The organism is Nocardia abscessus NBRC 100374 (genome assembly GCF_000308455.1).
GTDB lineage: Bacteria > Actinomycetota > Actinomycetes > Mycobacteriales > Mycobacteriaceae > Nocardia > Nocardia abscessus.
The window spans coordinates 1-57,399 of the sequence record NZ_BAFP01000003.1 but is presented as its reverse complement, the minus strand read 5'-3'; the positions used below and the strand labels follow the sequence as shown (position 1 = coordinate 57,399).

56 protein-coding genes and 1 pseudogene (1 of these 57 only partly in view) are annotated in these 57,399 nt (G+C 67.4%); 25 read left to right on the top strand and 32 right to left on the bottom strand.

What is annotated here, in order from left to right; all coding sequences use genetic code 11:
- Positions 1-574: the 3' portion of a TenA family protein gene (locus ON19_RS00785; RefSeq protein ID WP_043684797.1), read on the top strand. The gene continues 128 nt to the left of window position 1, outside the view; 574 of the gene's 702 nt are visible here — the last part of the coding sequence; the start codon falls outside the window, past its left edge; its stop codon occupies positions 572-574.
- Here ON19_RS00785 and ON19_RS00780 read toward each other — a convergent pair.
- The 7 genes from ON19_RS00780 to ON19_RS00750 all read right to left on the bottom strand — a co-directional run bounded on the left by ON19_RS00780 (position 571) and on the right by ON19_RS00750 (position 8,559).
- Positions 571-1,881, bottom strand: coding sequence for an amidohydrolase family protein (locus ON19_RS00780; RefSeq protein ID WP_043684795.1), 1,311 nt, complete (start codon positions 1,879-1,881; stop codon positions 571-573). The genes ON19_RS00785 and ON19_RS00780 overlap by 4 nt on opposite strands.
- A 24-nt stretch (positions 1,882-1,905) precedes the next feature.
- Complete coding sequence (locus tag ON19_RS00775; protein ID WP_043684793.1) at positions 1,906-2,184, bottom strand: phosphopantetheine-binding protein; 279 nt, start codon at positions 2,182-2,184, stop codon at positions 1,906-1,908.
- 48 nt (positions 2,185-2,232) lie between these two features.
- Entirely contained in the window at positions 2,233-2,733 is a 501-nt protein-coding gene (locus tag ON19_RS00770) for a hypothetical protein (protein WP_157229550.1), read from the bottom strand.
- Entirely contained in the window at positions 2,730-3,728 is a 999-nt protein-coding gene (locus ON19_RS00765) for a hypothetical protein (RefSeq protein ID WP_157229549.1), read from the bottom strand. Before ON19_RS00765 ends, ON19_RS00770 begins: the two co-directional genes overlap by 4 nt.
- A gap of 79 nt (positions 3,729-3,807) precedes the next feature.
- Positions 3,808-5,967, bottom strand: a complete 2,160-nt coding sequence (locus tag ON19_RS00760; RefSeq protein WP_169334147.1) for a peptidase domain-containing ABC transporter — start codon at positions 5,965-5,967, stop codon at positions 3,808-3,810.
- A gap of 101 nt (positions 5,968-6,068) precedes the next feature.
- A complete protein-coding gene (locus ON19_RS00755) occupies positions 6,069-7,286 on the bottom strand; it encodes a condensation domain-containing protein (RefSeq protein WP_043684782.1) in 1,218 nt (405 codons plus the stop codon).
- Between the two features lie 715 nt (positions 7,287-8,001).
- Positions 8,002-8,559, bottom strand: coding sequence for a TetR/AcrR family transcriptional regulator (locus ON19_RS00750; RefSeq protein ID WP_043684779.1), 558 nt, complete (start codon positions 8,557-8,559; stop codon positions 8,002-8,004).
- 119 nt (positions 8,560-8,678) lie between these two features.
- Here ON19_RS00750 and ON19_RS00745 point away from each other — a divergent pair, with 119 nt between their 5' ends.
- From ON19_RS00745 to ON19_RS00730, 4 genes are all read left to right on the top strand, one after another.
- The gene (locus ON19_RS00745; protein WP_043684998.1) at positions 8,679-9,431 is read left to right on the top strand and encodes a carboxymuconolactone decarboxylase family protein; all 753 of its coding nucleotides are present in this window, start codon (positions 8,679-8,681) and stop codon (positions 9,429-9,431) included.
- A gap of 134 nt (positions 9,432-9,565) precedes the next feature.
- The gene (locus tag ON19_RS00740) at positions 9,566-9,772 is read left to right on the top strand and encodes a heavy-metal-associated domain-containing protein (protein WP_043684776.1); all 207 of its coding nucleotides are present in this window, start codon (positions 9,566-9,568) and stop codon (positions 9,770-9,772) included.
- Positions 9,773-9,786: 14 nt separating this feature from the next.
- Positions 9,787-10,746 carry a DUF8832 domain-containing protein gene (locus ON19_RS00735; protein WP_227954543.1) on the top strand — a complete coding sequence of 320 codons (960 nt, stop codon included), beginning with the start codon at positions 9,787-9,789 and terminating at the stop codon, positions 10,744-10,746.
- Positions 10,747-10,788: 42 nt separating this feature from the next.
- Positions 10,789-13,038 carry a heavy metal translocating P-type ATPase gene (locus ON19_RS00730; RefSeq protein WP_043684773.1) on the top strand — a complete coding sequence of 750 codons (2,250 nt, stop codon included), beginning with the start codon at positions 10,789-10,791 and terminating at the stop codon, positions 13,036-13,038.
- A 150-nt stretch (positions 13,039-13,188) separates the two neighbouring features.
- On the opposite strand, the gene ON19_RS00725 is transcribed toward ON19_RS00730, so the two are convergent.
- Positions 13,189-13,533, bottom strand: a complete 345-nt coding sequence (locus ON19_RS00725) for a hypothetical protein (RefSeq protein ID WP_157229548.1) — start codon at positions 13,531-13,533, stop codon at positions 13,189-13,191.
- 105 nt (positions 13,534-13,638) lie between these two features.
- Positions 13,639-14,571, bottom strand: a complete 933-nt coding sequence (locus ON19_RS00720) for an NAD(P)H-binding protein (protein WP_227954542.1) — start codon at positions 14,569-14,571, stop codon at positions 13,639-13,641.
- Between the two features lie 17 nt (positions 14,572-14,588).
- Here ON19_RS00720 and ON19_RS00715 point away from each other — a divergent pair, with 17 nt between their 5' ends.
- Positions 14,589-15,446, top strand: coding sequence for a helix-turn-helix domain-containing protein (locus ON19_RS00715; RefSeq protein WP_051168396.1), 858 nt, complete (start codon positions 14,589-14,591; stop codon positions 15,444-15,446).
- Here the strand turns inward: ON19_RS00715 and ON19_RS00710 are convergent.
- The 3 genes from ON19_RS00710 to ON19_RS00700 are packed head-to-tail and all read right to left on the bottom strand — an operon-like array spanning position 15,430 to position 16,356.
- Complete coding sequence (locus ON19_RS00710) at positions 15,430-15,630, bottom strand: hypothetical protein (protein WP_157229547.1); 201 nt, start codon at positions 15,628-15,630, stop codon at positions 15,430-15,432. The genes ON19_RS00715 and ON19_RS00710 overlap by 17 nt on opposite strands.
- A gap of 44 nt (positions 15,631-15,674) precedes the next feature.
- Entirely contained in the window at positions 15,675-15,944 is a 270-nt protein-coding gene (locus ON19_RS00705; protein WP_043684761.1) for a hypothetical protein, read from the bottom strand.
- A complete protein-coding gene (locus tag ON19_RS00700) occupies positions 15,934-16,356 on the bottom strand; it encodes a DNA-directed RNA polymerase subunit beta (protein WP_227954541.1) in 423 nt (140 codons plus the stop codon). Before ON19_RS00700 ends, ON19_RS00705 begins: the two co-directional genes overlap by 11 nt.
- 288 nt (positions 16,357-16,644) lie before the next feature.
- On the opposite strand from ON19_RS00700, the gene ON19_RS00695 reads away from it, so the two are divergent.
- Positions 16,645-17,757 carry a helix-turn-helix domain-containing protein gene (locus tag ON19_RS00695; RefSeq protein ID WP_083899066.1) on the top strand — a complete coding sequence of 371 codons (1,113 nt, stop codon included), beginning with the start codon at positions 16,645-16,647 and terminating at the stop codon, positions 17,755-17,757.
- A 98-nt stretch (positions 17,758-17,855) separates the two neighbouring features.
- Here the strand turns inward: ON19_RS00695 and ON19_RS00690 are convergent, their stop codons facing one another.
- Together ON19_RS00690 and ON19_RS00685 are read right to left on the bottom strand one after the other, a co-directional pair.
- A complete protein-coding gene (locus tag ON19_RS00690; RefSeq protein ID WP_043684758.1) occupies positions 17,856-18,599 on the bottom strand; it encodes a lysophospholipid acyltransferase family protein in 744 nt (247 codons plus the stop codon).
- Between the two features lie 11 nt (positions 18,600-18,610).
- A complete protein-coding gene (locus tag ON19_RS00685; protein WP_043684755.1) occupies positions 18,611-19,360 on the bottom strand; it encodes a lysophospholipid acyltransferase family protein in 750 nt (249 codons plus the stop codon).
- A 121-nt stretch (positions 19,361-19,481) separates the two neighbouring features.
- Between ON19_RS00685 and ON19_RS00680 the strand changes: the two genes are divergently transcribed.
- Both ON19_RS00680 and ON19_RS00675 read left to right on the top strand, forming a co-directional pair.
- Positions 19,482-20,402, top strand: a complete 921-nt coding sequence (locus ON19_RS00680) for a hypothetical protein (protein ID WP_051168393.1) — start codon at positions 19,482-19,484, stop codon at positions 20,400-20,402.
- A gap of 42 nt (positions 20,403-20,444) precedes the next feature.
- Complete coding sequence (locus ON19_RS00675) at positions 20,445-21,983, top strand: Rieske 2Fe-2S domain-containing protein (RefSeq protein WP_043684752.1); 1,539 nt, start codon at positions 20,445-20,447, stop codon at positions 21,981-21,983.
- Positions 21,984-22,040: 57 nt separating this feature from the next.
- On the opposite strand, the gene ON19_RS00670 is transcribed toward ON19_RS00675, so the two are convergent.
- The 6 genes from ON19_RS00670 to serS all read right to left on the bottom strand — a co-directional run bounded on the left by ON19_RS00670 (position 22,041) and on the right by serS (position 29,422).
- Positions 22,041-22,382, bottom strand: coding sequence for a BP74-related protein (locus ON19_RS00670; RefSeq protein ID WP_043684749.1), 342 nt, complete (start codon positions 22,380-22,382; stop codon positions 22,041-22,043).
- Positions 22,383-22,547: 165 nt separating this feature from the next.
- Positions 22,548-23,579: a MauE/DoxX family redox-associated membrane protein gene (locus ON19_RS38600; RefSeq protein WP_051168392.1), complete on the bottom strand. Its 1,032-nt coding sequence runs from the start codon at positions 23,577-23,579 to the stop codon at positions 22,548-22,550.
- A 55-nt stretch (positions 23,580-23,634) separates the two neighbouring features.
- Positions 23,635-24,564 (bottom strand): DMT family transporter, encoded by a 930-nt coding sequence (locus tag ON19_RS00660; RefSeq protein ID WP_227954961.1) that lies wholly within the window; start codon positions 24,562-24,564, stop codon positions 23,635-23,637.
- A 103-nt stretch (positions 24,565-24,667) separates the two neighbouring features.
- Positions 24,668-26,053: an MFS transporter gene (locus tag ON19_RS00655; RefSeq protein WP_227954540.1), complete on the bottom strand. Its 1,386-nt coding sequence runs from the start codon at positions 26,051-26,053 to the stop codon at positions 24,668-24,670.
- Between the two features lie 143 nt (positions 26,054-26,196).
- Entirely contained in the window at positions 26,197-27,984 is a 1,788-nt protein-coding gene (locus ON19_RS00650) for a putative bifunctional diguanylate cyclase/phosphodiesterase (protein WP_227954539.1), read from the bottom strand.
- A gap of 175 nt (positions 27,985-28,159) precedes the next feature.
- A complete protein-coding gene (serS, locus tag ON19_RS00645) occupies positions 28,160-29,422 on the bottom strand; it encodes a serine--tRNA ligase (RefSeq protein ID WP_043684743.1) in 1,263 nt (420 codons plus the stop codon).
- 92 nt (positions 29,423-29,514) lie between these two features.
- On the opposite strand from serS, the gene ON19_RS00640 reads away from it, so the two are divergent.
- The 6 genes from ON19_RS00640 (at position 29,515) to ON19_RS00615 (ending at position 35,307) form a co-directional block, all read left to right on the top strand.
- Positions 29,515-31,215: an aldehyde dehydrogenase family protein gene (locus ON19_RS00640; protein ID WP_051168391.1), complete on the top strand. Its 1,701-nt coding sequence runs from the start codon at positions 29,515-29,517 to the stop codon at positions 31,213-31,215.
- Positions 31,216-31,291: 76 nt separating this feature from the next.
- Complete coding sequence (locus tag ON19_RS00635; protein ID WP_043684740.1) at positions 31,292-32,431, top strand: septum formation family protein; 1,140 nt, start codon at positions 31,292-31,294, stop codon at positions 32,429-32,431.
- A gap of 10 nt (positions 32,432-32,441) precedes the next feature.
- A complete protein-coding gene (locus tag ON19_RS00630; protein WP_043684737.1) occupies positions 32,442-32,792 on the top strand; it encodes a metallopeptidase family protein in 351 nt (116 codons plus the stop codon).
- Positions 32,793-32,956: 164 nt separating this feature from the next.
- Entirely contained in the window at positions 32,957-33,268 is a 312-nt protein-coding gene (locus ON19_RS00625) for a PE domain-containing protein (protein ID WP_043684734.1), read from the top strand.
- 45 nt (positions 33,269-33,313) lie between these two features.
- On the top strand, positions 33,314-34,483 hold the full coding sequence (locus ON19_RS00620) for a PPE domain-containing protein (protein WP_043684731.1): 1,170 nt from the start codon (positions 33,314-33,316) through the stop codon (positions 34,481-34,483).
- On the top strand, positions 34,480-35,307 hold the full coding sequence (locus ON19_RS00615) for an ESX secretion-associated protein EspG (protein WP_043684728.1): 828 nt from the start codon (positions 34,480-34,482) through the stop codon (positions 35,305-35,307). The genes ON19_RS00620 and ON19_RS00615 overlap by 4 nt, the downstream gene beginning before the upstream one ends.
- A gap of 19 nt (positions 35,308-35,326) precedes the next feature.
- On the opposite strand, the gene ON19_RS00610 is transcribed toward ON19_RS00615, so the two are convergent.
- The 3 genes from ON19_RS00610 to ON19_RS00600 form a co-directional block, all read right to left on the bottom strand.
- Entirely contained in the window at positions 35,327-35,995 is a 669-nt protein-coding gene (locus ON19_RS00610) for a histidine phosphatase family protein (protein WP_043684725.1), read from the bottom strand.
- Complete coding sequence (pheA, locus tag ON19_RS00605; RefSeq protein ID WP_043684722.1) at positions 35,992-36,906, bottom strand: prephenate dehydratase; 915 nt, start codon at positions 36,904-36,906, stop codon at positions 35,992-35,994. Before pheA ends, ON19_RS00610 begins: the two co-directional genes overlap by 4 nt.
- A 95-nt stretch (positions 36,907-37,001) precedes the next feature.
- Positions 37,002-37,415 carry a hypothetical protein gene (locus tag ON19_RS00600; protein ID WP_227954538.1) on the bottom strand — a complete coding sequence of 138 codons (414 nt, stop codon included), beginning with the start codon at positions 37,413-37,415 and terminating at the stop codon, positions 37,002-37,004.
- A gap of 151 nt (positions 37,416-37,566) precedes the next feature.
- On the opposite strand from ON19_RS00600, the gene ON19_RS00595 reads away from it, so the two are divergent.
- The 5 genes from ON19_RS00595 (at position 37,567) to ON19_RS00575 (ending at position 42,333) form a co-directional block, all read left to right on the top strand.
- Positions 37,567-38,334 (top strand): DUF2470 domain-containing protein, encoded by a 768-nt coding sequence (locus ON19_RS00595; protein WP_043684714.1) that lies wholly within the window; start codon positions 37,567-37,569, stop codon positions 38,332-38,334.
- Between the two features lie 525 nt (positions 38,335-38,859).
- Complete coding sequence (locus ON19_RS00590; protein ID WP_043684711.1) at positions 38,860-39,654, top strand: CPBP family intramembrane glutamic endopeptidase; 795 nt, start codon at positions 38,860-38,862, stop codon at positions 39,652-39,654.
- A gap of 126 nt (positions 39,655-39,780) precedes the next feature.
- Positions 39,781-41,151: an LCP family protein gene (locus tag ON19_RS00585; protein WP_083899064.1), complete on the top strand. Its 1,371-nt coding sequence runs from the start codon at positions 39,781-39,783 to the stop codon at positions 41,149-41,151.
- A 10-nt stretch (positions 41,152-41,161) separates the two neighbouring features.
- Positions 41,162-41,713, top strand: coding sequence for a ferritin (locus ON19_RS00580; RefSeq protein ID WP_043684702.1), 552 nt, complete (start codon positions 41,162-41,164; stop codon positions 41,711-41,713).
- Positions 41,714-41,784: 71 nt separating this feature from the next.
- Positions 41,785-42,333, top strand: coding sequence for a ferritin (locus ON19_RS00575; RefSeq protein ID WP_043684699.1), 549 nt, complete (start codon positions 41,785-41,787; stop codon positions 42,331-42,333).
- A 216-nt stretch (positions 42,334-42,549) separates the two neighbouring features.
- Here the strand turns inward: ON19_RS00575 and ON19_RS00570 are convergent, their stop codons facing one another.
- From ON19_RS00570 to ON19_RS00550, 4 genes are all read right to left on the bottom strand, one after another.
- On the bottom strand, positions 42,550-43,470 hold the full coding sequence (locus ON19_RS00570; RefSeq protein ID WP_043684696.1) for a DUF5926 family protein: 921 nt from the start codon (positions 43,468-43,470) through the stop codon (positions 42,550-42,552).
- Positions 43,471-44,134: 664 nt separating this feature from the next.
- A complete protein-coding gene (locus ON19_RS00560) occupies positions 44,135-44,902 on the bottom strand; it encodes a glycerophosphodiester phosphodiesterase (protein ID WP_043684689.1) in 768 nt (255 codons plus the stop codon).
- Positions 44,899-45,864 carry a DUF4328 domain-containing protein gene (locus ON19_RS00555; protein ID WP_227954537.1) on the bottom strand — a complete coding sequence of 322 codons (966 nt, stop codon included), beginning with the start codon at positions 45,862-45,864 and terminating at the stop codon, positions 44,899-44,901. Before ON19_RS00555 ends, ON19_RS00560 begins: the two co-directional genes overlap by 4 nt.
- Before the next feature lie 110 nt (positions 45,865-45,974).
- Positions 45,975-46,346, bottom strand: a complete 372-nt coding sequence (locus ON19_RS00550; RefSeq protein ID WP_043684683.1) for a rhodanese-like domain-containing protein — start codon at positions 46,344-46,346, stop codon at positions 45,975-45,977.
- Between the two features lie 514 nt (positions 46,347-46,860).
- Between ON19_RS00550 and ON19_RS00540 the strand changes: the two genes are divergently transcribed.
- On the top strand, positions 46,861-47,472 hold the full coding sequence (locus ON19_RS00540; protein WP_043684677.1) for a hypothetical protein: 612 nt from the start codon (positions 46,861-46,863) through the stop codon (positions 47,470-47,472).
- Positions 47,473-47,541: 69 nt separating this feature from the next.
- Here ON19_RS00540 and msrA read toward each other — a convergent pair whose 3' ends face one another.
- Positions 47,542-48,222 carry a peptide-methionine (S)-S-oxide reductase MsrA gene (gene msrA, locus ON19_RS00535; protein WP_043684674.1) on the bottom strand — a complete coding sequence of 227 codons (681 nt, stop codon included), beginning with the start codon at positions 48,220-48,222 and terminating at the stop codon, positions 47,542-47,544.
- A gap of 191 nt (positions 48,223-48,413) precedes the next feature.
- Between msrA and ON19_RS00530 the strand changes: the two genes are divergently transcribed.
- From ON19_RS00530 to ON19_RS00520, 3 genes are all read left to right on the top strand, one after another.
- Positions 48,414-49,037, top strand: coding sequence for a superoxide dismutase (locus ON19_RS00530; RefSeq protein WP_043684967.1), 624 nt, complete (start codon positions 48,414-48,416; stop codon positions 49,035-49,037).
- Positions 49,038-49,350: 313 nt separating this feature from the next.
- A complete protein-coding gene (locus ON19_RS00525; RefSeq protein WP_043684671.1) occupies positions 49,351-49,878 on the top strand; it encodes a hypothetical protein in 528 nt (175 codons plus the stop codon).
- A gap of 294 nt (positions 49,879-50,172) precedes the next feature.
- Positions 50,173-50,949 (top strand): TMEM165/GDT1 family protein, encoded by a 777-nt coding sequence (locus ON19_RS00520; RefSeq protein WP_083899080.1) that lies wholly within the window; start codon positions 50,173-50,175, stop codon positions 50,947-50,949.
- 325 nt (positions 50,950-51,274) lie between these two features.
- Here ON19_RS00520 and ON19_RS43520 read toward each other — a convergent pair.
- A pseudogene (locus ON19_RS43520) lies at positions 51,275-51,490 on the bottom strand (helix-turn-helix domain-containing protein); the annotation flags it as partial.
- A 275-nt stretch (positions 51,491-51,765) separates the two neighbouring features.
- Between ON19_RS43520 and ON19_RS00510 the strand changes: the two are divergent.
- Positions 51,766-52,533 (top strand): SDR family NAD(P)-dependent oxidoreductase, encoded by a 768-nt coding sequence (locus ON19_RS00510; RefSeq protein ID WP_043684959.1) that lies wholly within the window; start codon positions 51,766-51,768, stop codon positions 52,531-52,533.
- Positions 52,534-52,595: 62 nt separating this feature from the next.
- On the opposite strand, the gene ON19_RS00505 is transcribed toward ON19_RS00510, so the two are convergent.
- The 3 genes from ON19_RS00505 to ON19_RS00495 form a co-directional block, all read right to left on the bottom strand.
- Positions 52,596-53,414 (bottom strand): class I SAM-dependent methyltransferase, encoded by an 819-nt coding sequence (locus ON19_RS00505; protein ID WP_043684664.1) that lies wholly within the window; start codon positions 53,412-53,414, stop codon positions 52,596-52,598.
- 171 nt (positions 53,415-53,585) lie between these two features.
- Entirely contained in the window at positions 53,586-55,544 is a 1,959-nt protein-coding gene (gene htpG, locus ON19_RS00500; protein WP_043684660.1) for a molecular chaperone HtpG, read from the bottom strand.
- Between the two features lie 25 nt (positions 55,545-55,569).
- On the bottom strand, positions 55,570-57,234 hold the full coding sequence (locus tag ON19_RS00495; RefSeq protein ID WP_372478712.1) for a TM0106 family RecB-like putative nuclease: 1,665 nt from the start codon (positions 57,232-57,234) through the stop codon (positions 55,570-55,572).
- Positions 57,235-57,399 lie beyond the last annotated feature (165 nt).

Here is a 57,399-nt window from a genome sequence, read left to right as displayed (position 1 = left end):
CGACGACGGTGCGCACGTCGCCGAGTTCAACAGGGCTTTGGCGCTCGGCATAGCCAAGGCACCTGTCGGTCACCCATGGGCGCGCGCGGCGGCACATGTGTTGGACGACATGTCGACCTCGGCCGAATTGTCCGAAAAACAATCCCTGCTAGATGAACTCGGCGTGGAACGAAGAATCGAGCACAGCCGATGGAAATGTTCCCCGGCCCGCGAAGGATATGTGAACCATCTGGTACGAACTGCCTACGAGGGGTCGCTCGGAGACATAGCGACAAGTCTCTATCCCTGCTCGTTGTTCACGGTGGTGATCGGCGAGAGGTTCCGGAACACGGATATGAGTCACTCGGCGTTCAAGCGATGGACCGATATGTATACGCGCCCCACTCGAAATGAGATGCGCGAGCAGCATTTCGCCCTCATAGAAGCGACCGCCGCAACCGTCGATACCGAGGCCAGGGATCGCATGCGACAGATCTACCGGCGGAGCCTCGAACACCAGGTCCGTGTCTTCGACGCAGCCTGGGTGATGGACCAGCAGTGGCCGGGCTCAGCCGACAACGGCACCGCACCCTAAGTCGGCTCGCGGACAGGCGGTAGGACGCGGCCAGGGGGACGAAATGTAATCTCCCGGCCCGTCGCTCCGGCGATCGTTGAACGCGCAGGCTCTGTCGAGGCCACTTGGCGTCCCCGGTGAAAGACGAACAATCGCTCCGGCACCAAGCGCAACGCCTCCGCCGGATCAACAGCATCGAGCACGACGAAATCGGCATGGTCACCGTCGGCAAGACCGTAGCCGGTTCGGATCCCCATGGCGCGCGCGCCGTTGGTCGTCACCAGATCCAGTACGACTTGCGTCTCGTCGGAACCGCTCAACTGACCGAGGAGCAGCGCCAACTGCGCGGCCGCCAACATGTCACCATCCCCCAGTGCCAGCCACGCGTCCATGATCGAGTCGTACCCGACGGCGACATTCACACCGTTCGCGAGCAACTCACGAATAGGCGCGATACCGCGCCGCCGTAGCGAGGTATCGCCTCTGCCTTGCAGCAGAACATTGACAAAGGGGCAGACGATGACGGAGATACCGGCGGAAGCCAACCGCCGAGAGACAACCTCGACAATCCTGCTGGGATAGCCTGCCATCGCTGTGCACTGACTTGCTGTCACTCTGCCATGCCAACCTGCGGCCTCGGTGCGTTCGACCAGCGCATTGACGAAGCGTGAATTCGGATCGTCGGTTTCATCACAGTGGCAATCAATGTCGAGGTCGAACTGCGTCGCCAGGTCGAAGACGAAATCGAGCTCAGCACATCCCGCACTGTATGTCGGAGCCTGGTGCGGAATCCCGCCGATCACATCGCAGCCGAGCTCGACGGCCTCCCGCATCAACCGCCTGCCGCTCGGGAAGGTCAAGGCACCGTCCTGGGGGAACGCGACCAGCTGTACTTCGCACAGTCCGCGGGCGGCCTCTCGTACCTCACGCAGCGCTCGAAGCGCTCGAAGCTCCGGATCGCAGATATCGACGTGGCATCGTATGAAGCCGGTTCCTTTCGCGACTTCCCATAACAATGCCTCCATCGCATTGTCTCGGATTTCTTCGAATGTCAACGTGGACTTCAGTTCGCCCCAGATCTCGATGCCTTCCGCGAGAGTTCCGCTGCGATTGTGGCGCGGGCGCCCGAGCGTGAGAGCGGTGTCCAAATGCATGTGCGCATCGACGAAGGAGGGCAATACCATGCGCCCGCCGATATCGAGTATTCGGGTGGCAGTTTGCCGTGGACTCCCTGCCGCGATGCTCATTATCCTGCCGTCGAGGACACCGAAGTCGGACAGGCCCGGCGCACCGCGAAGATATGCATTGCGGATCAGAATATCGTACATGCTCACTCATTCACTCTCGGTCGATTATTCGGGCTCTCCGGTTGCTTCTATTGCCCGTTTCACCGCTGCATTCAACGAACCCAACGTCCGGAACGTTTCCGGCACCAGGTCTTCGAAGGGTATCTCGATCTCGAGAGATGATTCGATATCCACGAGCAGTCGCACGGAGGTAAGCGAATCGAGACCGAGATTCGAGAGTTCGACATCAGGGTCCAACCGATCAGCGGACTGATAGTAGGTAAGATGGGATCGGACAATCCTCTCCAGGTCATTGCGATAATCTTGCCCTGCGTTTTCGCTCATTGTGAACCGTTCCTTTCTGCCCCCGAAGCACTGGCACCGACCGACCGCTCATGATCTCCGTGTCCAGTTGAGTGGGCTCATACCTCTACTCGTTCTGAGCCGACTCAGATCAGCGGCGAGTCGCATCGTTTCAGCCGCGCTACCCCGAGCTCTTATCAACGGCATCTCGAATGGCAACATATCGCGCAGCCCGCCCGCAAAGGACCTCGCCACTCGACCTATCTCTCGTCCGACGCCGACCTCACTCGGATCCATCGACTCCAATTTCCGTACGGCCTCGGCTACCGGGTCGTCGGAAAATGCGATGCTTGCGTCCAACTCTATTTCCTGGGTATCGACCGCATTCTTCCGGTAGATCAGCTGACACTTGTAGACGGACCGCAGCATCATGATGCCGACCTCTGCCATAAGCGGTTCATCCTCCGCCGCCTCCGCGGCACGCAGATCATCGAGGGCGCCTTGCACTTCGAGTGCATAGGCCCAACATGAATTCGCTCCGTTCTGCAACAGCCAGTCGATGGTTCGGCTCCCAGGTTCACGGTCGGTCATCGCAGCAGGTCGTTTCGCAACAGTTCGTTGTCGATGCGCAGGTCGAGGAAACCGGTACCGATCAATTCCAAGAGGCGCTTCGGGCCGATTTCGGCAAGGTAATCGTCCATCGACGACCGACCTGGCGGCGAAAATCCATCGATCACATCGCCCTGGCGGCTACTCAGGTAGCTGAGGCTCCGGAGACGAAAGGATGTGGATCCGTTTCCTGTCTCGACTTTCACATACGAACTCGGGGGGCGGATAGCGATTCCATATGCTTCGAAAAACTGGTGAACCGACGATACGTCGACAATCCCGCTCGGCCATCCGAGACTGTGCCGACGTAGGCACGCACCGAGCCATTTCCAACCGGTGGTCAGGTCACCGACAGCTCGCAACGAGAACTCAGCAGCCGCACGCTGCACTCTTGTCCACAAATACGCCACCCCGGTTGCCGGCATATCCGCGATGGACGCCGCCTCCGCCAACGCCACAGCGACAACGAGTCCATCCAGTGCGTCTTTGCGTAGCCATGCGAGAGCCAGGCCGCAGGCTCTGTCATCGATCAGCGGGTCGACTCCCCCGTAGAGCGGCATCGCCACGACCCATCGCGACAGTCTTCTGCGCAGCCCTCGGCTAGGGCCGGCGGAAAGAGACAGGCTCCCGAAGGGGTACCCGGTGGCCTCCACAGTTTGAAGCTGGTGGCGAATTTCCGTCAGCTGCCCAACGGGGTATACGGCGACATCGATGGTCGTAGACCCGATCCAGCACAGCGACGGCCGCACGGCCGTACCGCTGCCCGAATCGAACACATGGATGTCGACGTCACTGTCTCGGTTCCCGACGCCAAAGGCGAGCGAACCGGTCAAGTATGGCCGAGTCCCGTCCGCATTCAGCATGGGAACCTCCCGAAGCAGGTCATCCACGGTCAGGCCGACCATGGCGAGCGACTCCGACACGTCGCGGGGGCTGCGATACACGAGGTCGCTGCGATCGTGCCCGGTGCGATTCATCTGGTACCTCGACATCTGCCAGGCTCAACAGCGCAGAGTTCTGCTACGGCTGGGCGCATTTGGTGAACCACTGAGTTCGTCATGAGGCGGCGTCGCGTGACGATCGGCGAGTAAAAGTCCCTCGACCGCGTTCGATGTTGAGAATCGCATCAGCATCCGCCGCCATCGCAGCCCGGTGACCCAGCACGACGAGTGTTACACCCAAACCTTGGATGCGATCGAATATTTCTCGTTCGGTGGCGGGATCGACCGCACTCGTCGCTTCGTCGAGGATCAGTATCTGCGGCCTCTTGACCAACACCCGGGCAAGAGCTATTCGTTGTCGTTGTCCTCCCGATATACCGGTACCGCCGGCTCCGAGAATCGTCTCGTACTTCATCGCCAGGCCTGAAATGAATCCGTCGATACCGGCTGCCGTGGCCGCCTCGCATACCTGATCGATCGATGCTTCCTCGTTGCCGAGACGGATGTTCTCCAAAATACTTCCGGACATCAGGCCGCTATTCTGGTCGACGTAGCCTATCCGGCTCCGGAAGTCCGCGGGGTCCAGGTCGGCGAGGTCTCGGTCGCCGATGAATATCTTCCCGCTGCCGGGTTCGAGCAGACCGGCCAGCAGCATGCCGATGGTCGACTTCCCCGATCCGGATGGTCCGATCACGGCGAGGAACCGGCCCGGCCCGATGTCCAGGTCTATCTCGCTGATCGCCGCCGATCTCGCGCCGGGATAGGTGAACGACACGGTGGCGAGGCGCACCGAAGGCGGCCGATCGAGCCAACCGGCGCCAACAGGAGAGTGCCGCTCGACAGGCGCGGTCAGAATGTCGTTGATCCTGGTCAGCTCCGGTATGAGTTCCACCAGTGTCGCCGCGGCCTGAGCAAGATTCGTCAGTGACGTGAACAGGCTGGCGCTGATGGCGCCGAGAGCGACGGCAGAAGCCAGATCGGAGCGTTGCTGGGTCGCTACCAGTACGCCCACAACCAGTACGGTCAGCGGGGTCGCGAACTGGAGCGTGGATACGAATGCGGCGATTCCCCCGGAGTGGCGGCGCTTACGGGTCCCTGCGGAGAGTTCCGCCGAAAAAGCGTTGGCCCACTGCGTATGCGCCGAACCCTCCGCACCCAGTGATTTGACGGTGGCTATGTTGTTGATGATTTCGGATATCTTGCTGACCGACTGGACATGGGCGTCCAGGACATCCGCCGATAGGCGCCGTTCATGCCTCCAGGACGATACGACCCTGAGTACGAGAAGCAGGACGGACGCGAAGACGACCGTCGAAAGAAGTAGTTGCCGACCTGCGATCACGACGACGTAGCCGATCACCAGAGTGGCATCGAACACCGCGCCCACGGTGGTCACTGAAACCACTTGCTTCAGCCGAGCAGTCGACCGGACGCGGTGTGCGATGTCACCGGGGTGCCTGATCAGGAAATAGCTCATAGGCAAACGCATCAGTCTGGACATCAGTGCGTGCCCGGCCTTTTGCTCGAGGAGCGTCTGGGCGGTGACGATCAAGCGGGACCGCGCGAACTGCAACAGCCCATAGACGAATATCGCGCACAGGAATATCGGCAGCTGACCTGCTCCACCGAACAACGTCCCGTCCCGGCGCTCGACCAGGCGGCCGAGTACCAAGGGAAAAGCGAGGTTGAAGGTGAGCAACAGCGCCGACGCAGCCAGCATCGACAGCCATTTTCCGGTCTGCGGTAGGAACCCGGCGGCGACCCGCAGTTCGTCGAAAGTTTGCCGGTATTTTTCTCCGCGGTGTCGTGCTGTCGGATTCGGGACGAAATCTAGAGCGATACCTGTGAAGTTCTCGCCGGCTTCGTCCCACCCGATACGGCGCCGGCCGACGGCTGGATCCACGATGACCAGATGTGACTGTGTGGTGCTGTCGAGAACGACGAAATGATTGAACTTCCAGAACAGGATCGCGCCGGGGCCGAGATGGCGGAGCCCCGCCAAATTGCACTTGACGCCACGGCCGTCTATTCCATATCGTCGCGCCACCCGGAGAATCGCGGAGGCCGCTGTGCCGTTCCGGCCGCTTTCGGTCTCCTCACGAAGTGTGTGCAACGAGACGCTCACCCCACGGCTGGCGAGCGTCATCCGCAAACAGGCCGGCCCGCAGTCCGCGTACCCCACCTGCGGAAAAAAGGGAACGTTCGCGGAGTTGCGCAGGAACCGCCTGCGCCAGAGTGACAGCTGCCGTGGATCGCGGCCGGAAAGAAATGTCACACGGCCGAACCGTATCGAGCGACGACGACTTTCGAGGGCTTCCAATCGAAACCTCGCGTGCTCGTTCTCCTCGTCTGGACCGCGTGTATCGACTTCGCTGGTCATCCGCTGGCCAATCGCTGCAGAAGACGATTTGTGTCGGCGGACGAAAACGTTCCCGAGTTCATATGAACCGCGATGCTGAGCGAGGTTCCCTGATCCCGCACTCGCACCAGCACGGGCCTGGCGGATGCTCTACGAGCGGCGAATTTGGTGACCTTCACCGGCGAAGACTCGTGCTGGGATTCACCGCTCGTGGAGTCATCGGTGAAGTTGTAGGCGGGAAACGGACGCTGCGGAATCCCGCAAGCGCGCTCCGCGGTGCGCAGGGCGTAGCTGTCGATCCCTTGGTATGCCGAGCTGCGCATCAGCTTGGCCGTGGTCTGTCGCCGCCATTCAGCATTCGACAGATCGAACACGAGCGGACGTAATGTTGTGAACATTCCGATCTGGTTTTCAAATTTGTCCGGGCGGCAGGTCATGAATGTGTCGACCAGTGTTGTTCGTGGCACGTACTGCTGCCACTCCGACAAGAAACGCTGCAGAAATAGCGACGCCATACTCCACCCGCCTTCAGATATCGATTCGCGAAGACTGCAATAGTCTCCACCGACTACGGCGATCCGACCCCGATGCGACCTGGAGGCAACAAAGCACGGGTGCCCCTCGAAGGCGTTTCTATGATTGGATAGTTCACGCTTCCAGTACCTGGCAGCGGCGGCCTTCTCGGCCTCGTTCGGCCTCGTTGCCGCGACGGCGGACTGATATTCATCCAATTCCGCCAGGAAAGGCGAGCCGGAGGCGGGGCCCATAATCGCGGCGACCAGGCGGTTCAACAGAACCTGCATGGACCGCCTGTCGAACGCCACCTGCTGCAGTGAAATCACCAGATTATGCTGGCCGCCGGAGTTCTTGATCAAGGTTATCCTGTAAACTCCGCGAGTGTTCCAATCCCATGCCACAGCGTCTCGATGCAGGATGATGTCCATATAGCGCTGAACCGCGATGTCGTCCGCATCCGAAACATCTTGTAGTTCCAATGCTACGCGATTCTCACGATAGTCTTCGATCTCCTGCTCGTACCCCGCCTCGGCCGATCCGTGGAACTTCAGACGCAATGCCGAGCAACTGCGCACAGTCTCGTGCACACCCCGGAATATATCTCTCGGATCCACCGACGGCGGGAATTCCAGGACGAATCCTACATGACTGCTCGACGAACCCGGCCGTTCCTGTTCCAATAACAGGTCGGCCTGCCCGGCCGTGACCGGAAAACGCATCAATACTCCTATTATCATCGAAGGGCTCTGGATGCCCGGGCATCCAGAGCCCGCGAACCGCCGACCTAACTCATCGCAGGACACGGTGTGACAGTGCCACCGACGATGTCGTCCAGGTCGATGTCCTCGATGGTCGTGATATCGACCTTCTGGAAACTGAGCTCCATGATTTCCACCCCCTCTCATATGTGCGATTGTCAAGGCCCGGTAGTCGACCTCAGCCGAAACCCATAGTGACCATTATTTGCTATTCGCTATCGCGCAAGGCAGATTCACTGCCGGGCACAGAATTGTCGCCGATCCTCTAAAAGGACTGCATACACAGGCTCCACCCCCGTTCTACGACCCATCCCACCCGCGGAATAAACCCGCCTGAACCGCATAGTAGTCGATCACATCGCGCTTGGCCACACTCAATGTGTCTGAACACGTGGACTTTTCGTACTCGCGCTGCCTCGATTGGCGGCGATCACGGCCCTCAGGGCGGCGTCATCGGGCATCCGGAGTCGGCGCGCTGTCGCCTTCGGGCTGCCACATCCGACGTGCGGACGCCGACCGAACCGCACTGGTGCCCGCGTCCGCCGGCGGCATCGCCTGGTCAGCCGGGTCAGTCTGTAGGCGCCTCCGGTGCGCAGGCACGGGAAACGTGTCCGGCGCGCGACGGGGCCTCCACCCCCACGGCGCCCAGGGCAGGCGAGCACCGACTCGCGGACACTCAGCCCTGCGTGAGCAGCCGCTGGGCGATCGCACAGGCTCGGGCGGCAGCGTCCGGAGTGCCCTCGCGAACGGCGGTGACGATCGCTCCGTCCACCAGGAGCGCGAGCTCGGCGGCCAGCTCGGCGGCGTCGGATCTACCCGCATCGGTCAGGAGTTCGGACAGGTAGGCGGTAACGCGCCGCTTGTGGCGATCGGCGGCCCGATGGGCGGCGCTGTCCCGATCGGCGACCTCGACCATCGTGTTGATGAACGCGCAGCCGCGAAAGTCCTTGCGGGCGAATCGGTCCGCGAGGGCGTCGAAGACGGCGAGCGGGCGCGCGGCCGGATCGTCGGCTGCCGTCTCGACCGATTCCCGCAGCCAGTCCAGCCAGCGGCGGTCGCGGTCCTCCAGCACCGCGACGACCAGGTCGTCCTTGCTCGCGAAATGGCGATAGAAGGAGGCACGGCCCACGCCCGACTCGTGGAGCAGGCGGTCGATGCCGACGGCACGGATGCCCTCGGCGTAGAACAGGTCCTCCGCCGTGGTGAGCAAGCGCTGCTTGGCCCTGGTTGCCATATTGCCACGGTAGCAGAACGGAACCGATCAGTACCGTTCAGCTTGACCAAGATGGTGCCAATTAGTACCGTCTCAGTTCGGCACCGATCAGTACCATTTTGTCCGAGCTGGAGGCTTCGATGTCCCGCCTGCCCCTTGTGCCCACCGACTCCGCCGACGCCGAGCAGATCGATCTGCTCACCGAGGTAGAGCGACAACTTGGCCGCGTCCCGAATCTCTATGCCGCCATGGCGAACAGCCCGGCAACCCTGCGCGGCTATCTGAACCTGCGCGAAGCGCTGGGCGGAGGGAAACTCTCGGCCCGCATTCGTGAACAGCTCGCCCTGCTGATCGCGAGCGAGAACGGCTGCGACTACTGCACAGCCGCGCACACTATGCGGGCGAGCCGGATGGGCTTCACCGAGCAGGCGATCATCGACACCCGCGCGGCGCGCGCCGCCGACCCGCACACCGACGCGATCCTGCGCATCGCCCGTGACGTGCTCCGCACCCGCGGCCGGATCGAGGACGCCACCCTCGCCTCGGCGCGTGCGGTCGGCGTGAGCGACGCCGAGCTGAGCGAGATCGTCGGCCACGTCGCGCTGAACGTCCTGTCCAACTACTTCAACCACGTCGCCGAGCCGGAACTCGACTTCCCGCCCGCGGCACCGGCGAAAGGCATCGCGATGGAAGCGAAATGGCGGTCCGCGACCAAGGTCACCCTGGTCGAGGGCTACTCCCTACTGGACCGGGACGGACAACCCGCACGCATCGTCGATGACGTGCACATCGCGATCGAGGGCGGGTTCTTGCACGTCAAGGTCTCCGATTCTGCCGAAGTACAGACCGTCTCGGCTCCCGCCGTCGCGCTCGTGACCTACCGCGCATCCTGAGCGATCCACCCCGAGCCCGGTCCACAGCCCGCTGCGGACCGGGCTCTCTCGTATGCGCTGAAGGCCACACTTGACACCGATATACCCTAGGGGGGTACCGTAACTGTCGAAGCAGTTACCCGAGGAGGACCACAATGAGCACCACAACCGTCACCGTGACCGGCATGACCTGCGGCGGCTGCGCCGCCTCGGTCCGCACCGAGATCGGCCGCATCTCCGGCGTCGGCTCCGTGGCGATCGATCTCGCCGACGGGCTGGTGACCGTCGAGAGCACGAGCCCGATCGAGCGCGCCGACGTAGCCGCCGCCGTGGCCCGCGCCGGCTACACGGTCACCGACTGACGAGGAGCACGGCGATGAACGCGTCCACCAAATTCGGCGGCTTCGCCCTCGGCCTCGCCGGGGTCTTCGGGATCGCCCTCGTGGCCGGTTCGGTCCTCGGACCGGAATCCACCGAACCCGCCGGCCACGACTCGACAGCTCACGCCGCCGAGGGCGAAGCCCACTCAGACGCTCTACCTGGAGGAATGATGGCGACCGACCGCGGCTACACCTTGCGGCTCGACACCACCCAGACCGCCGCCGCGGCGAACGTGCCGCTGCGCTTCACCGTTCTCGACCGGGACGGAAAACCCGTCACCCGCTACGTGCGCAGCCACGACAAGGATCTCCACCTGATCGTCGTGCGCCGCGACATGGCCGCATACCAGCACGTGCACCCGGTGCTCGACGGCAACGGAACCTGGAGCGTGCCGCTCGATCTCACCCGTGCGGGCGACTACCGGGTTTTCGCCGACTTCACACCCGAGGGCGGCGACAACCTGACGCTCGGCGCGGACCTCCGGGTGGCGGGCGGTTACGACCCGCAGCGGTTGCCCGCCTCCACACGCACCGCCACCGTCGGCGACTACACCGTCACACTGGACGGCACCGTCGCCCCCGGCCGGACCTCGAAGGTGACGCTGTCGGTGAGCCGCGCCGGGAAACCGGTGAGCGACTTGCAGCCCTATCTCGGCGCCTACGGTCACCTGGTGGCGCTGCGCGCCGCCGACCTGGGCTACCTGCACGTCCACCCCGAAGGTCACCCCGGTGACGGCGTGACTCCGGCCGGGCCGGGCATCACCTTCGCCGTCACCGCGCCGAGCGCGGGCGACTATCGCCTGTTCCTCGACTTCCAGCACGAGGGCGTGGTCCGCACCGCCGAATTCACCCTGACCGTCGCGCCGGGCACCCCCGACGTGGACGCCTCTACCCACAACGAACACACTGGTCAGCAGCAGGCGCCGGACGGCAACGGTCACGGCCACGGCCACTGATCCGACGTCCGCACCGCGCCGCACAGAAACGGAGCACCCACGATGACCACCGCGACACAACCGCCGCCCTCCGGGCAGGTCGAACTAGTGATCGGTGGAATGACCTGCGCGTCCTGCGCCGCACGCATCGAGAAGAAACTCAACAAGCTCGACGGTGTCACCGCCACCGTCAACTACGCGACGGAGAAGGCCAGGGTCGAGGTCACCGGCGAGATCTCGCCGGAGGAGCTGATCGCCACCGTCGAACAGGCCGGTTACACCGCCGAGCTGCCCGCCGTGCCGAAGCCGCAGGAAACCGCCGCCCCCGAAGAGGACCCCGCCGCCGCGCTGCGCACTCGCCTGCTGGTCTCGCTGGTGCTGTCGGTGCCGGTGATCGCCATGGCGATGATCCCGGCGCTGCAGTTCACCAATTGGCAGTGGCTCTCGCTCACCCTGGCCGCACCGGTGGTGGTCTGGGGTGCGCTGCCGTTCCACCGCGCGGCGTGGACCAATCTGCGTCACGGCGCCGCGACCATGGACACCCTGATCTCGATGGGGACGCTTGCCGCGCTGGGCTGGTCGCTGTACGCGCTGTTCTGGGGCACCGCGGGCACACCGGGCATGACGCATCCGTTCGAGTTGACCATCTCCCGGATGGACGGCACCGGCAGCATCTACCTCGAGGCCGCGGCGGGCGTCACCACGTTCCTGCTGGCCGGGCGCTTTTTCGAGGCGCGCGCCAAGCGGCGGGCCGGTGCCGCGCTGCGTGCTCTGCTGGAGCTGGGCGCCAAGGAAGTCTCGGTGCTGCGCAACGGGACCGAACGGCGTATCCCGGTGGAGCAGCTGACCGTCGGCGACCGGTTCGTGGTGCGGCCCGGCGAGAAGATCGCCACCGATGGCGTCGTGGTGGAAGGTTCCTCGGCGGTCGACGCCTCCATGCTCACCGGTGAGTCGGTGCCGGTGGAGGTCGGCCCGGACGACGCCGTGGTGGGCGCGACCGTCAACGTGGGCGGACGGCTTGTCGTGCGCGCCACCCGGATCGGCTCGGACACCCAACTGGCGCAGATGGCGAAGCTGGTCGAAGACGCGCAGACCGGCAAGGCGCAGGCACAGCGGCTGGCCGATCGGATCTCCGGGTTCTTCGTGCCGATCGTGATCGCGCTGTCGGTCGCGACGCTCGGCTTCTGGCTCGGCACCGGCGGCTCGGTGGCCGCGGCGTTCACCGCGGCGGTGGCGGTGCTGATCATCGCCTGCCCCTGCGCGCTCGGGCTGGCCACGCCGACCGCGCTGATGGTCGGCACCGGACGCGGCGCGCAGCTGGGCATCTTGATCAAGGGTCCCGAAGTGCTGGAGTCGACCCGGCGAGTGGACACGATCGTGCTGGACAAGACCGGCACGATCACCGCGGGGAAGATGACTCTGCTCGACGTGGTGCCCGCCGAAGGCGAGCAGGTCGCGCGAATTCTGGAACTGGCGGGAGCGCTGGAGGATTCGTCCGAACACCCGATCGCCCAGGCCATCGCCAAAGGCGCCCGGGAGCGAGTGGGCGAGCTGAAGCCGGTCGACGACTTCGCGAACGTGGCGGGTCTCGGCGTGCAGGGCATGGTGGACGGCCACGCGGTGCTCGTCGGCCGCGCCCGGCTGCTCGCCGACTGGTCACAGCACCTCGACGACGAGCTGGCCCAGGCGATCCGCGCGGCCGAAGCCGAAGGCAAGACCGCCGTCGCGGTGGGCTGGGACGGCAAGGCGCGCGGCGTGCTCGTGGTGGCGGACGCGGTGAAACCGACCTCCGCCGAAGCGATCTCCCAGCTGCGTGCCCTCGGCCTCACCCCGATCATGCTGACCGGCGACAACCAGGCGGCCGCCGACGCGATCGCCGCGCAGGTCGGCATCGATGAGGTGATCGCGGAGGTGCTGCCGCAGGACAAGGTCGACACCGTGAAGCGGTTGCAGGCCGAGGGCAAAGTGGTCGCGATGGTGGGCGACGGTGTGAACGACGCCGCGGCGCTGGCCCAGGCCGACCTGGGCCTGGCCATGGGTACCGGCACCGACGTGGCCATCGAGGCCGGCGATCTGACCCTGGTGCGCGGCGACCTGCGGGCGGCGGCCGACGCGATCCGCCTCTCCCGCCGCACTCTCGCGACCATCAAGGGCAATCTGTTCTGGGCCTTCGCCTACAACGTGGCCGCTATCCCGCTGGCCATGGCCGGTCTGCTGAACCCGATGCTCGCGGGCGCGGCGATGGCGTTCTCCTCGGTCTTCGTGGTCAGCAACAGCCTGCGGCTGCGCGGCTTCCGCTCGACGGCGGCGTAACGAGAAAGCACCGAAACACCGGACGGGACCGCACACGGAGTGCCGTCCCGTCCGGGCATCGCCAGGCGGCTCACTCGTCAGCGCACATGCGCATAACGCCATGGGTGAGAGTACCCCCAGCGCAATGAAATCCGAAACAGAGTTTTCCGCTCAGCCGCGCAACGTGGTGACGGTAACCAGTTCGGGCTGGAGGAAACTGCCGTACACCTCGATCGAGACGCCTCCGGTCGGGGACTCACCCGCCCACCGGGCATGTTCGGTGATCCCTTCTCCGAGCATCGCTTTCGCGCCGGGAGACCAGGCGACGGCCACTTGGCTCAGCGCGGGCCCGAGGTTCAGGTTCGCGATCGCCGCGGATTCACCGTTGTCGAAGTAGACCTCCGTGCCACCGGGAAAAGGGTTCACCGCGACCGCGGACGCGCTCGCGCCACCGAACGCGGCGGCCGATCCGCCTGCTACAACCGCCACCAAGACCGTCATGACCCGTTGACGCATCCGAATCCCCTTTTCCTGTAAGCACACCAGCCACCCGGCCGGTCATGTCACCCTTGCCGAGCACGCACCATTCAGCAATTCGATGTGAGGCCAATCACAAACACCCTACGATGCGTTCCCGTCGGCCAGGAACGCATTCGCGTGATCGGTTGCCCATTCGGCGTAAGTCCGAACCCGACCGAGGATTTGCCGCACATCATCGGTGACGATCGCATTGTGCCCGGCGCGCACGTAAGCCTGACCCGCCAGCGCCCCGTCGGCGAATTCGACGGACATTCCGGACGCGAGCATGTATTCGCGCGCCTCGGCTTCCGGGATGTCCGCGACATCCACCGGACGGCCGACGACATCGGACAAGGTGGCGGCCAGATCACGCGTGGTGCGCAGCTCGGGACCTGTGAGGGTGTAGATCCTGCCCGCATGCTCGGCGGACACCAGCGTTTCGACCGCGACTCCCGCGACATCGCGCGGATCGATCACACCCTGCGCGGCATCGCCGGTCATATTCGGCACCGGCTGTCCGGAGCGGATGGCCTCGGCCCAGCTCAACGTATTGGATGCGAAGGAACTGGGGCGCAGAATCGTCCATTCGCCGCCGCTTTCGCGCACGGCTTGTTCGCCAGGCAGATGCCAGCTGCCCACCCGGCCGAGTCCGGCGTCGCCCGTGCCGATAGCGGAGAGCTTGACGATACGTTCGACCCCCGCCTCGCGAGCCGTGACGATCAGCGCGCGGTCGGCCTCCAGGTATTCCGGACCCAGCACGCCGACGACGAACGCGGCTCGAGCGCCGCGCATCGCCGCGGCGATGGACTCGACGTCGGTGTAGTCACCACGCACCACCTCGACGCCCGCCGGAACTCGGGCGCGATCCGGGTTCCTGGTGACGGCCCGTACCCCCTCGCCGCGTTCGGCCAACTGCCGGATGATTTCACTGCCGATGGTGCCCGTCGCACCGGTGATCACGATCATGCCCACCACCGTGCCGGGGCATACGCCGAGGTCTCTAGGAGATTTCGGCACACCTCGCCGGGCGCGCACTGCCTACAGTTGATGCGGTGACCGCCCTGCTGCGCCCGCCCGTCGTGACCGACGATCTGATCGAGGTATCCGAACCGGCGCCGGAGTCGCTGCGACCGTGGATGGCCGAATTCGGCCGGATTCCGACGGTGCTCGACCTGTCCGAGCCGTTCGCGCACTTCCCGCAGACGGCGACCACGATCGTGCTGCGCGCCGAGCACGGCGATGTGGGCGTGGGCCGTGACGCGCGCGGAGATAGCGGCGATACCCGCGTCGCGCTCGTCGTCGGGCCGCAGACCAAGGCGAGCTATTCACGCGCTAGCAAGCCCGCGGGCTGTGTCCGGCTGCGGCTGGCGCCGGGCGCGACCCCCGCACTGCTCGGTGTCTCGGCGGCGGACCTCACCGATCGAGTGCTACGCCTGGACGACCTGCCCGGTCCGGTCGCCCAGCTGGCGGCCGAACTGGTCGAACTCGAGCACGACGAGGTCGTCGCGTACCTCGAGAACGAGCTGCCGCGCCACATCCCCGACAACCCGGCCCTGCGCGCACACCGCAGGTTGCTCGCCACCGCCGTAGCCGCCATCACCGCCGACCATCCCCTTTCCGTCGCCGAGCTGGCCGCGCGCCTGTCGGTGAGCGAGCGGCAGCTGCGCAACCTGTTCACCAGTGGAATCGGCGTCTCGCCCAAGCACTTCGCGCGTATCGATCGAGTGCGCCGGGTCCTGTCCCGTGCCGAGGACATGCCGCTGGCCGATATCGCCACCGGCACGGGCTATTATGACCAGTCGCACATGACGGCCGATTTCCGCAGTCTGATGGGTGTCCCGCCCACGTCGTTCCTCCGTGGTGAGGTGCCCGCCCCTGCTCCGTGCCGCGCCCTCACTCGCCTCCATTGATCGGACGAACCCAACGCTCGCAGTACAAGCGTTCGCACGGTAACCGAGGCAGGCCCTCGGCCCCGTCCACGAAGATCTCCACCGCGTCCGGGTAATGCATGTTCCGCCATTCCCGCGCGAAGGTCATCGCCGCCGTCACGCAGGCGGCGAAATCCAGTCGAAGCCCGTGCAGGAACACGCTCACGTGCACGTCCGTCCGCGACGGATTCGCGGATGAATCGCCGCACATCACGCACCCGATTCCAGTATCGGCATCGAGCACTCGCGTCCCGCCGCATTCGTTTCGGCACGGCGAAAGTATCGGTAGTCCTCACGGCTGACTATCACCGCCGCGACGAGCGTCGTGCAGGACAGATAGTCGCAGTCGTAGTGCAATTCGAGCGCTTGCATCGCGTTGTCGGGAGTGGAGACCGCCCAGTGCGGATTGTCGTGCGCGAGCCGGGACCGCAACTCGTCGGCGCGAAGGAACCGCCGAGCGCGGAATTCGTCATCCGGCATTGTGCGCCACACCCAGGCCGCGCCGAGTACGCGGCATCTGGTCTGCCCACGCTCGAATGGCATCGACCACGACGCCACCAGATGGACGGAAACTGCTGCGTGGTGGCACTATCCAGTGCCGGATCGCACCGACCGACGCCGTGGGAGATGGCAGCGCGATCGTCGCTCCGGACCCCGCTACCGCCACGTCCAGCCGGAACAACTCGGCGAACAGCCGCCCGTCATCGGGCAGGTCAGGTCTGATCAGGAACGTCCAGCGGCCCGAACGCGGATGCCCCACAATCGGACCCAGCGGGACGCCTCCGCTCTGCAAATGCGCCTTGACCGCCTGCCCCAGCCGAGCGGGCATAGTCATCGCCCACACCGACCCGGCCCGCAGCACGATCCGCCCGAGTTCCGGCGGGTCGATCACGGCGGGCAGATCACACTCCCGCCGATAGAACAGACACCGCGATCGTGGAGTGTCGCCACACGTTTCCATCCGTAACCCCCACTCTCATCCGAAGACGTTTGTCATGCGCCCGGTTGGGCCGAGCCACACGGAATAGCCCAGCAATTCCGAGTCTGGCTAGCGGCCTGCCGAGCAGTGCTTCACACCGCCCACTACCAGGTGCTACGTAGTAGTCTCGGTTCAATAGGTTTGGCGGGGAATCGATTTGCCGTCCACAAACGTCCACAGAATCGGGGGTGCGTTGGATCGATGGAAAATCCTGGATTTCTGCTCAGGGCTGCCCGGCGAAGCCGTGGGCTCAGCCTGGCCGCGCTTGCGGCAAAGACGAATTACAGCAAGTCGTTGCTCGGTATGTTGGAGAACGGGCAGCGCGATGTGAAGCAAGAGCACATCATCGGCTACTCCCGCGCATTGAACATTCCGATAAGCGCCCTCATGACGCCGTCGCCAGACCCGATCCGTGTCGCACACGAATGGTTGGTGGCAGACTCCGCGCCCAAGACGCACGCCTCCGCGGGTCGGCGAGTCGGCGAGTCGCTGGCGACCGCTATGGAACAACGTGTGGTCGAACTGCGGCACCTGGACGACAGCGTCGGTGGAGAAAACTCATTTCCACTGGTGCTTCGGGAGTTCGAGAACGCGCGGGAGGTCATCACGGAATGCAGCTACACCGAACGAGTGGGCAAGCGACTTCTGATCGTCGCCGGAGAGCTCGCACAACTCGCTGGATGGGTCGCGAGCGACGCAGGTAGGTACAGTGACGCGCAACGGCTGTACCTGAGTGGCGCGGCGGCGGCTGACGACGCCGGAGACCGCGTTTTGACGGCGCAACTTCTGTCGAGCCTGAGCTATCAGATCGCCAATGTCGGCAATCCGTATGAGGCAGCGCTGCTCGCACGCACCGCGGTCAAGGGTGCGACAGATGCGCCTCCGGTCGTCCGATCGTTACTTACCGATCGCTTGGCATGGGCTTGCGCGCGCTCACGCGACCGCGACGAAGCGAAACGAGCACTCGATGCGGTGGACGAGTCGTACGATCACCGCTCGCCCGATATCCCTGAGCCCGAGTGGGTGTATTGGATGGACCGCACCGAGATAGACGTGATGGCAGGCAGGTGCTTTGTCGAACTGGACGAACCGGCCAGGGCAAGCTCTCTGTTGTCCCGTGCGATCGAACAACTCTCCACCGACCGCGTCCGCGAAGTGGCCCTGTACCGCACTTGGCTCGCGGAGTCGTTCCTGAAGACACGTGAGCTGGATGCGGCACGCGCCACCATCGGAGAGGCACGAACCGCAGCCGCCACCGCGCACTCGGCACGGCTCGACCGGCGCATCGCCGAAATTGAAGGAATGCTGATCTGAACAGAGCGAATCAGCCAGCCACGTCCCGCCGCGCCGAGAATCGTCTCGACTGGGCGGCTCGACCCCGACATAGGCAGAGATGGCGAGCCCAGCGCACGTCAGCGCATCTTGGCCCGGCGTCGCCGTTCCATTTCTTCTCGTTCCAGTACCGCCGCCCGCTCCAGAGTCGGGGCGGTCCCCCCGAGCCGCACGGGGACCCAGCGGGCACCTTCCTGCATCGGGTAGTCGCGTTGCGCGTGGTCCAAAAGCCCGCTCATCCGGACCCGCAGGGTGGCGGTTAGTTCCTCGGCCGGTCCGGCGGGTGGGATCGGGGGACCGATGCGGATGTTGATCGGAAAATTATGGCGGCCGAGCTGCTTCGGGATGTCCTTGGTCCAGACTCGGTGGGCGCCCCAGATGACCAGGGGAACGATCGGGACGTCCGCTTCCACCGCCATTCGCGCCGCGCCGGACTTGAACTCCTTCAGCTCGAAACTGCGGCTGATCGTCGCCTCGGGGTAGACCACGACCAACTCGCCTTCGCGCAGAGCGGTGACCGCGCGGGCGTACGACTCGGCCCCGGCCGTGCGATCGACGCCGATCGCCTTGCAGTGCTTCATGAGAAAGCCCACGAGGCCGTGCTCGAGCTCGGCCTTCATCATGAACCGGACGTTGCGGCCGGACTTGCGCCCGACCAGTCCGACCTCCATGAAATCGAGGTAGGCCGTGTGGTTCACGGCCAGCACCGCGCCGCCGGAGCGGGGAATGTGCTCTTGCCCCTCGATATCGATCCGCAGACCCTGGGCGAAGAAGATGGCGCGTGCCAAGCCGGTGAGGATGTCGTAGACCGGTTCGCGCGCCATCACAGCTCCCGTTACTGCCCCGCCGCGTTCTTGCGCGCGGCCTTGGCCTCCGCTTCGGCGGCATCCATCGCGTCCGCCTCTTCCAGGGTAGGAGCGCTGCCGCCGAGCCGGGCCGGAACCCAGTACGCGCCGGGCTCGTGCACGTAGTCCTTCTGCAAGTCCAGCAGCATGTCCTGCATGGTCGACCGTAGTCGGGCCGTGAGTTCGGCGGCGGGCTCGAACGGCTGGATCGGTTCGCCCACCGCGATCGAGATGGGCGTGTTGGTGCGACCGAGCCGCTTCGGGAAGCCCTTGGTCCAGACCCGCTGCGCACCCCAGATGACGATCGGGATGATCGGCACCTCCGCCTCGATCGCCATGCGCGCCGCGCCGGATTTGAACTCCTTGATCTCGAAGCTGCGGCTGATCGTCGCCTCGGGGTACACGCCGACCAACTCACCGCGGCGCAGATATTCCACGGCGGCCTGGTAGGAGTCCGCGCCCGCCGAACGGTCCACCGGGATGTGCTTGAGCGCGCGCATGATCGGCCCGGAGATCTTGTCGTCGAAGACCTCTTTCTTGGCCATGAACCGGATGTAGCGCTTCGGGGTGCGCACCGGCAGGCCCGCATAGGTGAAGTCCATGTAGCCGGTGTGGTTCACCGCCAGCACGGCGCCACCCTGCGCGGGGATATGTTCATCGCCCTTGACGGTGAACTTCAGACCTTCGATGAAGAAGACGGTACGGGCCAGCCCGATGATCGTCCGATAGACGGGTTCCACAAGTCCGCTAGCGTAGTCGCTGATCGTCCCCACCGGCAGTTCGCCGCCATCGTGCGGCGCACCGGAGCGAGGACACCGTGACCAGCCCCAACCGCACGCCTGAGAGAAGAGGATCGTCGAAGTGGAACGCGCCCGGCCGGCATCGCGTGAATACGACCGCACCGCACGCGATCGGGATCGGGCGGCGGCCACCCGGCGTACTCGCGCCGCGCTGATCGGCGGCCTGGCCCTGGTCGGAGCGGTCGCGGTGACCGGCTGCGACTCGGTCGTCGGCATTCCCGACGAGAGCGCGCCGCAAGCGGCCGTGCGCACCACGCCCCCGGCCGCGGTCCCGGCGGCTGCCTCGCCCAGCACCTCCGCGCTGCCGCCCGTCCCCGCCGACGCGCCACCGGTCGGCGCGGTCGCCGGACTGCCCGCGGCCGCGCCCGCGGTGCAGCGCTGGGCAGCCGACTTGCAGACACGCACCGTCTCGGAGCTGCAGGAGAAGTGCTGGACCATCGCGCCGAAGAACGTCGCCGACATGTACGCCAACCCGCAGGCGATCCTCGCCGCCTTGGCGCAGCCCGGCACGAAGGTCGAGAACACCGTCGTGTGGACGAACGCGACCACCACGGTCGCGGTCGATCGCGCCGAGGTCGCGACCGGCTACGCCTGTCCGCGCGTCGCCACGGCGGGCGCGGAGATCGCCTACAACGACGCCGACGCCCGGCACACCGTGCGCCGGTACCTGTCCCGCTTCGTCGGCACTCCGCTCGACCCCGCCGACAAGGAGGGCGACTACCCTCTGATCTGTAAGGCGTCCCCGGCGACCTGGGACCCCAAAGGCACCGGGCGTCCGAGCCCCGCGCCGCTGGCGAACAACCAGGGCGCGCTCACCGGGGCCACCGAGTTCGCCGACCAGCAGATCCGGTCGGAGCAGGTGAACACCGAGTACATCGCGGTGCTCGTGCCGGTGACCAACTCCTCCGGTGTGACGCAGACCCGCACCTTCACCTTGCGATCCGGCCCGGAGGGCTACTGCATCGGCGACATCTCGCCGTAACTACTACCCTGGTTGGCTGGTAAACAGCAGGAGGAGCAGCTAGTGCAGATCACCAGCGTCGGACACGCCGGATTCCACATCCGCACCGCGGCCGGGTCGATCCTTTGCGATCCCTGGGTGAACCCCGCGTACTTCGCGTCCTGGTTCCCGTTCCCCGACAACACCCAGCTGGACTGGGACGAGCTGGGCGCATGCGACTTCCTGTACGTCTCGCACCTGCACCGCGACCACTTCGACGCGAAGACGCTGACCGAGCACGTCGACAAGAACGCGACCGTGCTGCTGCCGGACTACCCTGTGCCGGACCTGCGACGAGAACTCGAACAGCTGGGCTTCCACAAGTTCTTCGAGACCGAGGACTCGGTCAAGCACACGGTGACCGGACCGGGCGGTGACCTGGACGTCATGATCATCGCGCTGCGCGCCCCCGCCGACGGCCCGATCGGCGACTCCGGCCTGGTCGTCTCCGACGGCGAGACCACCTGCTTCAACATGAACGACGCCCGCCCGGTCGACATGGACGTGCTGCACGACGCCTTCGGCCACGTGGACATCCACTTGCTGCAGTACTCGGGCGCCATCTGGTACCCGATGGTCTACGACATTCCGGCTCGCACCAAGTCGAATTTCGGCAAGCAGAAGCGGCAGCGCGGCATGGACCGGGCCCGCAGCTACATCGAGCAGGTCGACGCGACCTGGGTGGTGCCCTCCGCCGGTCCGCCGGTGTTCCTGGACGACGAGCTGCGCTACCTCAACGACGATCGCGGCGACGAGGGCAACATCTTCCCGGACCAGAAGGTGTTCCTGGAGCAGATGGAGATCCACGGCAACGCGGGCGGAGTCCTGATGATCCCGGGTTCGGTGGCCGACGTGCGCGGCGCCGAGCTGACGCTGACCCATCCGAGCGATCCCAGCGAGATCTACGACCACAAAGCCGAGTACATCGAGCGGATGGCACAGCGCCTCGCGCCGGTGCTGGAGGCCGAGAAGGCGACCTGGGAACGCGGCGAAGGCTCCCTGCTGGAGCCGCTGCGGAAGCTGTTCGAGCCGATCATGGCGCAGAGCAACGTGATCTGCGACGGCATCGGCTACCCGGTCGGCTTGGTGATCGGCGAGGAAACCATCGTGCTGGACTTCCCCAAGCGCGCCGTGCGCGAGCCGGTCGAAGGCGAGGGCCGCTACCGCTACGGCTTCCGCATCGCCCCGGAACTGGTGCGCACCGTGCTGCGCGATCAGGAGCCCGACTGGGTGAACACCATCTTCCTGTCCACCCGCTTCCAAGCCTGGCGCATCGGCGGGTACAACGAGTTCCTCTACACATTCTTCAAATGCCTCACCGACGAGCGGATCGCCTACGCCGACGGCTGGTTCGCCGAGGCGCACGACGATTCCGCTTCCACCGAACTCAGCGGCTGGGAAGTGCAGCGCCGCTGCCCGCACCTGAAGGCTGACCTGTCGAAATTCGGTGTGGTGGAAGGCAACACACTCACCTGCAACCTGCACGGCTGGCAGTGGGATTTGGAATCCGGACGGTGTAAGACGTCCAAGGGCCACGAACTGCGCTCGCGCAAGCTGGACTGAGGCCCCGACTTCCGGCCGGCGTGTCCACACCGACCGGAAGCGGTTGCCACCTGATTGCTACATGTTGTTGACCTCGCGGGTGAGCCTCGACGACCACGGGCACCACATACAACCCGGCAGGAACGCGCCACAGGCCTCGTCCAAGTGGTCGTTGACGTACATGATGCTGGCGTCGCAGACCTCGATCGCCATGGTGAAGAAGGTGATGGTGTCGGGGTCCAGATGGAAGTCCCAGCCCGGGTTGTAGGGCGCTGGCATCTTCCGGATCCGACCCATGACGTGGATCGACATCTGCTCGTCGCCCGACAGGATGCGGCGGGCTTCCTCGATCCGCTGAGGATTGTTCAACTGGATGACGAACTCTTTGCCTGAGTAGTCGGTGAACGCGAACAGCGCCATGTCTTCCCCTCTTGTCGGTGGGTCCTCTGGTCGATGGATGACGAATTCCGCACCGGTGCGACTCGATCCTATCGGCGCGAGGCCGAATATTTGCCAGAAATTTGCTAACCAGCGCATAACGGGTCGCCGGACGGTCTATGCGGTGGGAACAGGTGGACCCGAAACTCAGCGGGAGATCCCTGCCGGAATCCCGTTGTGCGCGGGACTCGGTGTGCGGCGCACCGCCTTCACCGTGCTGATCAACTCCCGGATCGCGATACCGCCCCTGGCTACCGGCGCGGCGACGCGTCCGTCCGGATCGATGAGCACGGCGGACGGGGTGCCGCGCACGCGGTAGCGCAAGGCCGCCTCGTTGCCCTGCTGCACAAGCGACGGGATCTCGCCCAATCCGTTTTCGACGCCCCACGCTGCTTGTTCTGCCGGGTCGCCGTTGCCGACCGCCACTATGGCCAGCGCGTCACCGGTACGCGCGTGCCAGCGGGGCAATTCCCTGGCCAGCGCCGCACACAGCTCGCAACCTGGATGCACGAAGACGAGCAGCACCGAGCGTGCACCGGCCAGCAGGTGCTCGAGCGTGGTCTTCGCTCCCGTGGCGTCGAACAATTCGAACTCGGGCGCCACCGCACCCACCGGCAATCCCTCCGCGCCCAGCGTGGACAGTGCCTGCTGATCCACCCGGCGGCGCAGCGAACGCAACTGCCCCGCCAGCCACACCAGCACCGCCACCAGCGCGGCCACCACCGCACACCCGATCGCGTGGTCGGCCGGCAGGCCCATCGGCACACCCGGATACGTCAGCGCGCCGACATCGACAACCAAGGCCAGCGCAGCGAGCACACCGTTGCGCAGCAGAGTCTTGGGCCCGATCGGCGCGGCACTCGCACCGCCGAAACACGAACACGAGGGCCGCTCGCCGCGTCGCAGCAAACGCACGATCGCTACCGTGAACACGGCGAGCAACGCCAGCGCCGCCACCGCGGCAAGCCCGGAGATCCAGGGAAGCAGCACGGTGACCGCGATCGTCGCCTCGATGACCGGCAACCCCCAGGCCACCGCGGGCACCCAGCGCAGCGGCACCCCGAAATCCGCCACCGCCTGCCGCGTCGCGCTCCGATCCGCCAGCTTGCCCCACGCCGACAGCCCGAACACGACACTCAGACCCAACCGCGAAACCCACACCCCGTATTCGATCAGCATGAGCGCACCATCCCACACTTATGCGCTCAGAACATGACCGACCGGGCGAGTGTCCTCAGGACTGTGATCGCGTAGCGACGGCGACCGCGACGAGGGTCAGCGCGCAGCCGACGATCGCGGTGGTGGTCAGGCCCGCACTGGTCGGGGTGAGCACATCGAGGATCAGGGAGGCCAGCAGCTGCCCCGCCACCGAGGTGAGGCCGAGGAGCAGGACGCCGATCCAGCGGACCGTCAGCGCGGCCAGGGCGATGAACGCGACGCCGATCAGTCCACCGAGATACAGCCACGGCTCGGTGGGAAATGCCTCCGGACCTCCAGAGGTCACGACTATCGCGGCCGTGAGGATCGAGAGCGCGACCAGGCCGACGCAGAAATTGACCATGGCCGCCGAAAAGGCTCCGCCGACCGCGCCGACCTTCCCGTTCACCGCCTGTTGCCAGGCCAGGCCGATTCCGGCCAGCGCGGGCAGGACGATCAGCAGAGCGGCCGGTGTGCCGCGCAGCGCCTCGGGCACGGAGAGACCCCCGGTGGCACGGCTGTGACCGAACCCGGCGACCAGCACCGCGACCACACCGAGCGACGCACCGGCCAGACGGACCCCCGTGATCGGCGTGCGTCCGCTCGGACCGAGACCGAGACGGTCGACGACCAGACTGCTGAGCAGTTGTCCCGCCACGGTCGCCACGGTGAACGCGGTGACGCCGATAGCCGCGACGGTCAGGCCCTGGCACGCGACGAAGAACGCGCCGCACAGGCCCCCGAGCAACTGCCACGGCCGCAGCGCGCCTTCCGACAACGCCCCCCGCACCCGCCGCGCGCCATCCCGCACCCGCCCACTCACCGCAAACACAATCGCCAGCGCAACCAGCCCCGTCCCGAAACTGATCGCCGCCGCCGCAACCCCATCCTCCAACCGAGCCCCGAGCGCACCATTGATCCGCCCCTGCACCGCCACCCCAGCCCCGATCAAAAACCCACAAACCACCCCCACCCGCACCTGCCTACTCACCTCCCGCACGCTACCGGCCACGAGTGGCACATGGTCGCGGCGTTTCCCGAGAAGAGCTCTCCATGGTGTGCCACTCGACTCACGGTCGGTCGGCGCGTTGGGGTAGCCAGCGGGGGGCGAGGGTGGCTATGGCGAGGATGGAGGCGCCGAGGAGGGCGAGGAGGGTGGACATGGAGGACCAGAGCGTCACCAGGGCGGCGAAGCCGAAGACCGCGAGGGCGATCACCTCGCCGAGTAGTCCCGAGACCGAGGTGACGGTGGCTCGGGCAGGACCCTCGATGGCGTCCTGGAGGCGAGCGCCCGCGACGATTCCGGCGTTGTAGACGATGCCATAAGAGACGCCGATCGCGGCGAACCCGAGGCCGGTCAGCGGATACACCGCGTCCGGGCGGCCGGTCGCGAGACCGGCGATCACCGCACCACCGAGGAACAGCAGGCCCGCGGCACCCACCGCGATCGACATCGTCCGGCCCGACATCCCTTCGGTACGGCCCGCCAGCAGCGAACCGGTCAGCGAACCGAGCACGGTGAGACCGACCAGCAGGGGCACCACGGCTGTCGAGACGCCCGATTCCTCCGCCAGCAGGGCGAAATACTCGTCGAACGCCGTGATCCCGAACAGCAGCGCCTCCAGCAGCACGCCATAACGCACGGCCCGAACGCGAACCGCCTCACCCACACCGGCCTTCAGCATGCCGAGGTATCGCGCGAACGGCCGCGGCTGCGCCGCAACGCCTTCCGGCCCGACGCCATCGACCTCCGACGCGACAGCGATACGCGAACCCTCGGCGCGGGCATCGGCATCGCCGTCGCAGGCGGCACGCATGCCCGAGTCCGGTCCGATATTCGCGGAGGGGATGTCGGAGGCGTCCGCCACGGGCTGAGCGTCCGACGGCGACTCTTCTTCCAGGTCGTCCACATCCGCCGCGGACACCGCTTTGGGCGCGGTGGGCAGCGACAGTGCGACCAGCGTATGCACGGCCGCGATCGCCACGCTGGACCAGCCGACCAAGGCATAGCCACCGTAGAGGTACAGGGGTGTCGCGGCGACGATCGCGACGACGACGGCCGCCTCCGCACCGGCACGGGTGTAACCGAGGATGCGCGGGTATGCCCCGGACTCACCGCGGGCGGCCAGGTCGTCGTAGAGCAACGCCTCGAAGGTGCCGGAGGCCAAGGCGCCCGAGGTACCCCACAGCACGAATCCGGCGGCGAAACCCGCGAACGAGGGCGCGGCGGTCCACAGCGCGAACCCGGCCGTGAGCAATACACCGCTGAGCACGAGCAGTCCACGCCGCGACACCGTGTCCGCCCACGCACCGGAGGGCACCTCGAGCAGGAACGCGGTCGTCGACCAGATCGCGAACAGCAACGAGATCTGCCCCGTGCTCATGCCGTGGTCGGCGAAAAGCAGGGCGTACAGCGCGTACAGCGGAATCAGTTCACCGATGCTCTTGAAGAGCACCGCCCGAACCGTCAGCGAGCGCAGGCCGATGGGATGCGCGCTACCCGCCCTACGGGCACGCAGCGCTTCGGCGAATCAACTGCCGTAAATGATCAAACGCATGTCGATCAGCATGCTCACGACCGGTACACGCGTCAAGCGAATTACGGCAGCGGCACCCAGCCGTTGGCCGCCACGGAGTCCCCGTCGCCGAGTTCCCGGTCCGTGACACCCGGGCCGACCCGGCCTTGGTTCTCGTTGAGGTCGCTGATGAGCTCGGAGACCGGGTGCGAGTCACTGTAGTGATAGCCCTGCGCGAGCGCGAAACCGAGCTCGGTGAGCACCGCGGCTTGGTACTCGGTCTCCACGCCCTCGGCGATGACTTGCAGGTCCAGCGCATTGGACAGGGCGGCGATCACGCCGAGCAACGGCGGCGCGGGCGAATCCGAGCGGATCGCGGCGACGAAGGACTGATCGACCTTGAGAATGTCGCTCGGCAGCGTGGCCAGCCTGCTGAGCGAGGAGTATCCGGTGCCGAAGTCATCGATGGCGATGCGCACGCCGCGATCGCGGAGTGTGTGCAGATTCTCGATCGCGGTCTGCGATTCGGCGGCCAGCTCGCTCTCGGTCACCTCGAGCACCAGCTGATCGGCGGGCCACCCCGTGGCGGCCAGGATGCCCGCCACCCGGTCGGCGTACCCGGCCTCGGCCAGCTCCAGCCCGCTGACGTTCACGTTCAGCGTCAGATCCAGCTGCGCGAAGGTGTCCTGCAATCGCGCGGCGTCCGCGCAGGCCCGGCGCAGCACCAGCTCGTCCAGATCGGCGATGAGGTCGTACTCCTCGGCGACGCGGATCAGGCCCTCGGTGGTGACATCCGGCTGTGCGCTGGAGGACCAGCGCAGCAGCGCCTCCACGCCGACCGCCTTGCCGCCGCCTTCGGTGAGGCTGACGATCGGCTGGTAGTGCACGTCGAGCGCGCCGCGGTCGATCGCCTCGCGCAGCTCCACCGCCAGCGGCAGCTGCCGGGAGGACTCCAGCACCGTCCGGTTGCGTCCGGCCTGCTTGGCCCGGTACAGGCCGACGTCGGCGCGGCTGACCAGCAGCGATCCGGATTCGCCCGGCTGCCAGGAGGTCACGCCGGCCGAACAGCCGGTGGTCACCGCCGCGCGCAGTTGCTCGGTGAGCAGGATCGCGGCCTGCTCGGTGGTGTTCGGCAGCAGCAAGGCGAACGCGTCGCCGCCGTAGCGCGCCAGGCGCTGGTCGGGGGCCAGCAGCTTCGACCAGGTGTCGGCCACCCGCTGCAGCACCGCGTCACCGGCGCGGTGCCCGAGATGGTCGTTGATCTTCTGGAAGCGGTCCAGGTCGACCAGCACCAGCGCGAGCCCGTGTCCGGACCTGGTGGCCTGCTGGATCGCGGTGTTCAAGGCGCGGTCGAAGCCGCGGCGGTTGAGCAGACCGGTGAGCACGTCGATGTCGGCTTCGGACGCCATCCTGGTCAGGATCCCGACGACGACGCCGACGCCGAACGTCACACCGGCCGGGATCAGGCCCGACCACCACGGCAGCCCGGGCGTCACCGGCCGCGCGGGCAGCACCCACAGGCACAGCGCCAAGGCGAACGCGATATGGGCGGCGGCCTGCGACCAGGCGAAGAACAGGGCGGCGTCGCACGCGATGAACACGTAGAACGCGGCGAGGCTGATCGCGCCCACCGTGTTCGGGAAGGAGTGCACCGCGATCGTCACCAGCACCGTCGCGATCGCGACGTACACGTGGTGGATCGAATGCGGCAGCCGCGGCCCCCACGCGAGCAGCGTGAGACCGAGCACCAGCGCTATCGCTGCTGCCCCGCCTACCAGCGGCCGATTACCCTCCTCACCAGGGGCGACAGCGGTGATCAGCAGACCGAGCACCCCGCCCATGACGTAGAACGCCCCGGTGGTCCGAGCCATGACCATAGCCGTCGCCAGCGCAGACGCGGCCCGCACCCGGGTTCGGGTATCGCCGCGAGACCCGATTCCTCGCACGATGAATAGCCTAGACACAAGGAATCCCGCCGGTTGCCACATCCCGGGAATCCGGCATGGCGAACCAGTAGCTATTCACCTGAACGTCATTCGCGCGTAGTCAGTTAGACGGTCGGAGCACGTCGGTACCGACGAACGGAACCAGCGCGGGCGGCACGCGGACCGACCCGTCGGCTTGCTGGTGGTTCTCCAGGATGGCCACGATCCAGCGGGTGGTCGCCAGTGTGCCGTTCAGCGTGGCGGCGATCTGCGGCTTTCCGTTCTCGTCCCGATAGCGCACCGAGAGCCTGCGGGCCTGGTACGTGGTGCAGTTGGAGGTCGAGGTCAGCTCCCGATAGGTCTGCTGGGTGGGCACCCACGCCTCGCAATCGAATTTGCGTGCCGCCGAGCTGCCGAGATCGCCCGCCGCGACGTCGATCACCCGGTAGGGCACCTCGACCGCCGCGAGCATCTCCTGTTCCCAGCCGAGCAGGCGCTGGTGCTCGGCCTCGGCCTGGTCCGGGGTGGTGAAGACGAACATCTCCACCTTGTCGAACTGGTGCACCCGGATGATGCCGCGGGTGTCCTTGCCGTAGCTGCCCGCCTCCCTGCGGAAACACGACGACCAGCCCGCATACCGTTTGGGCCCGCCGCTGAGGTCGAGGATCTCGTCCGAGTGGTAGCCCGCCAGCGGCACCTCCGAGGTGCCGACCAGGTAGAGGTCCTCGTCGGCGAGGTGGTAGACCTCGGCCGAGTGCTGGCCGAGGAATCCCGTGCCCGCCATGACCTCGGGGCGCACCAGCACCGGCGGGATCATCATGGTGAAGCCGTTGGCCACGGCCTTCTGCGCGGCCAGTTGCAGCAGACCAAGCTGCAGCAGCGCGCCGTAACCGGTCAGGAAATAGAAGCGGGCGCCGGAAACCTTCGCCCCGCGCTCCATGTCGATCAGGCCGAGCGACTCGCCGAGTTCCAGATGGTCCTTCGGCTCGAAGTCGAATTCCCTTGGCGTGCCGATGGTCTGCAGCACGACGTAATCGTCCTCGCCGCCCGCGGGCGCGCCCTCCTGCACCACGTTCGAGATGGCGCGGTGCGCGGCGTCCAGATCCGCGTCGGCGGCGTGCTGCGCGGCCTCGGCCTCCTTGACCTTGACCGACATCTCCGACGCCTGCGAAAGCAGCGCGGAGCGCTCCTCCTTGCTCGCCTTTCCGATCAGCTTGCCCATCGCCTTGTGCTCGGCGCGCAGGTTGTCCGCGGTGGCCACCGCGGCACGGCGCGCCGCGTCGGCCTCGAGCAGCGCGTCGACGAGGGCGGGGTCTTCGCCGCGGGCGCGCTGCGAGGCGCGGACCGCGTCGGGGTCGTCCCGCAGGAATCGGAGGTCGATCATGGGCCACCAGCCTAGTGGTCGGTGTGTTGCCGTTTCACGCCGATATCCCAGGATGCGGTCCATCGGCCCCGGATCGCGCGCATAGTGGGCTGGTGGGCACTGCTTTCGACGAGACAGCCATCGACAACGCGCTGGCCGACCTGACGGCGGGCGAGAAAGTGTGGGCCACGACCCCGCTGCGCCGCCGCCGCGAACTGCTCGACCGGATCCACGCCAGAACCGGCCGCTTCGCCGAGGACTGGGTGCGGGCCGCATGCGTCGTCAAGGACCTCCCCGAGGACTCCCCGCTGGTCGGCGAGGAATGGATGTCCGGCCCGCTCACCATGCTGCAGGCCACCGAGGCGCTGTCGGCCACCCTCGCGGCGCTGGACACGGGGCGCAGCCCACTCACCGGCATCACGCTGCGGGAGGCGCCGGGCGGACGGGTCGCGGTGCCGATTCTTCCGTTCGGCGTCTACGACCGGCTACTGCTCAACGGTTTCCGCGGCGAGGTGTGGCTGCGGCCCGGCGTCGACGCCGACACCGCGCGCAGGCGAGCCGGACTCGCCCAGCTGGATCCCACCGCGACCGGCGGTATCGGCGCCGTGCTCGGCGCGGGCAACATCACGTCGATTCCACCGCTGGACGCGCTCTACGAGCTGTTCGCGCACAACCGGGTGGTCGCGCTGAAACTCAACCCGATCACCGACCCGCTGTTCACCGTGTTCGAGATGGTGTTCGAGCCGCTGCTGGAACTCGGCGTGCTGCGCATCCTCACCGGCGGCGCGCAGCAGGGCGGCTATTTGGTGCGCCACCCCGATGTCGCCCACGTGCACATGACCGGCAGCGCGCAGACCCACGACGCGATCGTATGGGGTCCCGGCGCGGAGGGCCTGGAGCGCAAGAAGGACAACCGGCCGCTGCTGGACAAGCCGATCACCAGTGAGCTGGGCGGCGTCTCGCCGACCATCGTCGTGCCGGGCGACTGGTCCGCCGCCGACCTGCGCTACCAGGCCGAACATGTGGCGACCCAGCGGCTGCACAACGGCGGCTACAACTGTGTGGCGGCGCAGGCGGTGGTGATCGCCTCCGAGTGGGACCGCAAGGACGAGTTCCTGGCGGAGCTGCGCCTGGCCATGGAGCGGGCGCCACAGCGCACCGCGTACTACCCCGGCAGCGACACGCGCGTCGCCGATGCGCTGGCCTCGTATCCGGAAGCCGAGCGGCTCGGCGCGGGGCGGGTGCTGGTCGACGGGTTGCCGCGAACCGGCACACCGCTGCTGCGCACGGAGTACTTCTCCCCCGTGCTCGGCGTGGTCGAGCTGCCCTACGCGGGCGGCGAGTTCCTGCAGCGTGCGGTGGACTTCGCGAACGCGGAGCTGACCGGGACGCTCGGCGCGAACGTCATCGCCCATCCGACGACCATCCGCAGGCTCGGCATCGCCTTCGACCGCGCGATCGAGCGGCTGCGCTACGGCGCGATCGCGGTGAACACCTGGACCGGCCTCGCCTTCCTCGCGCCGCGGGCCGGCTGGGGCGCCTTCCCCGGGCACACCCTGGACGACGTGCAGAGCGGGATCGGCGTGGTGCACAACGCCCTGCTGCTCGACGACGTGGAACGCACGGTGGTGCGCGGCCCGTTCCGTCCCGCGCCCCGCTCGCTGCTGGGCCGCGAACTCGCCCTTTCCCCGAAGCCACCGTGGTTCGTCGGCAACGAAACGGCCGCCGTCACCGGGCGCAGGCTCACCGAGTTCTATTCCGGAGCCAACCCGGCCCGGCTGCCCGGGGTCTTCCTGTCGGCCCTGCGCGGCTGAACCACCCGCGGCTCGTGCCGCGCCGATCGGGGCAGGTCGTGGCACCACGGCACCGACGCTGCCATGATGGACCGCGATGTCCTCCGAACATGTGTCCCGGTCCCCGAAGGCGCCCAAGCGCGGCGCGTCGTCGCGCGCCGACGCGGTGCGCCGCTCGTTCGACTCGGCCAAGGCGGCGCTCGCCGAGAGCGAACTGCGCGACGTGCGTCTGTCGGCGCGCACATTGCGCTGGGGCCTGCTCGCGGTAGCCGTCGGCGCCGTGGTCGCGGCCCTGGTGACGTTGTTCGTGACCGGCTTCGACAACGAGACGGGCCTCGAGGCCCACAATCCCGGCTCGCCGGCACAGCCCGTGCTGGACAAGGAGTTCGGCACGGCGGCCAAGGGCGACTGCCTGAGCTGGACCAAGCCCGACCGGTCCGACCTGGTCAAGGTCAACTGCGCGAGCAAGCACATGTTCGAGGTCGCGGCCGACATCGACATGAGCAGGTATCCGGGTAAGGAGTTCGGCCCCGGCTCGCGGTTCCCGGACTCGCTGCGGCTCACCGAACTGAAGGAAGAGCACTGCGTGCCAGCCGTGCAGAAGTACATGTCGGGCCGCTTCGACCCGCGCGGCAAGTACATCGTCGGGCTGATGTACCCGAGCCCGGACGGCTGGCAGCACGGAGACCGCACGCTGCGCTGCGGATTGCAGGTCGCGGCCAGCGTCGGCACGCCGCCGTCGGTCGGCAGCGCCACCGAGCACGATCAGTCCAGGGTGTACGAGCCGGGCGTGTGCCTCGGCATCAACCAGAACCTGCCCACCGATCCGGTGGACTGCGCCCAGCCGCACGCCGTGGAGATCGTCGCCACCGTCGACCTCGCCACTCACTTCACCGGCGGCCCGCCCGCGAAAGAGGAGCAGGACAAGTTCGTGGAGGAGGAGTGCTCCCGCACCTCGACCGAGTACCTGGGCGCGCCGGACGTCATCCGCAACAAGACGCTCACGCTGTTCTTCGACTACATCGACGCCCGCAGTTGGATGGCGGGCAGCCGCAAGCTGGACTGCATGATCGGCAAGGGCGCCGATCGGGAGGGCTTCGCGCCGATCACCGGGTCGGCCAAGGGCGACATCCTGATCAACGGCCAGGCTCCGGTGCCGCCGCCGAACAGCGGACGTTCCACGCCCGCACCGCTGCCCGGCGCCGCGCCGCTGCCGCCGCAGCCCCAGCCGAGGTAGCCGAGCGCCGATGCCCGTCTCGATGTCCGACGACCGGTTCGAGGAATTGGTCGGCGACGCACTGGATCTCATTCCGCCCGAGCTGACCCGCGCGATCGACAACGTGGTGGTGCTGATCGAGCCGCGCAATCCGGAAGATCCACATCTGCTGGGCCTGTATCACGGCATCGCTCTCACCGAACGCGACAGTCAGTACGGCGGAGCGCTTCCGGACACGGTGACCATCTACCGCGAAGTCATACTCGAACTCTGTTCCGACGAGGCGGAAGTGGTGGAAGAGGTGGCGATCACCGTGATCCATGAGATCGCACACTATTTCGGCATTGACGAAGACCGCCTGCATCAGCTGGGATGGGGATAGTCTGGACCGAGCTGTATTGCGTACCCCAAGCGGTGGGTGTGTAATCGGCACGGAGATCGAAAAACTGGGGATTCGATGGAACCGATCGCGTTGCTGTCGCGTCCTATCACTCGAAGGGGGAATTCTCGTGGTTCCGCCCCACAGCCACTAGAAGGAGTCGAGTCATGGTTGGACATGTACTGATCGCACCCGAAGCCATTCTCGCCGCCGCGGCCGAACTCGACCTCGTCGCCGAACGCCTGGCCGCCGCCGCGGCGATCACCGCGCCCGCGACGCACGTGCTGCCCTCCGGCGCCGAAGAAGTCTCGTTCCTCGGCGCGAGCCATTTCAACCAGGGCGCGATGTCGCACGACCGGGCGATCGCGCAGGCGATTCTGGAATGCCACCACGCGGCGGCGACGCTGCGCACGCAGCTGGCCCAGCACGTCGCAGGTGATGTGGTGCGCGCCGCGAGCATCAGCGCCATCCAGGTGTAGTTCCGAGACCAGAAAACAACGTTTCAAGCAGGGGAGAAGTCGAACATGGTTGCAGGAGTCACCGGGGTGATCTGGGCTGCGCGCCCATCGGAGATCAATTCGGCCACCCTTCACGCGGGCGCGCACGCGATCCCGATCTCGGCCGCCGCCACCGCATGGGGCGGGCTCACCGCCGCCTGGATCGACGCGACCACGACCGTCGCCCGAGTGATGGCCGAACTCGGCGTCGGAATGCAGGGCATCAACGGTATCGCGGCGCTGGGCAAGCTCACGGGCTTCCTCGGCTGGTCCGAGCAGCAGGGCGTGCAAGCGGCCGCGATGGGGGCGAAGGCCGCGGCCAATGCCACCGCGTACACCGTCGCCGCGCTGGCGATGCCGAGCCCGCCCGAGATCGCGGCCGTCAACACCGCCTTGGCCGCGTCGGCGAACCCGCCGGGCGTGTTGAGCGGCGCGTTCGAGGTCGCGGAAGTCGCCAGGCACGCCATGGACATCCGTGCCGCGCTGGTGATGGAGACCTACGAGGCCGCGACCAGCGCCATGGTCGCGACCCCGGCCGAGTTCGTGCAGCCGCCCCCGATCGCCAAGGGCGCGGGCACGGCTACCCCCGAGCAGGCGGCGGAATCGGCGAGCGAGGTCCCGGCCGATCCGATCCAGGCTGCCGTCGCCGCCACCCAGGCGTTCTTGAGCAACCCCGGTGTGGCGAGCGCGGCCACCCAGGCCGCTCAGGCCGTCGGCTCGATCGCGACCACGGGCGTCTCCACCGTCGGAAATGTGGCAGGCAGCGCGATCGCGGCGGCCACCAGCACCTCCGCGCCCGCCTTCTCCGGTATGGCTCCGATGGCCGTGGGCGTCGGCGCGGCGGCCACCGCGGCCGGCGCCTCGACTCGCGCGGTGTCGTTCTCCGGCCTCGGGTCCGCGGGCATCAGCAACGGCACGCTCAAGCTTCCGGAAGGCTGGGGCTCGAGCGGCACGATCGGTGGCGGCGCCGCTCAGGTGCAGGAGACCGTCGCGGTGAAGGCTCCCGAGGCGGCACCGGTCCGGTCGGCGAACAGCGGCAGCGGCAACCCCCTGCTCGGTAATCAGGCTCGTAGCGACGAGGACGACGAGTCCGAGCACAACGGCCGGGATTACCTGCGGTCGACCGAGCACTTCAACGACGGCCGGTTCACCGCCGACGGCGTCATCGGTGGTGACACCAGCGGGACGGCTAGGTGACCGTACTCGGTGCGGGCCGCGACCCGTCGACGCTCGAGGCGGTCGTGTTGTCGCTCGATGAGATGCAGTTTCTCGTGGAGAAACTGCAGATCGAAGTCCCCGTCGTCCTGAACGCCCGGGCACGCTACGACAACCTGACCGACCACAAGGCGGCGATGGACGCGGCCGTCGAGTCGCTCGCCCAACGCAACCTCCTCATCGACGGTGTCGTGCATCGCGATCTGGAGAATCGGCTGTGCGCGCTGAACCGGCCCCACTGGATCATCGCGCTGCGGTTGGTCGTCGACGGGTGGGTGAGCCGCTTTTGTCTGGCGCAGGGCGTCGACCTTCCGGTCGTCGCCCTGCGGGGGCAGGACTCCTATGTCCTCGATGAGGCGGGAACCGACCTGCCCGGCACTGTTCTCGCAGCACTCGGCTACGCCGAGCCGCTCGAGCTGTACGGCATGAACGCCCCGACCGAAGAGCTGGCCACGATCTTCGGCGACACCGGCGATGCCGCGGCCACCGCGGAGCGGCTGACGAAGGTGGGCAACCCCAGTCAGGATGCGAAGACCTTGGCCGCGGCACTGGTCGAGATCCACTCGTACGCCGAGATCGTCGGCGTGGTGTACGGCGACGGCAGCAGAGACGTGGCGGACAATCACATAGCCGTCTTCAACACGCGCGCAGGGCGATTCATCGCGACGGCGAGCAAGTCCGACGACGGCGTGAAGTGGACGTCACTCAGCAGCGGCACGCCCGCACGCCTGCGCACGGCGGTGCAGGACCTGATCAGCTCCCTGCCGGAACGCGAAGATTTCCCCCGGAATCCGAAGCTCTCCTGACCGCACCGAGCAGGCGACGCTAGCCCATCGGGTCGTCGGAGGTCGGCGCGACGTCGTATCCGAACGGCGGCGTGAACCGGCCCCAGCGAATGCACTCCCAACCGCCGTCCGGCACCGGGACCAACTCGATGGTCTCGGTGTTGTCCAAGTGGTTGTTCGTGGTGAACGGCGGACGTACATCCGCGAGAGTGCGGCCCACGAGCCGCATGGCGGCGCCGTGACTGACCACCATCACGTCGCCATGGCCCTCGTCGTCGGGCGTCAGGTACGTGTTCCGCAATTCCGCGATCACGGGCAGAAACCGGTCCAGGACGTCCTGGGCGGATTCTCCACCGGGCACCCGTAGCGTGAGATCCCCTTCGTGCCAGGCACGGTAGATCTGCTGGAAGGTCCGGTGGGCCTCCTCGCCGTGCTGCCCCTCCAGGGCACCGGCTTGTACCTCGTGTAATCCGTCGAGCACCATGGCGGCCACACCGGTCGCCGCCTCGATGTAGCTCGCGGTCTGCCGCGCGCGCAGCGCCGCCGAGGAGAACAGCACCTTCGGCGGACGGAGCAGGCCCTCACCGAACGTCTTCGCCTGTGCCGCACCGCGTTCGGTCAGGGGTAAACCTGGGATCCTGGTGTCCAGCAGCTTGGCGACGTTGCCTTCGGTCTCGCCGTGCCGGACCAGGATCAACCTTCCGGTCATAGGTCCGCCATCCCCTTTCTCAACTGGATCAACCACTCCGCCGCGGCTTCGTCCGACGGTGGCGGCGCGCCGGTCGCCGAAGTCGCTGGCCAGGATCCGAGAAAGCGGATCCGGGCGGTGCGGTGCAGTGCCTTGAGCGCCTCGGCCACCGCCGTGTCATCGATGTGCCCGACACAGTCGAGATAGAAACGGTAGGTGCCCATGCCGGTTCGGGTGGGACGCGACTCGATCCTGGTGAGATCGATACCGCGCGTCGCGAATTCGGCGAAGGCGCGCATCAGTGAGCCCGGTACGTTCGGCAACTCCAGCACGATCGAGGTGCGGTCGGTTCCGGTGGGGGGCGGCGCCACCGTGGGACGGGTGCACAGCACGAAACGCGTGATCGCCTGCTCGTGGTCGGCGACACCGGATGCGAGTGCGATCAATCCGAGCCGTTCTCCCGCCAGGGCGGTCGACACGGCGGCGTCGGCATGGCCCGCCACCACGTCTTCGGCGGCCGCGGCGTTGGACGCCGAAGTGTAGGACTGCGCCTGCGGGAGGTGCCGCGCCACCCACGTCCGTACCTGCGCGGCGGCGACGGGATACGCGGCGAGGGTGCGCACGTCCGACAGCGCGGCGCCCGGCTTGCCGAGGATCGTGAAGCTCACCTCGAGTTCGGTCTCGGCGACGATCTGTAGACGCGGGCCGATTGCCAGCGAGTCCAGCGTCGCCGAGATCGACCCCTCGACAGAGCTCTCGATCGGCACCACCGCGCCGTCCACGTCGCCGGAGCGGATCAGGTCGAGCGCGGCCCCTTGGCTGGGCGCGGCAATCCGTTCCACGGGTCCTTCGAAGGTCCCCGAGGATTCGAGTTGAGCGAGGGCCATCTCGGTGAAGGTTCCGGACGGCCCGAAGTACGCGATTCGCGGCACGTTTACGAGATTACTTGCGCGCTCGCCCGGCTCCCCACCGATTGCAAGTGCCCGGCCACCGCACGGCCGCTGTTCCACGGCCGCACGAGCACCGTTCAACCTCCGTTGAGCACCCGCAACGCGTCGTTCACCCGGTCGGCGGCCTCGGTTTCCACGGCAAGCAGAACGGATCGCACCGCCTCGACGGCCGGGGGCTTCAGGGAGGTCAGGAAGTCGATATCGGGGTTGCGCAAGGCGGCGCCGATGTCGTCGCCGCACAGGGCGGCCGCCGTGGCCGCGACGATCGCCACCGCACGCTCCGCGGAGGAGGTGCGCGCGACGAAACCGGTATCGGTGTGGGCCACGTGGGCGAGGAAGTCGGCGATCTCGGCATCGGGAGCGTTCAACTCCAAGATCGGCGCGGCAGGGCTTGCGCCGATGTTGCGGACCAAGCCGTCGGCCAAGCCGCGCCGCGGGGGCGCGGACAACGTCACCAGCACCGGTTGCCCGGATTCCATCCCTTCCGCCACGCCCTCACCGTAACAAGCCCGATCGGTCCGGAATCCAGTCAGTTCCCTTCGCTCGACTCGATCGAAACGCTTGCGGAACAAGACTTCGTCACTTAGCTTAGGGTAACCTAAATCAGCACGCTGAAGCACCGCCCGCTCCACGGAGGTTTGTATGCCGCGTCCGTCCCTGACCGTCGCACCGTCCACCGCCGAGCGGGTGCGCAGCGCGTGCGCCCACGCGGAGGAAGCGGTGCTGGCCATGCCGGGTATCGATCCGGCGCCCGCGTCCGTGCACCACGTACGGCAGTGCGGCGACGCCGTGATCGCGGTACCCACCGCGTCGGTCGCCGCGGTACTGGCGGGCAACTCCGGGGAGCACGGCGCGCCCGCGGTGCTCGAGCTCACCGACCACGCCCCGCTGCCGCTGCGCGAGCCGGTGCGCGCACTGGTCTGGCTGCGCGGCTGGGTGCGCGCGGTGCCCACGCAGGCGCAGCGCGCGCTGGCCACCGAGGTGGCCAAGGAGAACCCCCATCCCGGGCTGCTCGACATCGGCTTCGGCGCCACCCTGCTGCGGCTGGTGATCAACTCCGCGGTGGTGGCCGACTCGACCGGCGCCGAGTCGGTGAGCAGCGAGGAGCTGCGGCTGGCTCAGCCGGATCCGTTCTGCGCCATGGAATCCGCGTGGCTGCAGCACATGCAGGCCGACCACGCCGACGTCGTCGCCCAGCTGGCCAGGCACCTGCCGCCGCGCCTGCAACGCGGCATCGTGCACCCGCTGGCCATCGACCGCTACGGACTCACCCTGCGGGTGGAGGGACACGACGGCGACCACGACTTCCGCCTGCCGTTCAGCGCGCCGGCCGATGACATCGAGGCGCTCAGCCGGGCGGTGCGCATGTTGGCGGGCTGCCCGTTCCTCAACGGCCTGCGCCGCATCTGATCCGGTCCAGCGACGCGATCAGTTCCCACCCACTGCCGTCGTTTGTCGACTGGCCGCCCGCGAGCAACCGCACGCTGACAAACTCTGGTGCGCACAGTCTTTCGCCGATTTCCGTGGTTCCGCAGCCCGCTCGCGCGGTGACCTGCGCCGCACCGGGTGAAAACGCGCAAGCTCCGACCGGGTGCGCGCCCGCGTTGAGCGACCACGACGCGAAGCGTGGCGCCGCGCCGAAGATGGGCGACATCGACGCCGAGTTAGTACGCAGTGCGCGCGGCCACGCGGAGCACGCAGTGTCGGTTAATACCCGGCACCGATCCGACGCCCGCGTCCGTGCACCACGTGTGGCAGTGCGGCGACGCCGTGATCGCGGTGCCCACCACATCCGTCGCCGAGGTCCCGGCAGGCAGCTGCGGGGAGCACGGCGCCCCGCTTAGGTGGGCGGTATCGACGCCGGTTGCGGCCCGTCAGCGGGTCCGACGCCGATGCCCCGCGTGCCGGGCCGAGCGAGCGCAATAGATTCGACCCATGCGTGCGGAGTCCGGTGCCCAGTGGGACGAGGCCGAGCCGACCGATCAGGAGCGGCTGGCGATCAAACTCGAGATCACCGTGGTGCTGCTCGTCACGTTCGGGCTCAGCGGGCTCAGCGCCGCGCTCTCGCTGGTGGAAAGTGCGCTCGCCCCGGGCGGGATCGGTGGCCGAACCGTCGCGCTGAACCCGTCGCGATCCACGCAATCCACCATCGACCTGCTGTTTCAGCTGCTCAGCGTGCTGCGACTGGTCGGATGGGCGGCGCTGGGGCTGTATCTGCTGTGGCGCGGCGGCATCGGGCCACGCCTGATCGGGCTGGCGAACCGGGTCCGGTGGCGCGCGGACGTGCTGCCGGGCCTGGCGCTGGCGGCGATCATCGGGCTGCCGGGGCTGGGGCTGTATCTCGCCGCACACGCGTTGGGCTTCAGCGTGACGATCGTGCCCGCCTCGCTGGGCGATTATTGGTGGCGGCTGCCCGCGCTCATCCTGTCGGCCTGCGCGAACGCGGTGGCCGAAGAGGTCATCGTGGTGGCGTTCCTGCTCACCCGGTTACGCAGGCTCGGTTGGTCGGCGAACTCGGCATTGCTCACCTCCGCGCTGCTGCGTGGTAGCTATCACTTGTACCAGGGATTGGGCGGCGGGCTCGGAAATTTTGTGATGGGCGTCATATTCGGCCGCTACTGGCAGCGCACCAACCGGCTCTGGCCGCTGGTTCTCGCCCACGCGACCATCGACGCGGTCGCGTACATCGGCTACACCGTTCTGCGCGGCCATGTTTCATGGCTTCCGTGACGCAACTGTGCTCCTCGCAGCGCTAACAGCGCGGCGCCCCTGGCGAATTACGAAGCAGCGCCGCTTCCGCGTGCGCGGTGTCCGCATGCGGCACCTCACACTCGCCTGATAAGTAGAGTTTCAGTGATGAACGGCGACGACCCCCAGCGCAACGCGCGTCCGCGCCGGATGCCGCCGCCCGGCAGGTCCGGCGAACCTCCGATGGGCCGGCGCATGCCCCCTCCTGGACCGGGCGCCCCGCCGCCGATAGAGCCCACCCAGGTGATGCGCCGCGGTGGAACGGCCGACCCGCACGCCCAGCCGTTGGCGTATTCGCAGATCCCGCCGGAACACGCACGGCGCACACCGCCGCCTCCGCCCGCGCCTCGCAGGCACGCCCCCACCCAGCGCCCCGTCCCACATCACGAAGGCCCGGCGCACGCGCCCACGCAACGACCGGTCCCGTACAACGAGGGGCCGCCCCAAGCGCCGCCGCACCAGCCGCGCCGCTCTCGCCAAGGTCCCCCTCCGGTGCCGCCGCGTGGCGAACGCCCGCCCCGGGCGCCGCGACCGCGCCGCAAGCGCCACCCCTTCCGCTGGTTCCTGGTGCTCCTGCTGGTTCTGGTGCTCGCCGCCGTCGGGGCCGTCATCCAGCTGGACAACTCGCTCAACCGCATCCCCGCGCTGGCGAACTACGCCAAGCGGGTCGGCGACACCCCCGGCACGAACTGGCTGCTGGTCGGCTCCGACGGCCGCAGTGGCCTGACCCCCGAGCAGGAGCAGGAACTCGCCACCGGCGGCGAGGTCGGCCCCGAGCGCACCGACACGATCATGCTCGTGCACGTGCCGGAGTCGGGCAAGACCACCCTGGTCAGCCTGCCGCGCGACTCGTACGTCAGCATTCCGGGCCAGGGCAAGGACAAGCTGAACGCCGCGTTCGCCATCGGCGGGCCCGCACTGCTGGTGCAGACCGTGGAGATCGCCACCGGCCTGCGCATCGACCACTACGCGCAGATCGGTTTCGGTGGCTTCGCCAGCGTGGTGGACACGCTCGGCGGCATCGATGTCTGCGTGCCGAAGCCGATCGACGACCCGCTCGCGGGCATCGACCTGCCCGCAGGCTGCCAGCGCCTGAACGGACCGCAGGCGCTGGGCTTCGTCCGCAGCCGCGCGACCTCACTCGCCGACCTGGACCGGATGAACAACCAGCGGATCTTCATGGCCGCCCTGCTGAAGAAGGCGACCAGCGGCGCCACCCTGGCCAACCCGTTCAAGCTCTGGCCGCTGGCCTCCGACACCGCCGAGTCGCTGAAGGTCGACAACGGCGACCACATCTGGGACCTCGGTAGGTTGGGCTGGGCACTGCGGGGCGAAACCATCGCCACGGCAGTACCGGTCGGCGGATTCGACGACACCGACAGCGGCAATGTCCTGCTGTGGGACAAGGACAAGGCGAGCCGGTTCTTCGACGCGCTGGCCGACGACCGCGCCATCCCGGAGGACCTGCTGACACGGTAGCGTCGATGCCATGCCGGACACCGACGATGCCGACGAGTCCTTCCCCGACTTGCTGCGCACGCAGATCCGCCATGGATTCACCACTGCCCAGCAGTATCTCGCCGCCGCCGTGTACTTCGACGCCCGCAGACTGCCGCAGTTGGCCGGGCACGCCTACGGCCGCTCGCGCGAGCATTACGGCAATGCGCTGCGCATGGTGCAGTATCTGCTGGACCGGGATCTCCCGGTGCAGATCGGCGGGCTGGAGCCGATCGACTCGACGTTCGAAAGCCCGCGTGCGGCAACGGCTCAACTGCTCGAGATCGAGCAGATCCGCAGCGCCCAGATCAGTGGTCTGGCCCGCGCGGCCCGCAGCTCCGGTGACTATCTGGGCGAACGATTCGTCCGGTGGTTCCTCGAGGAACAGGTGAAGAACGTCGCCGGGATGACGACGTTGCTGTCGGTGATCGACCGCGCCGAAGGCCAGTTGTTCGACGTCGAGGAGTTCGTCGCCCGCGAACTGCGGGGCCGGTCGCGTACCGATATCCCGGCACCGAAAATGGCAGGCGCAGCGAAGAATTAATTAGGCAACACTAGCCTCAATAAGGCTGTACTTGGATGACACGCAACCTGACCAGCGCTAATGTCGATGCTATGTCAAGCCATCCGGAATCCCCCCGCAGCAAATTTCACAGCCTGTTGCACGATCAGATCCGGCATGAATTCAATGCCGAGCATCAGTACATCGCGATTGCGGTCTGGTTCGACAATGCCGACCTGCCGCAACTGGCCAAGCGCTTCTACAAGCAGGCGGTCGAAGAACGCAATCACGCGATGATGATCGTGCAGTACTTCCTGGACCGGGATATCAGCATCGAGATCTCCGGCATCGATGCCGCGAAATCGCGGTTCGAGCATGCCAGGGAGCCGATCGCGCTGGCGCTCGCCCAGGAGAAGACGGTCACCGAGCAGATCATCCAACTGGCGAGCACGGCCCGAGAAGAGGGCGACTACCTCGGCGAACAGTTCATGCAGTGGTTCCTGAAGGAACAGGTCGAGGAAGTCGCGAACATGACCACCCTGCTCACCATCGCCGATCGCGCCGGGTCGAACCTGTTCGACCTGGAGGAATTCGTGGCCCGGGAAATGAGCGGCCCGAGCGACACCTCCGGCGCGCCTTCCGTGGCAGGCGGCTCCGTCTGAGACGCTTGCCGGAAAAGATGAGCAGGCCCGGTTCCGCAAGAGGAACCGGGCCTGTCGCCGTTCTTGGTTCTTACCCGCCGAGTTGTCCCCGAACACCTGCCCGAATTCGGCATAGACGCCGGTTCGGTGAGATTTTCCTAACCTCAGCATGTCGGCGGCTATCGAAGCTGACTACCGGCGGAAATCGTTTCTCCCGAATTCCCCGCCGATTCCGGTTCAGCGCAATGTGACCTGACGTGACCGCAGACCGTCGCGGGAGCGCCGCTCCTCGGCCGTCAACGGGGCGTCGACGGCCAGCGCCTCCGACAGGCGCGCGCCGAATTCGGCTGCGGGCTTCACCCATTCGTCGGGGTGCCGCTCGCGGTCCAGGTCGAACACCGGAACCAGCACGCCGTGCGTGCGGAACGACCCCGCGAAGCGGGAACCTTCGCCGAGGTTCAGGCCGCCCGAGGCGTGCACGCGGGCCAGCGCCAGCATGAGCGCGTCCTCGTCCTCGGGTCGCACCCAGCGGATGTGCGCCTTCTCGCCCGCATCCACCCACCAGGCGGCGCCGATCGCGTCCGCGTCCAGCCCCAGCCGCGCCGACGGCATGATCGCCTGCTTGGCCTGCTCGATGGTGGCGGCGACCTGCGGGTCGGGTTCGACACCCTCGGGCACCCACCAGTCGAAGTCCTGGTACACGGTCAACTCCAGGCTCGCGGCGGGATCGATGACGTCGGCCAGCCGCGGCCCGCCCGCGACACTTTCCACCGAGGTCAGCGAGTCACCGGGCTCGGCGGATTGCGTCCACAGGATCGCCGCGGCCAGATCGGCGCCCGGATCCGCGCCCTGGAACTGCACCTGCGCGCCGACATAGCCGTTCGGCTCGTCACCGGCGCGCACCAGCGCGGCCACCGCACCGGGCAGCACCGTGGCGAGGACGACCGGCCGTTCGGCCGCGACCGAGGGCGACAGCGTCAACCGCGCCGTGGCCGACGGTACGAATTCGCGCAGCGCGACCAGATCGCACTCCGCGGCCAGGCCCTCGAACGGACGCGTCGCGGCCTGCGCCGCCTGCTCCTGCGCCGCCCGCCGCTCGGCGAGACGTTGCGCCCGGTTCCCGCCGGGCTTCGGACTGTTGCGCTTGCTCTTACCCACGAGGGGTCAACCTACACAGTGTTGGTCTGGCCGCGCCTGCGGCGCGGCGTGTTCGCGGCCCCTTTGTGGCTCGCGTCCGAGCGACCGCCGCTGGCGACTGCGTCGCGGACGCGGCGGCCGCTCGGACGCGAGCCGGGCCGCGAACGGCGGATGCTCGGTCTCGCTTCGCTCGAAACCTGGAGCCGGGGTGAGCCGGTGACGCAGGGCGCCGAGCCGCGCTACTCGTATTTCGAGGTAGTTCCGCGGCAGGATCGAGATACCGCACACGGTCTCCCCCGCTGAGACCGCAGCCACTCGGGTGCGGTCCGGGGGTATGAACTGCGGGACTCACGCTCACTCAGCCGCGGTTTCATCGCAGCGTGTTCGCGCGCCCTCGATAGTTTCCCGGCCGCCAACGGGCAATGCTCGGTCTATTCCTTCAGAACCCTGTGGTTGTGCCGGTGTCGTGGCGCTGGGCCGTAACCACGCGACTGCGGTGCATCGGGTTCGCGGACAGCGCGGACTGTGCCGCCGCCGAGTTGCTCGTTGCCGTGACAGCGAGCCGGACACAGCCGCGAGGGGTGAGCGCCAGGAACCTCTGCTCGTTCACCCGCGAGTCCGTCGCAGCACGTGCAGGCGGCTCTCAGCACGCGCCCGAGCAGCCCCATCGCCCGGCCGGACCGGTTCAGGCGGCGGGGAGCAGGGACTTGGTTCGGCCGGGATGGTTGGTGGCGACCCAGCTGACACCGAGGTCGGCGCACAGTTGGACGTCGTCCGGATCGTCGACGGTCCAGCAGTACGTGGCGCGGCCCGCGGCGGCGGCCTTGTCGACCAGCTCGGGGTGGTCGCGCAGGGTCTTCACCGATGGGCCGACGGCGGTGGCGCCGACCGTCGTGGCCGCCGAACCGCCCAGGTAGCGCGACGATTCACCGAGCAGAACGGTGGGCAGTAGCGGCGCGGCGCGGCGGATGCGCCAGACGGCGGTGGCCGCGAACGACATCACGACCGCCCGGGAATGGTCGGCCGAGGCCGGGGTGGCGATACCGAAGCGCTGCAACTCGGCGAGCAGCTTGTTCTCCACCAGCGCGCCGTAGCGCACCGGGTGCTTGGTCTCGATGAACAGCTTGGTCGGCCTGCTGCGCCAGTCCAGCACCAGGCTGATCAGCTCGCTGAGGGTCAGCACCGAGGCGGGCGATCCGTCGGCGCCGAAATCGAGCGCTTGCAGTTCCTCCAGCGTCATCTCGCTGACCAGCCCGCTGCCCGAGGAGGTGCGGTCGACGGTGCGATCGTGCACGCACACCAGATGCCCGTCCCTGGTCAACCGGACGTCGCATTCGACGCCGTCGGCGCCCTCCTGCAGCGCCAGCTCGTAGGCGGCGAGCGTGTGCTCGGGGCGCGCCGCCGAGGCGCCTCGATGCGCGACGACGAATGGCGCGCGACTGCCGTGGCTCACTTGGCCATAACCTCCTTCTGCTCACGGTCCTCAGCACCGTTGTCCTCGTGCGCCGTGGCCGGCTCGGCGTGCGCCGGTTCTGCCGCGGGTTCGCGTCCGCCGGGATGCACCGGCTCGATCACCGGCACGGCGGGGTCGACGGCGATCAGCCAGCGGCGCGCGGTGCGGCTGCGACCGAGCAGATCGCGCCCCTCGATGGTGCGCAGGACCCAGAGGGTCACCAGCGCGACCGCGGCGGCGACCGCGTCGGTGAACGCGGTGAACAGCACCGCGTCCGCTTTGGCCTGCAACGAGTCCGCGGTCCGCCACAGCAGCGCGGCCGCCGTGACGAGGCCGCCGAACACCCACGCGGCCCACCAGATCCGCGCCGCGCGCCGCGCCCGGGGGTCACCCTGCAGCGTGGCGACTTCGCTCAGGTAGACCCCCGGCCACAGCAGGTTGACCACCGGAACCAGGCAACCGAGCGCGAGCACTCGCGGCGATCGCGGGTCGCGCCGCCCCGCCGCGGCGTAAGCCGACCGCCTGATCGCGATCAGCCTTCCGATCGTGGCCAACGCCGCCGCCAGCGCGACCGCGATCGCGAGCACCCCGGTGCCGATGACGAACGCGTCGGAGGCGAAGAGTACGGCGGGGTGGATCAGACGTGTCCGGTTGCGCAGCAGAACCGCGTAGCGCGCCAGCTCGGCGACGGAGGCGAGCGCGAAGACGCACGCCGTCGCGACGAGCACTGTGGCCACCGCGTCGGTCAATCTGCCGAGCGGACGGCGTACCGCGCCCTCGGCCTGCGGTGGCGGGTCGACCAGGCCCCAGCGCGGCATCTGCGCGTATCGAGGCGTCCGGCTCTGCGTGGCCGGGCGGGCGCGCGGCTGCCCCCGGCGGACGCGGTGGTCGGGTTTGCGCGCCACCCAGCGGTAGTTGCGGCGCTCGGCGGGCGCGTCGATCGGCGCCGGCGAGAGGAGCACGCCGCGACAGCGCGGGCACCAGTGCATCGGGGCCCCTTGCACGGCCCAGCGCGCGCCGCAGCGCGCACAAGGTTGCACCACCGTACTCACCCGCGCACCTCGTTCTTTCGTCAGTAGATCTTCGCCTCGTGGTCGCCCTCCGCGACCAGCGGCCGGCCGGCCCGCTGCCAGGCCACCATGCCGCCGCGGACCTGGATGGCCTCGTAGCCGATATGCGTGAGGTACTCCACCACCTGGAGGGAGCGGCCGCCCTGCCTGCAGACGACGTACAGTTCCGCGTCGTAGGAAAGCTCGTCGATCCGGGCGGGCACGTCGACCATCGGGATGTGCAGCGCGCCCGGGGCGTGGCCGAGTTGCCACTCGTCGTCCTCGCGGACGTCGAGCAGGATCGGTCGCGGCGTGTCGGCCGACGCGGGCGTGCTGCCGTCGAATTCGGCAGGCACGTCCTCCACCGTGACCGACGGAACGTGGGGGCTCGTCACAGATTCGATCCTGCCATGGGCGGCGGGCGGCCGCGCAGTTCCATGCCCGGGGAGGAGCCTCGACAGCGAGCTACGACTTCAGGTATGTTCTCCCCTCCGGAACTCGACCGCGCCCCCGCTCGATGCTGGTTGTGCATAACTCGGTCGAAGTTATCCACATAATCCACAGCCTGATCCACAAGGTGCGCCCGTCGACGGCGTTTTGCCGGAAGTGTCGGGCAATCGAGCAACCGCTCGGCTATCTTTCCGGGGAGATACCAGACTTTTGGTCTGTACTCCGCGTCTTTTCGGGGTGGACGACTGATCAACTCCCGGGCCGAGCGATGCGAATGGCCGATCCGGGACTCCCCTCCATATCCATCCCGGAGCGGCCATTCGTCGCCGACATCGGAATCTGCGGCCGAAGCGGTTCCGATATCTACTTGGACGGAGCGCGGACGCGTTCGGTTCCATCGAATTTCGGAACGCCGCCGAAATACCGCGATCCGGCAGTGCCGATCGGTAGCCTGGGCGCATGAACGTGAGCAGGGGGCTACGCCACGGAATGGACACCGCAGGTCTGAACGTCGCGCTGTCCGAGGCCACGTGCCTCGGCCTCGCGGTGGACGAGACCGCCAACGAACTGCGACTCGACCTCGAAGTGCTGACCCTCCCCGAGGAAGGGACGGCGGCCGAGGACTACCGGGTGCAGGTGACGTTCACCGGCGTGAGCCGGGTCGCCGCGTCACTGCGCACGCAGCACTGGGACGACTTGGAACCCCAGGTGCTGCCGCTGCAACTGGACGGACTGGACGAGGCCATCCGCAGTTTCGGCGGCGGGCGGCTGCACGGCTGGGAGTTCATCGATCTCGACGACAGCGGGTGGGCGCTGTGGAGCGAGCTGCTCAGCTTCGATACCCGGATCGATGATCACGCATCCACGCACGTTCTGGAGTTCTCCCAGGAGGAGGGCATCGATCCGCGCGAGCTGGATGTCCGCGTGTGGTTCGACGACATCGTCGTGCACGATTCGCGCGGCAAGCAGATCCCGCTGACGGACTTCGTGGCGGGCGGCGCGCGATGGTGGCGGGCGCACGATGCGGGCGATCCACGGGCAACCCGTCCGGGTATCGCTCCGCCGCTGTGATCGGGACCTAGGGAGCACAGCGCGATCGCCGCACGCCCGCCGGAAGCGGCCGTGCGGTTTCGCGGCAGGTCAGGCGTCCAGGCCGACCGGGCAGCTCACTCCGGTGGCGTGCACCGGGCAATATCCGCCGGGGTTCTTCGCGAGGTACTGCTGGTGGTACCCCTCGGCGTAGTAGAAGGCTGCCAACCCCGCCAGCGGCGCGATCTCCGTGGTGATCCGGCCGTATCCCGCCCCGGCGAGGCGTTTGCCGTATGCCTCGGCCGTGGAGCGGACCAGAGCTGCCTGTTCGGCGCCGAAGGTGAAGACGGCGGAACGGTATTGGGTGCCACGATCGTTGCCCTGGCGCATGCCCTGGGTGGGATCGTGGTTCTCCCAGAAGTGCCGCAGGATGCCCGCATAGCCGATCACCGCCGGATCGAACGCGACGAGCACCGCTTCGGTGTGACCCGTCCGCCCGCTGCAGACCTCTTCGTAGGTGGGGTTCGGCGTGAACCCGCCGACGTAGCCGACCGCGGTGGTGTAGACGCCGTCGAGTTCCCAGAAAGCCTTCTCCGCGCCCCAGAAACACCCCATCGCGACAACCGCGAGCTGCAGCCCGCCGGGAAACGGCGGGCGGATCGGGTGACCGTTGACGTAGTGGGTATCCGGCACGTCGAGCGGCTCCGCCCGGCCAGGGAGAGCCTGCTCGGGCGCGACCATGACGGATTCGGGAAGGCTGAGCCGCCCGACTAGTTCGTCGTACCACGACATGGTTCGATGCTACGCGTGCGTTTCCAGTGGTGCCGATGTGCGTGATGTGACGGGACGCGAGCCGTCCCGTGTGAGCGGCGTCACCGGAATGTGCGGAGGTCGGCTCAGGTTGGAATCGACCGGGTGTACGAATGATGGTTGGCTGTGCACGGAACAACGGGCACAACCAGCCCGACATAGGAAGGGACATCGTGGCTGAGTACACGCTGCCAGATCTGGATTACGACTACAGCGCCCTGGAGCCCCACATCTCCGGGCAGATCAACGAGCTTCATCATTCCAAGCACCACGCCGCGTACGTCGCCGGTGCGAACACCGCGTTGGAGAAGCTGGAAGCCGCTCGCGAGTCGGGCGATCACAGCGCCATCTTCCTGCACGAGAAGAACCTCGCATTCCACCTGGGTGGGCACGTCAACCACACGATCTGGTGGAAGAACCTCTCCCCCAACGGCGGTGACAAGCCGGTCGGCGAGCTGGCCGCGGCGATCGACGACCAGTTCGGTTCGTTCGACAAGTTCCGCGCGCAGTTCACCGCGGCGGCCAACGGTCTGCAGGGCTCCGGCTGGGCGGTGCTCGGCTTCGACACCCTCGGCCAGAAGCTGCTGACCTTCCAGCTCTACGACCAGCAGGCCAACGTCCCGCTGGGCATCATCCCGCTGCTGCAGGTCGACATGTGGGAGCACGCCTTCTACCTGCAGTACAAGAACGTCAAGGCGGACTACGTCACCGCGTTCTGGAACGTGGTCAACTGGGCCGACGTCCAGGAGCGCTTCGCCAAGGCGACGTCGCAGGCCAAGGGCCTCATCTTCGGCTGAGCCGACTCGGCACATCGGAACCGGGTCCGCGAATCCGTCGCGCTACGCGCGGCTGGAGTCGCGGGCCCGTTCTGTTCTCCGGGGACGCGGACGCTTTGCCGAGAACCCGGCCCACTCGCCGCGAAATCGGACCCGGGGAGGTCGTGCCCGATTCGCCGCGTGCGCAGCCCCGTTTGCTTCCCGCCCGGCCTCCGGCTGTCCGATTGGCACTCTTTGGTACTTGTGTGCCAGGTGACTCGTGGTTCATATTCGGGAAATCCACACCAAAGGGACGGGCAAGGTCGCCCCCGGGTTCGACAAACGGGAGGCAGAAATGCGCACGAACGAACCGATCGGCATCACGCCGTTTCATTCGCGCGGATCGCTGCGGGGCTTCGTGATCTCCGGACGCTGGCCGGAGACCACGAAGGAATGGGCCCAGGTCCTCGTGCTCGCGGTGCGCGTGGCCACGCTACCCGGGCTACTGACGACCTCGACGGTGTTCGGCGTCCGTGAGGACCTGCCCGACGATCCCGCCCCGGGCACAGTCGGCCTGGTGCTGGCCGAAGGCCCCGTACTGGGCGAGGAAGCGGTGGAGCCGGGCCGTTTCGCCGAACATGTGCCACCCGCGTTGCTGATGCTGCATCCTCCGTCGGAAACCCGCCCGTCGCTACCCGAGTGCACCGGCGCGGCATCCGGGTGCGTCCTGCTGCCCGGCGTGCCCCATCTGGGGCTCGAGCACCGCGCCGCCTGGGTCGAGGCGGAGTCGGACGGAACGGTCACGTCGCTGGTCAGCCGGGTCGGACTCGACCCGATCAGCGATCCCGACACCGCGGTTCTGGCCATGCTGCTGGCCGCGTGAGGGTAACCGAAATTCGCCGGTTGGATTGCCAAACTTATTGTGCGCATTGCTATTTCGATTACAGCGGGTTGGCAAGCGCCGACCCGGCGGGGTAGAGTCGGCTGCAGCGAAGGGGAGTAGCCCCCAATCGCACAGTCGACATACTGACCCACCGGTCCATCCGGGCTCGGGTCCGGCTGTGTGAACCGGCATCCGCCGGTGGGCGAGACCTTCGGCCTGGACAACCATTTCGTTGTCGGCCGGAGGCTGCCCGTATCTCCGACCGGCAGGCCGGAGACTTGGGAGCCGCCACACATGATCGCCACCGTATTGCTGAGTATCGGCATCGTCTTTCTCGCCGAACTGGGCGACAAGTCCCAGCTGATGGCGCTGACGTTCGCGCTGCGCTATCGCTGGTGGGTGGTGCTCGGCGGCATCGCGACGGCCTCCGCCGCGGTACACCTGATCTCGGTCGGCGTGGGCCATTTCCTCGGTGCGGCGCTACCCACCAGGGCGATCTCGCTGATCGCCGCGATCACCTTCCTGGCCGTCGGCCTGTGGACCCTGCGTGAGCACTTCGGTCCCGGCGACGACGATCCCGCGCCGAAGACGCCGAGGGCCGCCGGCGCGCCGTTCTTCGTGGTGCTGTCCGCGTTCCTGCTCGCCGAGCTGGGCGACCGGACCATGTTCGCGACCGCCGCGCTGGCCACCGACTACGACTGGGTAGGCGTGTGGCTGGGCTCGACGATCGGCATGGTCGCCGCCGACGCGCTCGCCATCGCGGCGGGCATCCTGGTGGGCAAACACCTGCCGGAACACGCGATCGGCATCGGCTCGGGCCTGCTGTTCCTCTATTTCGGTGCGGCCACCCTGCTGGGCGCGGCCACACCGGCGCTCGGCGGCGCTGCCGTCGCCGCGATCGCGACGATCGCTCCCGCACTTGCCGGTGCGGCGCTGTTGCTCACGCGGATGGCTCGCCGGACGAGCCCAGAGCGGCCCCATACAGTCCGCCACCCCGCCGCAACAGATCCAGCAGCGGTTCCCGCAGCGCGAGCAGACCGGCCGAGTCCCCCGCCGCGATCCGAGCGGTGACCATCGAACCCACCGCGGCGGCCAGGGCCTGACAGGCGAAGCGCTGCTGGTGGGTCCGCGCGTCGAGCACGGCGGCGATCAGCTCGACGAACCGTTCTTGCAGCTGGGCGCGGCGCGCGATGGCCGCGGATCCCACCGCGAAGACCTCGACCAAGAACAGTCGCGCGCTGGCCGGGTCGTCCACCAGATATTGGAGGTAGGCGCGGAAGATCCGATCCATTCGAGCCATGGGATCCGTGTCGTCCGGCACGCCGTCTTCGGTCTCGGTGGCCTCGGCGATCCGGTCGAGCAACAACTGCACCGCACGCTCGTACGCGGCCTCGAAGCAGTCCTCCTTGGAACGGAACTGCTCGTAGAAGGTCTCCCGCGACACGCCCGCCCGCTTCAGGATCGCCGCGACCGACGTCCCGATGTAACCGTTTTCGGCCATGGCCTCCGCCGTCGCGACGAGGATTCGCTCGCGCTGTGAGGCGATCACCTGCTCTCGCGGGAGTCCGTGCCTCCCCCGGGGGAGGCGTGCGCTGATGGCCGATTCGGTCATACGGTGACTCCGGTGTTCGGTCGAGCTGACTGGGCTGCTCCATTCTGCGCGGTCGGTTCTGTGGATCCGGTGCACAGGGTGTGCGGCTGGGCGGGCTCTCGCGCCCGGACGGCGCAGCGCCCATGGTGTGACCGTACCACCGGAGAACAGTCGCGTTCGCAAATAGTTTGCCAGCGGGCAACGGGGCGAGGGAGCCGTGCGGGGCCGCGCGCCCGGCACCGGTTAGGGTGCAATTGACGAAGGGCCAACTGGCTGTCACGAACGAGAGGACCATCGTGGAGATTTCGGGTTCCGCCGCCATTGTCACCGGAGGCGCATCGGGCCTCGGCGCCGCCACCGCCAAGCGTTTCGCCGATCTCGGCGCCACCGTCTTCGGACTCGACGTACCGCAGTCGATCGAGCGCGCCGGCGACAGCGTGCCGGACGGGGTCACCCTCATTCCCGCCGATGTCACCAGCAACGACGAGGTCAGCGCCGCTGTGGCGCAGGTCGTCGAATCGGGTGCGCCGCTGCGCATCGTGGTCAACTGCGCCGGTGTCGGCTGGGCGGGCCGCATCCTGTCCAAGAACGGCCCGCACGATCTGGAGCTGTTCCGCACGGTCATCACGGTGAACCTGCTCGGCACCTTCAACGTCATGCGGTTGGCCGCCGACGCGATCGCCAAGACCGACGCCGTGGACGAGTACGGCCAGCGTGGCGTCATCATCAACACCGCCTCGGTCGCCGCGTTCGAGGGCCAGGTCGGCCAGATCGCCTACTCGGCCTCCAAGGGTGGCGTGCACGGCATGACCGTTCCGGCCGCACGCGACCTGGCCCAGTTCGGCATCCGGGTGAACACCATCGCTCCCGGCATCATCGACACCCCGATGCTGGCCGGCGTCACCGAGGAGTACCGCAAGGGCCTGGAGGCGGGCGTGCCCTTCCCGTCGCGCCTGGGCCGTCCGGACGAGTACGCGCAGCTGTCGCAGTACATCGTCGAGCACGACTACCTCAACGGCGAGACCATCCGCATGGACGGCGCGCTGCGCATGGCCCCGCGCTGATTCCGCCGCACTGCCCCGGCCGCGCGCGGTCCTTCCCCGGAAGGGCCGCGCGCCGCTGTCTCTCAGCCCTGCGGCTTGTGCCCGATGCCCAGGTACGCCGTAGTGGACAGCGGATAGTTCGGCCGGTACTTCTCGGCCAGAAACGCCTTCATGACCGCGGCGCGCCGAGCCCAGACCTCCGCGCTCACGCTGTGGCGCATGAGCTCCAGCGGGGCGCTGCTGCGCACCATGGCCTCCCACATCTGCTCCGGGCTGTCGAAGGTGAGCGCGATCGAATGCCGCTGGATGGACACGGCTTCGAAACCCGCTCCGCGCATCTCGGATTCGAAGACCTCTGGATTCTCCAGGCTCAGGAAGTTCGGTTGCGGCTCCTGGATGTTCGGGTCGGCCGCGGTCAAGGCGCCGAACATCATCCGCATCAGCGGCGAGTCCGCGATCGGCGCCCAGCTCGACACCACCGCCGTGCCGCCCGGCCGCAACACCCGGAACAACTCGGCGAACCCCCGGGCGCGCTCGGGGAAGAACATCAGGCCGAACATGGAGAACCCGGCGTCGAACCGGTCGGATTCGTACGGCAGATCCTGTCCGTCACCCACCCGCGCGCGGACATTCGTCCACCCGGCGGCAGCGGCGTCCTTCGCCAGCCGCGCGATCATCGGCTCGGAGAAATCGATCGCCTCGACCTCGGCCACATAGCCCGCGGCCAGCAGACTGAGGGTGCCCGGCCCCGCCGCGACGTCCACGATGCGCGCCTGCGGCGACAGCGAGGCGAACTCCAGCGCCCGCGCCGAGAACGGTCGCATGATGGCGGGTGCGAACTCGGCGTATCCGTCGGCTACGAGATTCCACGGCTCGGCGACGGCAAGCGGGTTTGCGGACATGTTGTGACGATCCTTTCAGGCATCCACATCTAACCGCGCCATCCAGGGGCGAACTCCCCAGTCCTGCGAATATGCCACCTCGGCGGTCCTTGTAACCGGGAAATGGCCGAAACGTCGCGCCGCCGCAGCCGCCGCGACCGGAGGACGCGTGGCCCTCCGGTCGCGGACGGTTCACAACGTGCGCGTGAGCCGATCGGTCAGGATGTGCGCGAAGTGCGCCGGATCCTTCAGCTCACCGCCCTCGGCGAGAACCGCCGTGCCGAACAGCAGTTCGGCGGTTTCCGACAGCTCGGTCGCGGTCCCCGCGTCGGCCTGCTCTTTCTCGGCCGCGTAGGCGTCGCGCAGACCGGTGACCAGCGGGTGGGCCGGGTTGAGCTCCAGAATCCGCTTGCTCTCCGGCAGCGCCTGACCCGAGGCCCGGTACATCCGCTCCAGCATCGGCGTGAAGTCGAAGACGTCGCCGACCAGGCAGGCCGGAGAGGTGGTGAGCCGGTTGGTCAGGCGCACCTCCTTGACGTTCTGCTCGAGCGTCTTGCCCAGCCACGCCAGCACGTCGGCGAAGTCCTTGTCCTGCTGCTCACGCAGCGCCTCGGAGGCTTTCTTCTCCTCCTCGGTCTCCAGGTCGACCTCGCCCTTGGCGATGGACTGGAACGCCTTGCCGTCGAACTCGGGCACCGAACCGACCCACATCTCGTCGACCGGGTCGGTCAGGATCAGCACCTCGCGGCCCTTGGCCTTGAACGCCTCCAGATGCGGGGAGCTCTCGACCTGCTGACGGGTCTCGCCCGTCATGTAGTAGATCGTGTCCTGCCCCTCGGGCATCCGCTCCACGTACCGGTCCAGCGTGGTCAGCTCGGTCTCGGAGTTCGTCGAGGCGAACGAGGACACCCGCAGGATGGTCTCGCGGTTGTCGAAGTCCGAGAGCAGACCCTCCTTCAGGACGCGGCCGAACTCCTTCCAGAACGTCTGGTAGCTGGTCTGGTCCTCGGCGCCCTGCAGATCCTTGACCGTGGACAGCACCTTCTTCACCAGCCGCTTGCGGATCATCTGGATCTGCCGGTCCTGCTGCAGGATCTCGCGGGAGACGTTGAGCGACAAGTCCTGCGCGTCCACCACGCCCTTGACGAAGCGCAGGTACTCCGGCATGAGCTCTTCGCAGTTGTCCATGATGAACACCCGCTTGACGTAGAGCTGCACACCGCGCTTGTGCTCGCGGGTGAACAGGTCGAACGGCGCGTGCGAGGGGATGAACAGCAGCGCTTGGTATTCGAACGTGCCCTCGGCCTTCATCGGGATGATCTCCAACGGATCGTCCCAGCCGTGGCTGACGTGCTTGTAGAACTCCTTGTACTCCTCGTCGGAGACCTCGCTCTTGGGGCGCGTCCACAGCGCCTTCATGGAGTTGAGCGTCTGGTCCTCGAGGATCGTCGTCTCCTTGGCGTCCTCGCCCTCGCCTTCGGTGACGGTCCGCTCGACCTGCATGCGGATCGGCCAGGCGATGAAGTCGGAGTACTTCTTGACGATCTCCCGCAGTTTCCACTCCAGGGTGTAGTCGAAGAGGTGATCCTCCTCGTCCACCGCCTTCAGCTGCAGTGCGACCGACGTGCCCTGCGGGGCCTCGTCGAGTTCTTCGATCGAGTAGGTGGAACTGCCCGCGCTGGACTGCCACCTGGTGCCGGTGGTCTCCCCCGCGCGCCGGGTGGTCAGCGTGACCGTGTCCGCGACCATGAAGGTCGAGTAGAAACCGATGCCGAACTGGCCGATCAGCTCCTCGGCCGCCGCTTCGGACTTGGCCTCGTTCAGCTTCTTGCGCAGTTCGGCGGTGCCGGACTTGGCGAGGGTGCCGATCAGGTCGACGACCTCGGCGCGCGACATGCCGATGCCGTTGTCCCGGACGGTCAGGATCCGATTGTCCTTGTCGACCTCCAGCTCGATGTGCAGGTCGGAGGTGTCGACGTGCAGATCCTTGTCCCGGAAGGACTCCAGCCGCAGCTTGTCCAGCGCGTCGGAGGAATTCGAGATCAGCTCCCGCAGGAAGGTGTCCTTGTTGGAGTAGACGGAATGGATCATCAGCTCGAGCAGCTGATGGGTCTCTGCCTGGAACTCGAGTTGTTCGACGTGCTCTGTCACGACGCGATGGTACCGCCGCGCGGGACTACGGAGCCGAAGGAGGCACCACCGCGTAACCCGGAACGCCTCCGGCCGCTCGCGAATCGGCAACCGACCGGAAGTCGGCGAGGCCGGGGACCTCTTCGTCGGCGCGGGTGGTCATCCATTCGCGCAGCACCTGGGTGGCGCGGACGTCGTCCTCGTTGTACTCCAGCAACCGGGTGCGCTGGGTCTTGTCCGGCGCGGCGCCGTCGTACCCGACGGCGAGCCGATACCAGCTCATCGACGCCTCGCCGCCCGCCTCGGGATCGCGCCAGGAGAACCCGGCGACCGGCGCGATCTTCTTGAGCCCCTTGCCGTTCGGGCAGATGAACTGGTCGGAGACGGCCTGGAACATGTCCACCCATTGCGGCCCGTCCACGAACGCGCGCACCTGCTCCACCGTCGGTACGCCGGGGCGGCCCGCGAACCGGCGCGCCGATTCGTACAGCCACTTGTCCTCGGCGGTGCGCGAATAGCAGTAAGCGGCAAACGTTTTGCCCGCCGCGGCCGCCTCCGCGCGCACTCGCATCAGCCAGGTCCAGAACTCGCCGAAGGAACGACCCTCGTCCTCGGTGGGCAACGGGTCCCAAGTGACGAACGGGCGGTACACACCGTTCAGCAACGTCCCCCACAGGTACGCGCCGTACTCCTGGAAGCTCTCCAGGTCGACGTCGACCTCCACGTCGGCCCGCCGCACCCGCACGCGCTCGACCCGCCGCACCAGCGGCGCCCCCGCGATCCACGCGCGCGCCGTGACCACGGCCTCGTCGAACGGGCCGTGCTGCCAGTCCTCGGGCTCGTCGCCCACCCAGGCGGCGAGCTCGTCGATGGTCTCCACGTTGTGCCTGCGCAGCACCTCGGCGCGCGAACCCGGCGCCACCAGGCTGACGTCGCGATGTTCGATCAGCCAGCCCTCGCAGCCCGGCCCGTCGATCCCCCGCGTCCACCACGGGCACTGCCTGCACTCGGGCACCTTCGAGGGGATGGTCGGCAACTCGCCGCGCACCACCGCGATCCGGTCGGCGTAGCGGCGGTCGTAATCGGCCAGCAGCGGCGCCAGATCGTGCACCAGAACCCGATCGAAGTCGAAGCCGATCACGCCGCCGACCAGCGCGGGGCTGGCCAGACCGTGCCGTTGCAGCATCCGGTGCAGATGCGCGAGCCGCTGCTGGTCGCGGGGCTGCTGGCGTAGCTTGCGATGCGGATCGGGTTGCGGATTCCAGTGATGGGGGTCCGTGGTGGTGGGGTGGAAGTCGGCCGGCTCCGGTTGGCGCGGGTCGGTCACCTTGTGGTTCACCACGATGATCGGGATGTAGCCACCGCGGTCGGCGTCGCGCAGCAAGATCTCCGAACCCCCGCGCCTGCCGGTGTCCGGCTCCTGCGGCAGCAGTCCGCCCCAGATGTGCCGCGCACCCTCTTCGCACGCGCGCATCGTCGCCTCGGCGCGCTCGGCGGCGCGCAGCCCGGGATCGATCACCACCCAGGCGTCGGGAGCCGCGCCGACCAGTGCGTCGCGCACCCGGCCGCGGTGCGCCGCGGCGGCATCGCGGCGCTGGCGCACGCCCGCGTCCTCGGTGATTCCCACCAGTGCCTCGGGGTGCGTCGCGTCCAGATGCAGGCGATGACGACAGCCGATCAGCGCCCTGGCGTCGATGAAGGCGGTCGGCACGCCGGAGGCCCGATCCACGGCCGTTCCGTTGCGCTTGCGACCGTCTTGGTCACCGATGTCCGAATCCACGCTAAGCAGTATGGTCCCTGCCCCCGACAGTGTTGAATTCTGTGCTTGTTTGTCCAGCGCCTGCGGCGCTGGGTGTTCGCGGCCCTCTTGTGGCTC

Excerpts from the sequence above, each read along its gene's own strand:
- ON19_RS00780 (WP_043684795.1), bottom strand. The coding sequence starts at position 1,881 with ATGTACGATATTCTGATCCGCAATGCATATCTTCGCGGTGCGCCGGGC.
- ON19_RS00775 (WP_043684793.1), bottom strand. The coding sequence starts at position 2,184 with ATGAGCGAAAACGCAGGGCAAGATTATCGCAATGACCTGGAGAGGATT.
- ON19_RS00770 (WP_157229550.1), bottom strand. The coding sequence starts at position 2,733 with ATGACCGACCGTGAACCTGGGAGCCGAACCATCGACTGGCTGTTGCAG.
- ON19_RS00765 (WP_157229549.1), bottom strand. The coding sequence starts at position 3,728 with ATGAATCGCACCGGGCACGATCGCAGCGACCTCGTGTATCGCAGCCCC.
- ON19_RS00755 (WP_043684782.1), bottom strand. The coding sequence starts at position 7,286 with ATGCGTTTTCCGGTCACGGCCGGGCAGGCCGACCTGTTATTGGAACAG.
- ON19_RS00750 (WP_043684779.1), bottom strand. The coding sequence starts at position 8,559 with ATGGCAACCAGGGCCAAGCAGCGCTTGCTCACCACGGCGGAGGACCTG.
- ON19_RS00745 (WP_043684998.1), top strand. The coding sequence starts at position 8,679 with ATGTCCCGCCTGCCCCTTGTGCCCACCGACTCCGCCGACGCCGAGCAG.
- ON19_RS00740 (WP_043684776.1), top strand. The coding sequence starts at position 9,566 with ATGAGCACCACAACCGTCACCGTGACCGGCATGACCTGCGGCGGCTGC.
- ON19_RS00735 (WP_227954543.1), top strand. The coding sequence starts at position 9,787 with ATGAACGCGTCCACCAAATTCGGCGGCTTCGCCCTCGGCCTCGCCGGG.
- ON19_RS00730 (WP_043684773.1), top strand. The coding sequence starts at position 10,789 with ATGACCACCGCGACACAACCGCCGCCCTCCGGGCAGGTCGAACTAGTG.
- ON19_RS00725 (WP_157229548.1), bottom strand. The coding sequence starts at position 13,533 with ATGCGTCAACGGGTCATGACGGTCTTGGTGGCGGTTGTAGCAGGCGGA.
- ON19_RS00705 (WP_043684761.1), bottom strand. The coding sequence starts at position 15,944 with ATGCCGGATGACGAATTCCGCGCTCGGCGGTTCCTTCGCGCCGACGAG.
- ON19_RS00695 (WP_083899066.1), top strand. The coding sequence starts at position 16,645 with ATGGAAAATCCTGGATTTCTGCTCAGGGCTGCCCGGCGAAGCCGTGGG.
- ON19_RS00690 (WP_043684758.1), bottom strand. The coding sequence starts at position 18,599 with ATGGCGCGCGAACCGGTCTACGACATCCTCACCGGCTTGGCACGCGCC.
- ON19_RS00670 (WP_043684749.1), bottom strand. The coding sequence starts at position 22,382 with ATGGCGCTGTTCGCGTTCACCGACTACTCAGGCAAAGAGTTCGTCATC.
- ON19_RS38600 (WP_051168392.1), bottom strand. The coding sequence starts at position 23,579 with ATGCTGATCGAATACGGGGTGTGGGTTTCGCGGTTGGGTCTGAGTGTC.
- ON19_RS00650 (WP_227954539.1), bottom strand. The coding sequence starts at position 27,984 with ATGGCTCGGACCACCGGGGCGTTCTACGTCATGGGCGGGGTGCTCGGT.
- serS (WP_043684743.1), bottom strand. The coding sequence starts at position 29,422 with ATGATCGACCTCCGATTCCTGCGGGACGACCCCGACGCGGTCCGCGCC.
- ON19_RS00635 (WP_043684740.1), top strand. The coding sequence starts at position 31,292 with ATGTCCTCCGAACATGTGTCCCGGTCCCCGAAGGCGCCCAAGCGCGGC.
- ON19_RS00630 (WP_043684737.1), top strand. The coding sequence starts at position 32,442 with ATGCCCGTCTCGATGTCCGACGACCGGTTCGAGGAATTGGTCGGCGAC.
- ON19_RS00625 (WP_043684734.1), top strand. The coding sequence starts at position 32,957 with ATGGTTGGACATGTACTGATCGCACCCGAAGCCATTCTCGCCGCCGCG.
- ON19_RS00620 (WP_043684731.1), top strand. The coding sequence starts at position 33,314 with ATGGTTGCAGGAGTCACCGGGGTGATCTGGGCTGCGCGCCCATCGGAG.
- ON19_RS00610 (WP_043684725.1), bottom strand. The coding sequence starts at position 35,995 with ATGACCGGAAGGTTGATCCTGGTCCGGCACGGCGAGACCGAAGGCAAC.
- ON19_RS00595 (WP_043684714.1), top strand. The coding sequence starts at position 37,567 with ATGCCGCGTCCGTCCCTGACCGTCGCACCGTCCACCGCCGAGCGGGTG.
- ON19_RS00590 (WP_043684711.1), top strand. The coding sequence starts at position 38,860 with ATGCGTGCGGAGTCCGGTGCCCAGTGGGACGAGGCCGAGCCGACCGAT.
- ON19_RS00585 (WP_083899064.1), top strand. The coding sequence starts at position 39,781 with ATGAACGGCGACGACCCCCAGCGCAACGCGCGTCCGCGCCGGATGCCG.
- ON19_RS00580 (WP_043684702.1), top strand. The coding sequence starts at position 41,162 with ATGCCGGACACCGACGATGCCGACGAGTCCTTCCCCGACTTGCTGCGC.
- ON19_RS00575 (WP_043684699.1), top strand. The coding sequence starts at position 41,785 with ATGTCAAGCCATCCGGAATCCCCCCGCAGCAAATTTCACAGCCTGTTG.
- ON19_RS00540 (WP_043684677.1), top strand. The coding sequence starts at position 46,861 with ATGAACGTGAGCAGGGGGCTACGCCACGGAATGGACACCGCAGGTCTG.
- msrA (WP_043684674.1), bottom strand. The coding sequence starts at position 48,222 with ATGTCGTGGTACGACGAACTAGTCGGGCGGCTCAGCCTTCCCGAATCC.
- ON19_RS00525 (WP_043684671.1), top strand. The coding sequence starts at position 49,351 with ATGCGCACGAACGAACCGATCGGCATCACGCCGTTTCATTCGCGCGGA.
- ON19_RS00520 (WP_083899080.1), top strand. The coding sequence starts at position 50,173 with ATGATCGCCACCGTATTGCTGAGTATCGGCATCGTCTTTCTCGCCGAA.
- ON19_RS00505 (WP_043684664.1), bottom strand. The coding sequence starts at position 53,414 with ATGTCCGCAAACCCGCTTGCCGTCGCCGAGCCGTGGAATCTCGTAGCC.